Consider the following 57,671-nt stretch of genomic DNA (forward strand, 5'->3'; position numbering starts at 1 on the left):
AAAGGTCTTCGCTTCGCTATTCGTGAAGGCGGCCGTACCGTAGGCGCTGGTGTTGTTGCTAACGTTAACGTTTAAGAGTTAACCCCTAGGTTAATGCCAAACGGTTAGTTAAAAGCCATCCTCGAAAGGGGGTGGCTTTTTTTGTGGCTGCTGATGCAGGGTGGTAATTAGCAGTATTAAGATAGAAAGCATTTATAATTTATTTATAGTAACCTTATAACGATATATACAAGTGGGTTTATAGTCTGATATTTACTGTCTTTATTGCTGCAATATGATCATTAATAACCGTCTTATTGGATTAATATGATTAAATATGTGCTTATAACTTGCATTATCTTTAAAATCTTGTATAATTAGCAGCCTTAACACCCCTAGGCGATTGGCTCAATTGGTAGAGCATCGGTCTCCAAAACCGAGGGTTGTAGGTTCGAGTCCTACATCGCCTGCCATCTTTTAGTATATCTTTGTAGTATCCCATCATCTCTAAAGCGAGTCCTTTATGAGCAACAATCAAGATAACCTCGACACTACGTTATCTGATGCCAAGGCGGCTAATGGTGGGTTACTGACTAAAAATAACCACATATCAGCGACCAATACGTCTGCTGTGGAAGTGGCAAAAACCAGTTCAACAAAAGATATCATGCTATGGTTATTAGCGATCATAGTATTAATCGGTGCGACATTGGTTAATCAGTATTTACCAGGCTATTGGCAACCCGCCAATGAGGTTTGGATACGGATTAGCATTATTGTCGCCCTTTTTGTCTTTGCATTAGTATGTTTAGCACTGACCCATCAAGGTCGTGCGTTTAAGACTTTATTGAAAGATGCTGCGGTGGAATTACGCCGTGTCACCTGGCCAAGTAAAGATGAAACGTTTCAATATACATGGCAAGTCATTGTCGTGATTGCCATTGTTGGTTTTATCGTTTGGTTATTAGATAATTTCTTCAATTGGTTCGTGGGCTTATTTATTGGTTAATAGATTAATTTAAATTAGGCGCTCATCTATTATGGGCGATTCTAGTTGGTGTCTGTTAACTTCTATACCCATTAACTCATGTGTCTATTCACTTAGATGTTACTTATAACGGTTAGGAGCGTGATATGCGTTGGTATATTGTCCAAGCGTTTTCAGGATATGAAAAACAAGTACAACGTTCATTAATCGAGCGCATCAATCGTAGTGAATTTGCTGAATCTTTTGGTGATGTATTAGTCCCAACAGAAGAAGTCGTCGAAATGAAAGACGGCAAAAAGCGTAAAAGTGAGCGTAAGTTCTTTCCAGGATATGTCTTGATCCAGATGGAGATGAATGATAATACGTGGCACATTGTTAATGAATGCCCGCGTATTATGGGCTTTATTGGTGGTACGGCTGAAGCGCCTGCGCCAATTACGCCAGTAGAAGCAGATCGCATTTTAAATCGCTTGAATCAAACCGAAGCGACGCCACGTCCGAAAACATTGTTCGAGCCAGGTGAAGAATTATTAGTGATAGATGGTCCATTTACTGACTTTAAAGGGTTGGTTGAAAAAGTGGATTATGAAAAGTCTAAGCTACAATTAACTGTAAACGTATTTAATCGACCGACTCAGGTCGAGCTTGAGTTTAGTAAAGTTGAAAAACTCGACTAGACCCGCAAAAAAATTATCAACCGGGGAGCTGTTAGTCAATTACATCTGTATATTGATTTAGCGTTATTACCCATTTAGGAGAGAATCATGGCTAAGAAGATTGATGGTTACATCAAACTGCAAGTCCCTGCAGGTAAAGCAAATCCTTCACCACCGATTGGTCCAGCATTGGGTCAAAAAGGCGTGAACATCATGGCTTTCTGTAAAGAATTTAACGCTGCAACTTCAGGTCAAGAGCCGGGTCTACCGATCCCAACTGAGATTACAGTATACAGTGATAAATCTTTTACTTTCATCATGAAGTCTCCACCAGCTGCGTACTTGTTGCGTAAGGCTGCTGGCATTGCTAAAGGTTCAGGCACACCTAACACCGCTAAAGTCGGTACGGTTACTCGTGCACAACTTGAAGACATTGTTAAGACTAAAGATGCAGACTTAACCGCAGCTGACCTTGATGCTGCTGTTCGTACCGTTGCTGGTACTGCCCGTTCAATGGGTATTACCGTGGAGGGTGTGTAAATGAGTAAGCTAACCAAACGTCAAAAAGAAATCAATAGCCGTATCGATAACGATAAGCTATATACCATTGAAGAAGCGGTACAAATCTTAAATGATTTACCAGCGTTAAAATTCAAAGAGTCTATTGATATCGCTGTAAATTTGGGTGTTGATCCACGTAAATCTGATCAAGTTGTTCGTGGCGCAACCAATTTACCTGCTGGTACTGGTAAAACCAAACGCGTTGCTGTATTTGCTCAAGGTGCTGCTGCTGAAGCCGCCAAAGAAGCAGGTGCTGACATCGTTGGTTTTGAAGACCTAGCCGAATCAATCAAAGCGGGCAACATGGACTTTGATATCGTTATCGCTGCTCCTGATGCAATGCGCGTTGTTGGGCAATTGGGTACTATCTTAGGTCCACGTGGTCTAATGCCTAACCCTAAAGTCGGTACGGTTACGCCAAACGTTGCTGAAGCTGTTGCCAACGCTAAAGCTGGTCAAGCTCAGTACCGTGTTGATAAAGCCGGTATTATCCATACCACAGTTGGTCAAGTTGGCTTTACTGCTGAACAAGTTATGGAAAATGCTCAAGCTTTATTAGCTGACTTACGTCGTGCTAAGCCTGCTACCTCTAAAGGTGTCTATATCAAGCGTATTACCTTGTCTAGCACTATGGGTCCAGGTCTTGCTATTGATCCAGTACCGCATCGTCTTAATAAATAAGATTAGTGCTAAAGATTCTTGTTTATTATCATAATCCTTTATTTGAGATTAGATAATAAACAAATCCCAATTTTAAACATTAGGTCAGCGTAGCTCGCTACGCTGTCTAAGACCGTAGGTAAAGAGCAGTTTATAAAGAATAATCATAAGTACTAACTTATCTTTAATCTTAAAAAAGCTGCTGTTGTTAATCGATGACAGATGAAAATCTTAGTTGGCCTACGCAGACGGTGACCCACCCAGTTGTTGATAAAAGCCGATAGATTAGTATTAATGCTAGGCTATCACTTGATGTCATTCTGATAACGGTGCCGTAATCAGTCGCTATACAGAGATTACCGTCTATGTATAGCGTGTCGTATCAAGTCAGTCTTAGCAAGTTGTTTAAGTTATTTATACTTCGAGTATTACAGACTTAAATCATGAGCGGATTGGTAAGATTAAAGGAGTCAACTTATGGCATTAACGCTAGAGCAAAAACAACAAGTTGTGGCTGAAGTGTCTGAAGTTGCTGCTAATGCTTACTCAGCAGTAGCTGCCGAATATCATGGTATTGGTGTTGCAAAGCTTACTAAGCTGCGCGAACAAGCCCGTGAAAAAGGCGTCGTTTTAAAAGTGGTAAAAAATACCCTAGCGAAACGCGCGTTTGAAGGCACTAAGTTTGAGAGCATGTCAGACCGTATGACTGGTCCATTACTTTTGGCTTTCTCTATGGAAGATTTGGGATCTGCTGCACGAGTCATTTTTGACTTCAGCAAAGATCACAAAGCTTTAGAGACCAAATTGGTATCAGTTGGTGGTGTTGTTTATGGTCCAGAAGAGCTAGAGCGCGTATCGAAGCTACCAACTCGCGACGAAGCACTTTCTATCTTGATGGCTACTATGAATGCACCAGTAACCAAGCTTGTTCAAACTATGAACGCTGTTCCTAGTAAGCTTGTTCGCACGGTAGCAGCAATCAAAGACGCAAAAGAAGCGGCATAATTGCTTGTTTTAACGTAACTTTGACATCGCCGATTGCACTATATTGCCAACCCTATTTGAAAATTTGGCAAGCAATCTAAGCGATATTAAAATCAATTAAATTTTATCAGATAACGGAGAGTTCTCATGGCACTATCTAAAGATGACGTGTTAAACGCAATCGCTGAAATGTCAGTAATGGATATCGTTGAATTAATCAGCGCTATGGAAGAAAAATTCGGCGTAACTACTGCTGTCGCTGCTGCACCTGCTGCTGCCGGCCCTGCTGCTGCTGCTGCTGAAGAAAAAGACGAGTTTGACGTAATTCTTGCCAGCTTTGGCGAGAAGAAAGTTGGCGTAATTAAAGCCGTACGTGAAGCTACTGGTCTTGGCCTAAAAGAAGCGAAAGATTTGGTTGAGAGCGCTCCAGCTCCAATCAAAGAAGGCGCTAACAAAGCTGAAGCTGAAGAGTTGAAAAAGAAACTTGAAGAAGCTGGTGCAACTGTTGAACTAAAATAAGCTTAGCTTATAGTAGTGTTGTACAAAAAAAGCTGGTGATGCCTTGCATTACTGGCTTTTTTTTATTATAATTCGTAGCTTGACCTTTTGTGTCTGCCAACAGTCGTATGCATTAGCACGGTGGATACCCATCAAAAGGACACACGATATATATGCACGCACGCACGCAAGTTTTTATGAGCAGTTAAGACAAGCTAAATATCCGAAGATATTTGGCGATTTTTTGTGTCTGCTGTCTTTTCTAATAATACTGTCTTTTTTCTAAAATTTAAAATTGATAGCTGTTGTAATAATTACTTTTAAATATTTTAACATGATTTTACTGTCAGTAAATGAGCTTATAGACAGTAATTATTGTCGACGATACTCGTTATTATTAGATACTAATAATCGAGGTTAGCTGATTTATCACTGTTAAGTACGGAATGCTTGCTATGAGATTGGGTTTAGCAAATATTCCGTACTTAATATGACACCCTATTTTTTATTATCGTTTACGTTGCTATGTTTGCAAAATATTGCTGCAAACTGGTTACGCTTTAATTTGTTTCCACGTTTACTGTAAGGACTCTCGATGGCATATTCTTATACTGAAAAAAAGCGTATTCGCAAAAGTTTTGCTGAATTGCCTACTGTAATGGACATTCCTTATTTGTTGTCCATTCAAGTAGATTCTTATGAGCAATTTTTGCAAGAGCACAAAAAGCCAAAAGCTCGTGAGAATACTGGTTTGCAAGCGGCATACTCTTCTATTTTTCCGATCGAAAGTCACTCTGGTAATGCAGAGTTACAGTTCGTTGAGTATCATTTAGGCACGCCTGAATTTGACGAGCGCGAATGTATTCTACGCGGTTCAACATTTGCAGCACCGATGCGCGTCAAAATTCGTTTGATTATCAAGGATAAAGACAGTAAAGATAAAGACAGCAAAGCAGCAATTAAAGACATCCGTGAGCAAAGCGTTTACATGGGCGAGATGCCATTGATGACCGCTAACGGTACTTTTATTATTAATGGTACTGAGCGAGTTATCGTTTCTCAGTTGCATCGTTCACCTGGTGTCTTCTTTGATCATGATAAAGGTAAGTCACATTCAAGTGGTAAAGTGCTTTATAACGCGCGTATTATTCCTTACCGTGGTTCATGGTTAGACTTCGAATTTGATGCTAAAGATTTGGTATTTGCGCGTATTGACCGTCGTCGTAAATTACTTGCTTCTATCATTTTGCGTGCGTTAGGTTTAAGTACTGGTGAGATTTTAGATCTGTTCTTTGAAAAAGTAGCCGTTTATAAAGGCGAAGAGCAGTTTGAGATTGATTTGGTTGCTGATCGTTTGCGTGGTGAAATGGCGCAATTTGATATCACAACGCCTGATGGTACCGTGGTTGTTGAGCAAGGTAAACGCATTAATGCGCGCCGTATTCGTCAGCTTGAAGAAGCAGGTATGACGAAAATCTCGATTCCTGATGAATACTTATATGAGCGTATTTTAGCCGAAGATATCATTGTTAATGATGAAGTTATTGCCCGTGCTAATACTCTAATTGACCATGAATTATTGGTTAAATTAAGTGCATTCGAAGCCAGTGAGTCAATTAAAGAATTTAGTATTCTATTTACTAATGATATTGATCAGGGCAGTTATATCGCTGATACGTTACGTGCCGATAGCACCTCAACTCGTGAAGAAGCGCTGGTTGAAATCTATAAAGTCATGCGTCCAGGTGAGCCACCAACGATTGAAACTGCTGAAAAATTATTCGAGAGCATGTTCTTTAATGCGGATCGCTATGATTTATCAAATGTTGGTCGTATGAAATTTAACCGCCGTTTAGGGTTAGAGTTCGAAAATACTGATGATCCTGATATTCAACGTGAACGTAGTGTATTGACCAATGCCGATATCGTGAACGTATTAAAAGAGCTAATTGAAATCCGTAACGGTCGCGGCGAAGTCGATGATATTGACCATTTGGGTAACCGCCGTATTCGCTCAGTAGGCGAGATGGCAGAAAACCAATTCCGTGTTGGTCTAGTACGTGTTGAACGTGCGGTTAAAGAGCGTTTAAGCTCAGCAGAATCTGATAATTTATCACCGCAAGATTTGATTAACTCAAAGCCAGTTGCGGCTGCGGTTAAAGAATTCTTTGGTTCAAGTCAGTTATCGCAGTTTATGGATCAAAATAATCCATTGTCTGAAGTGACGCATAAACGCCGTGTGTCTGCACTAGGACCCGGTGGTCTGACCCGTGAACGCGCAGGCTTTGAAGTTCGTGACGTACATGATACCCATTATGGTCGCGTATGCCCGATTGAAACTCCTGAAGGTCCAAACATTGGTTTGATTAACTCATTAGCGACCTTTGCTAAAACCAACAGCTTTGGCTTCTTAGAGACGCCTTATCGCCGTGTGGTTGATGGTAAGGTAACGGATGTTATTGAGTATCTATCAGCAATTGAAGAAGTCGGTACGGTCATTGCACAGGCTGATTCACCAGTAACTGCTGATGGCGCATTATCTGATGAGATGGTCAGTGTCCGTAGCTATGGTGAATTTGTCCGTATGCCGCCAGAAAAAGTGACCCATATGGATGTGTCACCAAGTCAGGTAGTATCGGTCGCTGCTGGTTTGATTCCATTCCTAGAGCATGATGATGCTAACCGTGCCTTGATGGGCTCGAACATGCAGCGTCAGGCAGTTCCTACGCTACGTGCTGATAAGCCGTTAGTAGGTACGGGTATGGAGCGTCACGTTGCGCGTGACTCAGGCGTTTGTGTGATCGCTAAGCGTGGCGGTGTGATCGAAGACGTTGATGCTTCGCGTGTTGTGGTTCGTGTTAATGAAGATGAGATGATTGCTGGTGAAGCAGGTATTGATATCTATAATTTAGTTAAATACACCCGTTCTAACCAAAACACTTGTATTAACCAACGTATTATTGTTAACCAAGGCGACGAAATCGCTTCAGGCGATATCTTAGCTGATGGTCCGTCAACGGATCTTGGTGAGTTGGCATTGGGTCAGAATATCCGTATTGCATTCATGCCGTGGAATGGTTACAACTTCGAAGATTCTATTCTTTTATCTGAAAAAGTTGTTAAAGAAGACCGCTTTACCACTATTCATATTCAAGAATTGACTTGTGTGGCGCGTGATACCAAACTTGGAACGGAAGAAATCACTGCCGATATTCCAAACGTTGGTGAAGCAGCATTATCAAGCCTTGATGAAGCTGGTATCGTATATATCGGCGCTGAAGTAGATGCTGGCGATATCTTAGTTGGTAAAGTCACGCCAAAAGGTGAGACGCAACTGACGCCAGAAGAGAAACTACTGCGGGCAATCTTTGGTGAAAAAGCCGCTGATGTGAAAGACACTTCATTACGTGTTCCAACATCAAGTAAAGGCACGGTTATTGACGTTCAAGTCTTTACCCGTGATGGCGTTGAAAAAGATGCACGTGCAAGAGCGATTGAAAAATCACAGCTTGATAGCTATCGCAAAGATTTAAAAGAAGAGCTACGTATCTTTGAGGAAGCGGCTCGTGGTCGTATCGCAAGTTTATTAGATGGTCAAAAAGTAAGTGGTGGTTCTGGTCTAAAAGCCGGTACCGTTATGGCTGCTGCTGACATGAAAGACATGAGTCTTGAGACGTTACTTGACATTCAGCCTGTTGAAGAAGAAATCTCTGAACGCTTGACCCAAATTGCAGAATATTTGGTTGATAAGCAAAAAGACATCGACAGTAAGTTTGCTGAGAAAAAACGCAAATTGACTGCTGGCGATGACTTGCAACATGGCGTACAGAAAATTGTTAAGGTTTATCTAGCGGTTAAGCGTCGCATCCAGCCTGGTGATAAAATGGCGGGTCGTCATGGTAACAAAGGTGTGGTTTCACGCATTATGCCGGTTGAAGACATGCCATATGATGAGCATGGTAATACCGTTGATATCGTGCTAAATCCGCTTGGTGTACCATCGCGTATGAATATTGGTCAGGTACTTGAGACCCATTTAGGTATGGCGGCAAAAGGCTTGGGCGAAAAAATTGACGGTATGCTCAAAGCGCAAGCGGCGATGAAAGACTTACGTGATTTCTTAGACCAAATTTATAATAAAGTTGGTGGCGAACAGGTCGATCTTGATAGCTTATCAGATGACGACATCATGGCACTTGCCAACAACTTGCGTGCTGGTGTGCCAATGGGTACGGCAGTATTTGATGGCGCACATGAGCATCAAGTGAAAGACTTGCTTGAGCTTGCTGGTTTATCAAGAGATGGTCAGCAAACATTATATGATGGTCGTACTGGTCAGAAGTTTGACCGTAAAGTAACGGTCGGCTATATGTACATGCTGAAATTGAACCATTTGGTCGATGACAAAATGCATGCACGTTCAACTGGTTCTTATTCACTAGTGACGCAGCAGCCGCTTGGTGGTAAAGCTCAGTTCGGTGGTCAGCGCTTTGGTGAGATGGAAGTATGGGCACTAGAAGCGTACGGTGCCACTTATACCTTGCAAGAAATGCTAACGGTGAAATCGGATGACGTTGAAGGACGTACCCGTATGTATAAAAACATCGTCGATGGTGAACAGTATATGGATCCAGGCATGCCTGAATCGTTTAACGTACTAACCAAAGAAATCAAATCATTGGGTATTAATATTGAGTTAAAACAAAGCAACTAATTCTTATAAAACGCATTAACGATTTTATAAAATGCAGTTGTCCTCCTAAAAGCAGTAGCTAGTGCTGCTGCTTTTAGTGACTTATCTTAACCCTATTCATTGCCTTCATTTCTATACTAGCATCATGTTTAGCACGCTATTATAGGATTATAGAGATAACGGAGAAGCAACTTGAAAGATTTACTCGATATCATGCAAAGCCCTACCAGCAATGGTAATCATGAGTTTGATAGCATCCAAATTACTTTGGCATCACCTGACGTTATTAAGTCATGGTCGCATGGTGAAGTTAAAAAGCCTGAAACCATCAATTATCGTACCTTTAAGCCTGAGCGTGACGGTCTGTTCTGTGCCAAAATTTTTGGTCCAGTAAAAGATTTTGAATGTTTGTGTGGCAAATACAAGCGTCGTAAGTTCCAAGGCGTTATCTGTGAAAAATGTGGCGTTGAAGTCACCACCGCTAAAGTACGTCGTGATCGTATGGGTCATATTGACCTAGCGAGCCCTGTTGCGCACATTTGGTTCTTAAAATCATTACCAAGCCGTATTGGTCTATTATTAGACATGACGCTTCGTGATATCGAACGCGTCTTATATTTCGAAAGCTATATCGTGACCGAGCCGGGTTTGACTTCTTTAGAGAAGTATCAATTGCTTGATGATGAAGATTATTTTAAAGCATTGGAAGAATTTGGTGATGAGTTTGTTGCCAAAATGGGCGCAGAAGCAATTCAAGACTTATTAAAAGATATCGATTTAGATATCGAGATTGATGATTTGCGTGAAGCGATTCCGCAAACAGGTTCTGAGACCAAGCTTAAAAAGATGTCTAAGCGTCTTAAATTGTTAGAAGCGTTCCGCGATTCTAATAATAAACCTGAATGGATGGTCATGACCATCTTGCCAGTACTACCACCAGATTTGCGCCCGCTAGTACCACTAGAAGGTGGTCGTTTTGCGACTTCAGATTTGAACGATTTATATCGCCGCGTTATTAACCGTAATAACCGTCTTAAGCGTCTGCTTGAGCTAAGCGCTCCTGATATCATCGTACGTAACGAAAAACGTATGTTGCAAGAATCAGTAGATGCCCTACTTGATAACGGTCGTCGCGGTCGCGCCATTACGGGTAGTAACAAGCGTCCATTGAAATCTTTGGCTGATATGATCAAAGGTAAGCAAGGTCGTTTCCGTCAGAATTTGCTAGGTAAACGTGTTGACTATTCTGGTCGTTCGGTGATCGTTGTTGGTCCAACCCTACGTCTACATCAGTGTGGTTTACCGAAGAAGATGGCACTTGAGTTATTCAAGCCATTTACTTATAACAAACTATTATCACATGGTTTAGCAACGACGATTAAAGCTGCCAAAAAAATGGTAGAGCGTGAAGAGCCACAAGTGTGGGATATGCTGGCCATGGTTATCCGTGAGCATCCAGTACTTCTTAACCGTGCGCCAACGCTTCACCGTTTGGGTCTACAGGCATTTGAGCCAGTACTTATTGAAGGTAAAGCGATTCAGCTTCATCCTCTAGTTTGTACTGCGTTTAACGCCGACTTTGACGGTGACCAAATGGCCGTTCACGTGCCGTTGACCTTAGAGGCACAGCTTGAATCACGTGCGCTCATGATGTCGACCAACAATATCTTGTCACCTGCGAACGGTGAGCCGATCATTGTACCGTCACAAGACGTGGTATTGGGTCTGTATTACATCAGCCGCTCATCAGTAAACGCTAAAGGCGAGGGCATGATTTTTGCCACCGTTAATGAAGCTTTACGTGCCATTGGTTCTAACGACTTACACGTAAATGCTAAAATTAAAGTGCGTGTCACTGAAACGCATATTGATGATGATGGTAATCGTACTAAAGAGACAAGTATCAAAGATACTGTTGCTGGTCGCTTATTGATTTGGAATATCATGCCTGTTGGTATGGCTTTTGATGAATGCAATCAAGAGATGACCAAGAAAAATATCTCGCGTCTGATTAACTCTTGTTATCGTAAGATGGGCGTGAAAGACAGCGTTATGTTTGCTGACCAATTGATGTATCTTGGTTTTGCCCAAGCGACATTATCTGGTGTTTCAATCGGTCTGGATGACATGGTTATTCCGCCACTTAAAAAGCAAATCATCGAAGTTGCCGAAGCTGAAGTGCGCGAAATTGAAGATCAGTTCGAGCAAGGCTTTGTGACCGCTGGTGAGCGTTATAATAAAGTGGTTGATATCTGGTCACGTACCAATGATAAAGTCGCCAAAGCGATGATGGATAACTTGGCAACGGATAAAGTTATTAATGCGCAAGGTGAGGAAGAAGAGCAGAAGTCATTTAACTCTATTTTTATCATGTCAGATTCTGGTGCTCGTGGTAGTGCAGCACAGATTCGTCAGCTTGCCGGTATGCGTGGCTTGATGGCAAAACCGGATGGCTCAATTATTGAGACGCCAATTAAAGCCAACTTCCGTGAAGGTTTGACGGTACTTCAGTACTTTATCTCGACTCACGGTGCACGTAAAGGTCTTGCCGATACCGCATTGAAAACCGCTAACTCAGGTTATTTGACCCGTCGTTTGGTGGATGTAGCGCAAGATTTAGTAATTACTACTGATGATTGTGGTACAGATGTTGGTCTACTCATGACGCCGCATATTCAAGGTGGTGAGATCATTGAGAAACTTGGTGATCTTGTACTGGGTCGTGTGACCGCGCGTGATGTGACTTATAATGATAATGCTGAAAAAGTATTGATTCCAGCCGGTACATTGATTGATGAGCATTGGGTTGATACGCTTGATGCAAACGCGATTGATGACATTTGGGTACGTTCAGTGATTACCTGTAATGTGGCACATGGTGTATGTGCTCAATGTTACGGTCGTGACTTGGCACGTGGTCATAAAGTCAATATTGGTGAATCTGTTGGTGTTATGGCAGCCCAATCAATTGGTGAGCCGGGTACTCAGTTAACCATGCGTACTTTCCACGTGGGCGGGGCAGCAAGCTCAGCGTCTGTGGACAATAGCATCTCTGTACGTAATGCCGGTCAAGCGCATTTTGAAAATATGAAAACCGTTGAACACATTGATGGTCACTTGGTTATTGTATCGCGTTCAGCTGAAATTGCGTTGACTGATGACCTTGGTCGTGAGCGTGAGCGTTATAAAGTACCGTATGGTTCAAGCGTACTCGTGAAAAATGGCGATCAAGTTGAAGGCGGTCAAACTATCGCGAAATGGGATCCGCACACGCATCCTATTATCACAGAATTTGCTGGTACCGCACGCTTTAGTGAAATCACTGATGGCTTAACGGCTACCGTAAAAGTTGATGATGCGACTGGTATGAGCTCGTTTGAGATTCTAGCTACGCGTGACCGTTCAAGCTCAGCAAAAGACTTACGTCCAGCAATTATCTTGAACACTGACGAAGGTAAAGAAGTGGTTTACTTCTTACCGGCTGAAACTATCATTCGTGTTGGCGATGGTGAAAAAGTAGCAGCAGGTTCAATTTTGGGTCGTGTACCACAAGCATCATCAGGTACCAAAGATATTACCGGTGGTCTACCACGTGTTGCTGACTTATTTGAAGCACGTCGTCCAAAAGATCACGCTATCATGGCTGAGATGACGGGTGTTGTGAGCTTTGGTAAAGAAACTAAAGGCAAAAATCGCTTTATCATTACCAATGAAGATGGCGAGATTCATGAAGAATTGATTCCAAAATGGCGTCAAATCAACGTGTTTGAAAACGAGACGGTAGCACGCGGTGAGGTTATTGCTGATGGTCCACAAAACCCGCATGATATCTTACGCCTAAAAGGTCAAACTGCACTTGCTAACTATATCGTCAACGAAGTTCAAGACGTTTATCGCTTGCAGGGTGTAAAAATCAACGATAAGCACATCGAAGTTATTATTCGTCAGATGCTGCGTAAAGTTGAGATTACCGATAGCGGTGATTCAAATCACTTTAAAGGCGACCAAGTTGAATATGCAGATATTAAAGCGCTCAATGAGAAACTAACAGGCGAAGATAAATTCCCAGTTCAGTTTGAGCGTCAGCTATTAGGTATTACCAAAGCCAGCTTGGCAACAGAAAGCTTTATCTCAGCCGCATCATTCCAGGAAACCACACGTGTTCTAACGGCAGCGGCTGTTATGGGCAAAGTTGATGAGCTACGCGGTCTGAAAGAAAACGTAGTAGTAGGACGTTTGATTCCGGCTGGTACTGGTCTTGCTTATCATAAAGCGCGTAAAGAGAAAGCAGAGCAGAAGTTGCAGGATAAAGATATGAATGCAGCCTTTGATATGACGACTGCGAATAGTGATAGCAAAGACTTTACAAGTTTCGATGAGGCATTTGCTCAAGAGCTAAGCCAAAGCACCCCGTCAGAATAATAGTATCAGGTGCTCCATTGAGCTCTTATAAGTCAGTCTAATGTTTCTTAAAAAGCCAGCCATGTTGCTGGCTTTTTTGTGCTCAGGGTACTGTAATAATCCTTAAATATTCTAATAAATATATGCATTTACTTGTAGTCTATTACTTCTATTTAAAAAATAGCACATGATAATGTGTAAAGGTGCTTGATTGCGTGTTACGGGTTTAATAACAGCCATGGTGATATGAATAGCGCTATAGAGCGGGCTGCTAACAATAACGAGAAAATGTAAAGGAGATAGTTATAAGAGGTAAAATGACTTATTGAGTTTTTGGCTTTGAATAGGCAATAAAAATGCTTATTCAGTAAAACTGAACAAGCATAGTATATTAAAAGTCGCTGTAATTAGCAGCAGGATAAAACGGTATCAACCGTTTACCTTATTTGTTCATCTTATTAATATAGCGCTGGCATACGGTCGGTCGGCGTTACTTTTAATGGCGTTTGACCTTGGCTATCACTATCTTTACCAGTTGCGGGCGATGATAAGCGTTTGTTATCAATACCTTCAAAGTTATCACCCAGCACTGGTTCAGGTTCTGGCTGTTTACGCTGCTGTTTTTTCGGGGTAACTGGCTTTACACTCTCGCCCGTTTCCATATCCGTATCTTCTTCGCTGGTTACCACGCCATTATCGGTCATCTCTATAATGCGATTTTTCTGCTTTTTAGATTTTGAGCGATTATTTACGGATACCCATTGATGAGGAACGCCTTTTAGTTGCGCTCGCATAAAGTCAATCCATACGGGTAGAGCTGCCACGCCACCATACTCACGGCGACCTAATGTTTCAGGTTGATCAAATCCCATCCAGACAATGGTTGCACTGGTGGGGTGGAAGCCTGCAAACCAAGCATCTTTGGCCTCGTTGGTCGTTCCTGTTTTACCGCCAATATCACCACGACCTAACGCTCTCGCTTTTGTTGCTGTACCGTGCTGAACCACATCTCGTAAGATGTCTGCCATCTCATAGGCAACACGCGGTTTTAAGATGCGCGGTGCTTGGGTCGCATGAACGTATTGAATCACTGGTGCTTGCAGGCGATCGGACATGGGGCTAGCGTTATACGTGCTTAGCGTTAGTGCTTTGAGATATTCGGCTTTATCTTTTGCTTCTTTCTTGGCTTTATCTGCGTTAGAGATTTTGTCTTGTTTACCTTTATCTTTGTCTTCAGTTTTTTCATTACCTTCAACAGGTTTACGATGCGCTTCAAGCAGTTTTTTATTGAGCTCGCCTACTTGTTCATTAAAGCATACGGCACAGGCTTGCTGAGGATTGGCTTGGAACAATAATTTATTATCATAATTATAAATTTGCTCAATGAAGTAGGGCTGAACACGGTGACCACCATTAGCAAATGTGGCATAAGCTGTTGCCATTTGAAGCGGTGTTGCTTGTCCTGCTCCAAGGGCTAAAGAGAGGGTAGTGGGCAGCTTTTCTTTATCAAGACCAAATTGATCCAGTAAGCTTAACGTATCTGAGATACCAATGGCTTGTAGCAAGCGAATAGAAACCAAGTTGCGTGATAAATATAAGCCGCGGCGCAAGGAGATATCACCTAAAAAACGCCCGTCGGAATTTTTTGGTTTCCAGTCGCCCACTTGAATAGGACGGTCGGAGACGATGCTGTCTGGACGGTAACCTTTTTCTAACGCTGCGGTATAGACCAGTGGCTTAATGGTTGAACCTGGCTGACGCCAACCCTGAAGGGCACGGTTAAACTTACTATGATTAAAATCAAAGCCACCAACTAACGCCTTAACAGCGCCATTCTCAGGATTTAAGGATACCAAGCTGCCTTGAACATCAGGTACTTGCGCCAATTTCCAGTTGCCATTTTCAGTTTTAACCAAGCGTATGATGTCATTTTTACTAACAATTTGTCCGGCGTTACCAGGGTAGTTGCCAATACGGTCGGCTGAGAAATACTTGCGCGCCCAACTCATACCTGACCATTGCACCGTGATATTTTCGCCAGATGGTATGGTCGCCTCAAAGCTGCGTGAGCTGACTTTGGTGACTTTGGCAGGAATCATGCTACCGTAAGCTCGGAATTTTTCTAATGGTTTATCATTGGCTTCAGCGCCGCGCCAGCCATGACGATGATCGTATGCTAATAAACCTTTTAACACCGCCTTTTCAGCATCAATTTGTGCTTTGCTATCGACCGTCAGCCTAACACGCCAGCCACCATTCACCACCTGTTCGCCATAACGATTTACTAAAGCATAGCGTGTCATTTCCGCTAAATACGGCATATTAACATCAAGCTTTTCTTGATAAAGATTCAGACCGATGGGGGCGCGAATGGCCGTATCATGTTGTGCTTGAGTGATATAGCCAAGCTCATGCATGCGACCGATGATCCAGTTGCGCCGAGTTAAGGCACGGCTTGGATTGGCAACTGGGTTATATTTAGAGGGCGCTTTGGGTAGACCTGCAAGCATCGCCATTTCAGCAATACTCAGTCTATCTAGCGATTTGCTATAATATTTTTTGGCGGCAGCACGAATACCATAGGCACCTTCACCCAGATAAATCTTATTCACATATAACGTTAAAATCTCATTTTTGCTAAGCTCATCTTCCATCTTTCGGGCGACAAACAGCTCTGTGAGCTTACGATTTAGAGTGCGCTCAGAACTTAAAAAATAGTTTTTCGCCACCTGCATAGTGATGGTGGAGCCGCCTGTCTGTCCTTCATCATCCGTAACGACTTCGGTTACTGCACGACCCAGACCTTTAATACTAATGCCACTGTGCTGAAAAAATGATGAGTCTTCAGCGGCTAAAAAGGCATGAGTCAGATCCTCTGGAATCTGCTCAAATGAGACAGGAAGTGATAAGCGATTACCGTATTGTCCAATGAGCTTATCATCGCTACTATAAATCTGTAACGGCATCTCTAAGCTTGCGGTTTTAATCTCTTGAATACTAGGTAACGTTGGTGACAAATACATTGCCATACCATAAAACCCAATAGGCACAGCAAGGGCTAAAATCACGGCCAAGGCCAAAAAGGCAATAAATAGCCCCACTAAAAAGTGAACCAGACGAGCGGTAGCGATGTTTTTGGTCATAATGAGACTTATCGGTTAAAATTTGCAACAAATGGAATATTATACCTTGAACACAAAAACGAGTTACATTAAAAGTGTAACTACTCTACAATAGTGCGTCTATTTACTTGAATGTCTGTAGTAAGTAACGTATTGTATTGTATTCTTACAGATAAGTACTAAATTGTACACTTAATATAAAGGATTGAGGTAGTGAGACTATTTTCTCCACGGGGGCGACACTTAGTTGGGGTAGATGTCTGCGCTACCTCCATAAAAATCGTTTTTATAGAACGGCAGCACGGCACATTCCATCTTAAGACCTACGGTATCGAGCACTTAGCACCAGGTGTGGTTGTCGACAAGACAATCATAGATATAGAGGCTGTCAGTATGGCAATTGCTGCGCTAGCAAGGCGTTGTCAGGTCAACGGTCGTGAAGCTGTTACTGCAGTTTCTGGCTCATCGGTGATTACTAAAATCATCGATATGGATCTGCTGTTAACAGATGTAGAGCGTGAGGCTCAGATTCGCCTAGATGCTGAGCAGTATATTCCTTATCCGCTAGAAGAAGTCAATTTGGACTTTGAAGTTCTGGGACCCTCGTTATTGGATGAGAATCTAGTGCAAGTTTTGCTTGCCGCATCACGTTCAGAAAACGTGGAGCTATATGTAGATGCTTTGACGCTGGCAGGTTTTAAGACCAAGATAGTGGATATTGAATCGCATGCAATAGAACGTGCCTTCGGTTTAATGGTTGATAATTTGAGCAATATGCCCGAATTGGTAGCATTGGTTGATATTGGGCATCATGAAACCACTTTATATGTTGCTAAAGATGGAAAGTTTGTTTATAGTCGCGAACAGTTGTTTGGTGGTTTGCAGTTAACTGAGGCCATACAGAATCGATATGGCTTGTCGTTTGAAGAAGCCACTATCAATAAGCTTGAGCATACGCTACCGGATGATTATTATCCAGAAATATTGATCCCTTTTATGGAAAGCGCTATTCAGCAAATTACCCGATCTTTACAGTTCTATTTTTCATCTAGCCCTTATGACAGCGTCGATCATTTGGTGCTTGCCGGTGGTAGTAGCTCTATTCCAGGTTTTGCCGGTATGGTTCAGCAAAAATTAGGGGTGCCGGTGACGGTTGCCAATCCATTTATTAATATGACTATTAATCCTTATATCAATAATGAGCAGCTGACCATTGATGCCCCAAGCCTAATGGCGGCATGTGGACTGGCTTTGAGGAGCTTTGATTAATGGCTCGTATTAACCTATTGCCCTGGCGGCAAGAAGAACGCGCACGCCGTAACAAAGAATTCATGACGCTGGTTGTGGCCGTGGTTTTATTAGCGCTATTGTCAGCTTTTGCAACTTGGAGCTATTTTAATAATGAGCTGCAAGATCAACGGGACGCGAATGCGCTTATCGAGCAAGAAAATAGCCGATTAGATGCAGCGTTAAAAGAGATTGATACTTTAGAGCAGCGCCGTGAAGATATCATCGCTCGTATGCAGGTTATTCAGGATTTGCAAGGTCGCCGTCCTGTACCCGTGAGGCTGTGGGATGATATTGCCAATGCTATTCCGCCGGCCTTGTATCTCACCAGTCTAAAGCGTGAAGGGGATCTGATTACGTTGATTGGGTTTGCTGATAACCCAAATGTGGTATCGAGCCTGATTCGTAGCTTAGACAACAGTGAGTGGATGGGTAATTCTGCCGTACGCAATATTCAGCAAAACATCACTGCCTATGCACCTGCGCCGACCCTGAGTACGACCGTAACAACAGGAGAGCAGTCGCGCCCTGTGTATCCAGAAGACAGTTATGTGCAATTTGAAATTACGACTCAAGTGCAACTAGAAACGGATAAGGCAGAGACTGATGCAGCTGGTACGCTACCTGTGCCTACCCCTCCATCTGAGTCGGGAGAAGGGTCATGAAACTTATCCGCAAAAAAACCTTATTAAAAAAGAAAAAAACAGCCACGCCTAGAAAGTCTTTTGATTTTAATGAATTCCGGCGCAGTTTTGAGTCATTAGATACTGAAAACTACGGCAGCTGGCCAGTACCAGTTAAAGTGACTGTGCTATTTTTTATTGTGGCACTGATTGCCGCTTTGTCTTGGGCGCTGCCCATCAGTAGCAAGCTGGATGAAATTGTTGCTGCTGAAGGTGAGCAACAAACGCTACTGACCAGCTATCGCGAAAAAGAATCCAAAGCCCGACATCTTAATGCTTATAAAACTCAAGTGGCGCAAATGGAAACCGAGTTCACCACGCTGCTTGATCAGTTGCCCAAAGAGACTCGTGTATCAGAGCTATTAGAAGGCATTAATATGACCGGCGTTGGCAGTAATATTCGCTTTCAAGATATTTCAGTTGAGCCGGAAATTGAGCAGGAGTTCTTTATTGAGCAGCCGATTCGTATTGCGGCATTGGGTGAGTATCATCAATTTGGTAGTTTTATCAGCGGTCTTGCTGCCTTACCGCGTATTTTTACCATGCATGATTTTGAGGTCATCAATCCGCAGCCGACTTTAGATAAGTTACCGGAGCTGAACTTAATTATTCAAGCCAAAACCTATCGCTCAAAAGAAATTACTGCAGAAAATACGGTGGAAGAAGGTGCTCCTGCCGCCACTGATGATAGCGCAGGAGAGAACTAATGACTATCTCACCATCTCTATTGACTAAGCTGCCGGCAGTATTAACACTGAGTATTGCGGCGATATGGTTGACCGGTTGCAGTGATCGCATTGGCATGGCAGAGCAGGCGATGTATGATATTCGCAGTGAGCCGGCACAGCCTATTGAGACGCCGCCACAAGCAAAGCTAATAGAGGATTTTGTCTATAGCGCCAGCCAATTGCGCAGTCCGTTTTTACCGCCGAGTTTGGTTAGTGTGCAGGCACCTGAAGCCTCCTTTGAAGGGGTTCGCCCAGATATTAGCCGTACCAAAGAGCCACTTGAGCAGTACGAAATTGCGCAGTTGATCTTCCGTGGTCAAGTGATATCACCAGAGGGCAAGCAATATGCGTTGGTACAACGTCCTGATGGTTCAGTCGCTAGTGTACAAGTGGGCGATTATCTTGGTTTAAATGATGGCCGTATCGTTGAAATCACACCAACTCAGATTAATTTGATTGAAATTGTGCCAGACAGCCGCGCCGGGTTTATCGAAAGACCGCAGTCGCTGGTTTCTCCTATTAGCTAAGTTGGCAGATTTTTTGAGGAATAAGTAATGACAGTACGCAAGAATAAGGTAGCAAGGAATAAAAGGCTGACGATGCGCGAATGTATTTCAGCGACATTTGCTATTTCTGCTTCTACTTTTACATTACCGGCTCTGACCGCCAGTATGATTGCCATTAGTAGCAGCGCCTATGCAGACTCGCGTATCAATAACGTATCCGTGATTCAAACGTCGCCTGCAGTTACCCAATTACGTCTAGGATTCTCAGCCGCGCCGGTAGTGCCCACCGCCTACCAGCTTACTGACCCCAGTCGTTTGGTATTAGATTTTGATAAAGTACAAAATGGTCTAAGTACCCGCGCGACCGACTACAATATTGGCATGGTAAAAGATGTCACGGCATTAAATAGTGACAGTACCACACGCCTTATTGTGGGGCTTAAGCAAGAGGGCAGTTATACCACGGCTATCAGTGGCAATGATTTATTATTGACTTTATCGGAGCCGAATCGCCCGACGACTAATAAAAGAGTCGTGCGCTCTACTGTGGTGACTCCGGTTACTACGTCGGTTGTCACTCCAGTCGTCACCCCAATTATTACAAGGCAAAATAGCGTGACCGTCCCTAATGTGGTGGTTACGCCCGATGTTTATGTCACCAATAATGATAATTTAACAACCACAGCAATTGTTACCCCTATCATTGAAACCAATAGTGTGGCGGTTGCGCCTATCGTCACAGGCACGACGACAGTTAAAAATTCTGCCCCAGCCGACACCATGGTAGTGCGTGTCAATCCACTATTAGACCCACGCCTTGCCTCATCGCAAGTCAGTCGCCAGTACAGTTATGACGGCTTGACGGCACTCAATTTTGCCACCGGCGCTGATGGCGGCGGTAATGTTAGTATCGGCTTGGCAAATGAAGCCATTCCTGTCGATGTGCAGCGGCAAGGCAATAAGCTTATTGTGCGTTTGACTGGTAGTACTGTGCCTAGAAATTTACTGCGCCGCTTGAATGTAAACAGTGGCTTGGTGAACAGTATTGATACCAGCAATCAAGGTCAAAATGGTGTCATTACCATTAATATGAATGCTGATTATGAGTATCAAGCGTTTCAATCAGGCAATCAGCTCAATATCGGTATTCGTAAGCCTGAATTGCTGCGTGAACCAACCCTAGAAGAAAAAGTCTATACCGGTGAAGCGCTGTCGATGGAATTCCAAGATGTTGAGATTCGTACAGTACTGGATATCTTAGCGCAATTCACAGATATGAACGTGGTTGCCAGTGACTCCGTTGCCGGTAATATTACCTTACGCCTGATTAATGTGCCTTGGGATCAAGCGTTAGATATTATTTTAAAAAGTAAAAATCTAGGTAAGCGTGAAAATGGTAACGTTATCTTAGTTGCGCCGACTGCTGAGCTGGCTGCTCAAGAGGCGCAGGAGCTTGAAGCGCAGTTGGCAGTAGAAGCCTACGAGCCGCTACGTACTGAGTATATTCGCTTAAGTTATGCCAAGGCGGCGGACGTGTTAACGCTTATTTCGCAAGGCAGTGGCGGCTCAGGCGGTAACTCAGGTGGCACAACCAGCAACCGTGCTGATGACAATAATACACTGCTATCCAACCGCGGTACAGTGACTGTTGATGAGCGTACCAATACTTTAATTATCAAAGATGTGCCGCGCAGCATCGAAAATATTCACAAGCTGATCAGTAAAATTGACATTCCTGTGCGCCAAGTGATGATTGAGGCACGTATCGTGAGTGCTTCTGATACCTTTAGTAAAGAGATTGGCGTACGTTGGGGAATCTTATCCAATGGCGCGGCGAATAATCGCTCGTTATTGGTCGGTGGCAGTAATCAAACCATTAATGATTTGAAAAACTTTACCATCGAGTCCACCACCATTAATGGGCAAACGGTTACGTATCCAAAGTATGATATCAGCCGTCCGGATAACTTAAACGTCGATTTGGGCGTTGCCAATCCTGCCGGACGTATTGCTTTTGGCTTGCTCAGTATGTCAGATGTGATGCTGGATTTAGAATTATCAGCGCTGCAAGCGGACAATCGGGGTGAGGTCATCTCGACGCCAAAGATTTTAACCACAGATAAACAAACGGCAAAGGTTTCATCAGGCACGCAAATCCCATATCAAGAAGCTGCGGCAAGTGGCGCGACCTCTACCAGCTTTAAAGAAGCAGCATTGAGTTTGGAGGCAACACCAAACATTACCCCAGATGGTAAAATCGGCTTACAGCTGAATATTACTAACGGGACGCCAACCATTATTAACGGTCAGGTGGCAATTTCTGAAGACTCAATCTCAACCAATGTCATTGTTGAAGATGGTCAAACCATCGTACTGGGCGGTATCTTTAGAAACCGTACCAGTAATGGCGTAGAAAAGGTGCCGTTCTTAGGCGACTTACCTTATATCGGGCAAGCGTTCCGCCGTACCATGCGCAATAATGATAAACAAGAATTACTGATTTTTGTGACCCCAAAACTGATTAATGATGGTATCAGTCGTTTAAATTAAGCATTTTCCTTTCTCATTTTGCCTTATTATTATTCTATAAGAAGCAAGCTAAATGGCTTGCTTTTTTATTCCCCAAAATTTATGAGTGCTTAATAACGTTGGTATGCTATTTTCCTGCGAATAAACGTTGTGCATTACTAGCCAGATTATCGATGACGTTGTATGATAGTGAAATTTATTTGAGTGAGTGTTATGTTGGAGGAATTGCCATCGGTGTTTTTGGTTGGACCAATGGGCGCAGGGAAGACGACAATCGGACGCCTGCTTGCAAAGCAGCTTGGGCGCGAGTTTGTCGACAGTGACTGGCATGTAGAGTCACAAACGGGCGCTGATATTCCTTGGATTTTTGCCAAAGAAGGGGAGTTGGGCTTTCGTGAGCGTGAAACTCGGGCGATAGATGAGCTGACTCAGGAAAATGCTATTGTGCTGGCAACGGGCGGCGGTGCGGTGATGAGCGCTGAAAACCGTCAATTTTTGCACGAGCGCGGCATTGTTATTTATCTCAACGCGCCGGTTGATGTGCAGCTGGCACGTACATCAAAAGACAAGTCGCGTCCGTTATTACAGCAGCCCAATCCTAGAAAGATATTGCACGACCTGTACCGAGTTCGTGACCCGCTTTATCGCCAAGTGGCGCATATTATTATGCCTACGGGTCATACCTATCCGCGCCATATGGTGTATCAATTGCTGCAGCAGCTGGCGGCTTTTGTAGGGTCAGCAAAACCGATTACGCCAGAAGAATTACCAAACGAATTACCAAATGCATTCATAAATGCAGCACCAGACGAACCAGATAATACCGAATTCACGGAAGAAAAATAACATTTACGATTATACGCTTACTGCCTATCAAGGAGCTTTTTATGGCAACGTCGTCCTCTTTTAATGGTTTAACCGTACAGACGCAAAGCCATGATTATCCTATTGTCATCCGCCAATCTGGTCACTTAACGGGTGACAGTATGGCATCACAAGTTGTGCCTTATATCCATGGTCAGCAAGTATTGATTGTGACCAATGAGACCATTGCGCCTTTATATTTGCAGCCGCTACAAGATGAGCTTGCTGAGCAGTTTACGGTGGCGGTTTGTGTATTGGCTGATGGTGAGCAGTATAAAAACCAAGCCAGTATCAATCAGATTTATGATGCGCTGATGGCTGAGCATTTTAACCGTGATGTAACTTTGATTGCCCTTGGTGGCGGTGTGGTGGGTGATATGACCGGCTTTGCTGCGGCAAGCTTTATGCGCGGCGTGAATTTTATTCAAATTCCAACCACGCTATTGTCGCAAGTGGACTCTAGTGTTGGTGGCAAAACGGGCATCAATCATCCGCAAGGTAAAAATATGATTGGCGCGTTTTGGCAGCCGCAAATGGTCTTGGCAGATATGACCACGTTACAGACCTTGCCGGCGCGTGAATTATCAGCAGGAATCGCCGAAGTTATCAAATACGCTTTGATTATGGATGTGGATTTTTTGGCGTGGCTTGAGCAAAATATGGCAGCGATGCTGGCGCTAGATTTGGCAGTACTGGGCGAGGCGGTAAAACGCTGTTGCCAGTATAAAGCCGATATTGTGGCGCAAGATGAGCGTGAATCAGGTATCCGCGCCATATTAAACTTTGGGCATACCTTTGGGCATGTCATTGAAACCCATGAAGGATATGGCAATTGGTTACATGGCGAAGCGGTCGCTGCAGGTATGGTACAAGCAGCTGAGTTATCAGAAAAGCTTGGCTGGTTGAGTGCTGATGAAGTTACTCGTGTAAAGCGCATTTTAACCTTAGCAAACCTGCCTGTTATTGCACCGCCCATTGCCGTTGAGACTGCATTACGCTTAATGGGACATGATAAAAAAGTGAAACAAGGACAAATCCGTCTGATTTTGTTAAAATCACTGGGTAACGCTGTATTAACGTCAGATTTTGATGCGCAGCTGTTGACAGAGACGTTGGCGCAGTCGGCATAACTGTTGGTATTAGATCGAGTGCTGCTTGCTTATCATGGTTAGCCTGACATCAATTTTTATCTCGTTATTAGCGTGCCCGACTTATTCATACGTTTAACCCTATTTTACCAAGGATATTCCCATGGCAGCACCGAGCACGACGCCTCGTCCCGCGAGCAAGTCATATCGCCGCCAAGCACTTATTTGGCTGGTGATGACCTTGCTGCTTGGGGTCGCCACTGCGCTGATTTGGATGTTTAGCCAGACGCCAGCCGTTGGTGCTCGCATAGAAAACGCGCCCATTGCTGCGCCTGAAGCATTGACTACTGAGCTTAAACAGCCTTTAACGGTTGAAGCGCTGCATGAGCTGGACACTGATGTGCAGCCAATTAATTTTGAAGAAACCGTGCGTGATTTGCGCAACTATCCAGATGAATTTAAAGACAAGCGCTATCTGCTTGCCAATAAAGGCAAGTGGACAGTGCAAGTGATGAATGTCGGTGAAAATGATGTTATTGTCAGCTATCTAGAAGGACGTGAGGATCGGGAGAAATTTTCCTATTTCCGCTACCGCGATGAAGACAAACAGCTGCGTTATATGCTGACGTATGGCTTAATGGGCAGCCCGCAAGAAGCAGTAGGCGCTGCGAAATTAATTGATTTTGGATTGCCTGCTGATGTGCGCGTATTGCCAGAAGAGATCAATCGTTATGTTGGCATTATCGATAACTACGAGCGCCCTTTACCGATTAAAGACTTAAGTACCAAACGTACTCGCTCGGTAAAACTAAGACCAACTCAGCGTGAAGTGCCTGTACGTCCAAAGCCACAGCCGCCTAGAAGAGAGAATCGGGATACAACGACTAATAAAGAGCAAAGAAAGGCAAATAAAGCCGCAGAGACTAGTAATACTGAGAACAGTATTCGTCAATCTGCAGATACTAGTGAGACACTTAGTGTCAATGAAGAGCGCACGGTTTCAGCTGATACCGATAACTCCGCAAATACTAAAAAAGAAGAAAAGTCTAAAAAGTCTGACCAAGAAAGTAAAAAAGGCTCGGATAATAAAGACAAAGATAAGGACAATAAAAAATCCTCAAATGACTCAAATTCGGGTGATAAAAACGCAAATAAAGATCAAGGCAATAAAGACAGTATGAAAGAGTTGATTCAGGAAAAAACCAATTAGAGTCCGCTACTAATGATAAATAATATTTAAGCTAGATACTTTTAAAATTTAAAAAACCCGCTCGACGCATATTGAGCGGGTTTTTTTATGGTTAGGTTTTATAGAATGTCATGGCTGATGGCTGATGGCTGATGGCTGATGGCTGATGGCTGATGGCTGTGATTGCTGGCTACAGTTACATCATTGTACGATTCTCAAGAATAATTATATTGTATGCTGCTATTAGGCAATAGGCTGCATGTGCTAATTGTATGTACTAACTGCATTGGCTAACATTCATGATTTAACATTCACTGTTTGAGAAGAGTATTGGTGTGAAACGACCGTTTTGGCAACAATTTACTGCCCCTATTATAGAGCCGTATGCGCGCTATCAGCATGCGGATATCTTGCATGCCATACGTTTGGGCGTTGCGGTATTGACGGCATTATTGCTCAATCGACTTACGCATCTGCCCCATGGTGAATGGACAACCATTACCGTGTTTGTAATTTTAGGCTTGTTGCAGTATCAAGGGGCGATTTACACTAAAGCAAAAGAGCGGGTATTGGGCACATTACTTGGGGTGGTCGTTGGCTTAGGATTTTTATGGTTAAGCCAAGATATTGACACTTGGTTATGGTTATATTATGTACTGATTGGCATTATTAGCGGCATCATTGGTTACGTTGCAGTGAAGCAGCTAGGCTATATCGGCTTGCTCACAGGGATTACTATGCTGATGATAGTGTCCAGCCCGAATCACAACAATATTGCCCAAGATGGACTATATCGCGCCTTTAATATTTTGCTGGGTGCCGGCGTTGCTGTCGCAGCGACATTGATTTTACCGCTCAAATCAACCTTGATGTGGCGATTTTTACTGGCAAGCAACCTTGACGCCTGTGCCAGTTTATATGCCAGCGTTGGTCATCATATTGATGCTGACACAGCAATCACTCATCCTAATTCTCATTATAAAAATGAGGGCAAATCGCATATTATGTATCCTACGCATGGTTATGCTATTGCAGATACGCCCGTTGATAAGGCGCTGTTAAAATCGTTAGAAGGGATTAATAAGCGGCTGCTAGCAGTGCGTCCGCATATTGCCGCAACCGCAAGTGAGACCGGACTTGATAAAGACATCATCGAGACCATTCAGCGCTTTCATCGTAATATTATTGGTACGATTGATTTATTATTAACCGCCGCCCCGCGCTTAGCGAATATTGAAATTGATGATGATAATCATATTTTACTGCTGCATTATCAACATGAGCTAACCCAAGCGATGCAGCATATGGCAGCCGTATTACGTAGCCCAAATGATGAGCTGTTTCGCCCCATTACCCGTATTGCGGTATCAGATTATCCGAGCGTAAATCATTTGCCCTTTGAGTGGCAGGGCTATTTTTGGTTAACCAAAACTTTGCAAACCCAATTGCAGCAGCTGAGCGATTTATTGCAATTGTATAGACCACAATGGTTTGCCGCCTCCGGTGTGCGTTATCAGCGCCGAGAACAGCACCGGATTAAAAAGCAGGGCGGTGAGACTGATTTGCATTTATAGACTATAAAAAATTTAAGTTACAAAATTCTAGACAATAAAAATTTAGGTAATAAAAAAACGCTGACCATTTAAGATTAGCGTTTTTTAACATTTATTGTTTCTATTTAACGTTCTATACTTAACGCCCCGTTTTTAGCTTATCCCAATATTGCTGGTAAATTTGTAGCGCATCATCGCCAACATCTTCTTGAAATTCAGCTTTTGCCAAGATGGCTTTGCTTGGATAAATAGTTGGATTATTACGCACTTCTTCAGTCATTAGCTTACGTGCTGCTAAGTTGGGCGAGGCGTAGCCAATCTCCTCACTTACTATTTTAGAGTTTTCTGGACGCAATAAGTAATCAATAAATTTATGTGCCGCATCGACATGTTTGGCATTTTTTGGAATAACAAAATTATCCATCCATAATATCGCGCCCTCAGTTGGGTATTTATAGACCAAGCTGGTCAAGCCTTCGTTATTGGCGATAATAGCTTCCCCATTCCAGGTCATCCCAAGATTGGTTTCGCCTTCCATATAGGGCATGCGCGACGCATCGGAATTAAAGGTTTTAACATTGGGCATTAAGGTTGTAAGCTTTTGATAAGCGGCTTTGATCTCGTCAGGATTGCTACTATTTCCTGAATAACCAAGGGTCAATAACGCCATGCCGAACACTTCGCGCATATCATTCATTAGCATGACTTGCCCTTTATATTCAGGACGCCACAAATCATTCCAGCTATTAACTGTGGCAGGGTCAATCACATCACCGTTGATGGCAAGTCCAGTACTGCCCCACATATATGGAATGGAATATTTATTCTCAGGATCTACTTTGGTATTGGTAAATGAGGTATCGAGATTACTAAAATTGCTTAATTTAGATTTATCAAGCTCTTGCAGCAAGCCTTCTTTTGCCATTTTTTCGACATAATAAGTCGATGGAATCGCTAAGTCATATTGACTCGAATCGTCCAGCAGTTTTAGCTTGGCATACATCGCTTCATTAGAGTCAAAAGTAGTGTAATTGACCCGAATGCCTGTCTCTTTGGTAAAGCCGTCGAGAATCTCTTGCGGCATATATTCTGACCAGTTATACAGATTTAGCGTTTCCGTACTAGCAGCTGCGCCCTCAGCAGGAGCATTATCGGTTTTGCTACAGCTGGCAAGTGATAACCCAATCGTACCAATCGCCGCGCATAATAGTGCTTTTGGCAGCAATCGATTGGCGGTCTTCACAGACAGTTGGGATGATAAATAGGACAAAATATCTCTCCTTAATTAGGCAAAAAGGTTAAAACGCAGACATAACAGCGTTATAGCATTATTCATTATACGGTGCTGCTTCTGACAAGTCGAAATTTAAAGGCTTTGTCAATAATCGCTAGCAGATAATACGGGTGATAGAGCGTATTGACTCTGAGTAAAGTGGCATCACAATCATGCTATGATTGGCGCTGATTTGTTTACTGGGTTTTAAAAGTGCGCCGTTGAGTCGCATTATATTATTGATAATAAGGATAAAATAAGATGAATAAAACAGCATTAGCTATCCCTGCTCTACTGACAAATAAAGTGGCGATTGTGACTGGTGCCAGTCGCGGTTTGGGTGCCCAAATTGCCACACAAATGGCAGCAGCAGGCGCAAGTGTTTGCGTTAATTATCTTAATAGTAAAGATGCAGCTGAAACAGTCATTGCGGATATTATAGCAGCAGGTGGACAAGCATTTGCTTATCAAGGTGATGTAACGAGCCTTGAGCAAATGCAAGGCATGGCAGCGGAAGTGGTTGAGCGTTTTGGACGTATTGATATCTTGGTCAATAATGCCTTGCCGAGCTATCAGTTCAATCCGAGCGCCGATTACACCAGTATTGAGACCGTAACATGGGCGCATTTTTCTCAGCAAATAGACGGTATTGTGCAAGGTGCGGTCAATACCGTGCAAGCCGTATTGCCGCAAATGAAAGCGCAGAAAATGGGCAAGATTATCAATATCTCAACCAACCTAGTTTATAATCCAGTGGTCACTTATTATGACTATACTACCGCAAAATCAGCGCTCATTGGTCTGACGCGCAACTTAGCGGCTGAGCTTGGACAATATGGTATTCGTGTTAATTTACTGGCAGGCGGACTGCTAAAAACGACGGATGCGAGTAGCCTAACTACTGAAGAAGTATTCGATTATATTGCCACCACCACACCTTTACGCCAAGCCACATCGGTAGCTGACTTTGCCAATTCGGTACTGCTTATGGCGTCTGAGCTAAGTGCGGCGATTACGGGACAATCTATTGCGGTTGATGGCGGTTTGACCATGCCATAGACGCCATCACTAAATTTTAGCCCAGTATAGAAGAGAAATAAGATGGATAATCGAAAAATCGCTGGCAGCATCACTGCTGTTATTGCGATAGTTGCCTTAGTTACAATGCTTAATTTTGGTATGGATACGCCCATAATAAGCTGGCCATTAGAAGCTTATTTGGGCGTCGCGTTTAGCATTGGCTGGTTAACCAGTGTGCCGACAATATTGGCTTATGTGCTTGGTGCACTCGTTTTTATACTGATTGCGCTAGCTTTTTATAAGCTTGGCAGTTGGGTGTACGGATTGGCGACAAGACTAAACAGATAAGGTGTAACTGGCAGCATTGTTTATGTTGAACTTATTGATAGGCTTATATTTTATAAGCCTATTTTTTTACCTAAATTTTAGCTTTTTGCTTATTCATTACTAATAGTTTCTATAGTCCATTAAGAATGTTTGTTTTTATTGCGCAAGTATGTTTAAATCCAAGAACTTTTGCCTACCTATGTTTGGGATTCTTACCAAAAGTTCATGCTAATTAGAAAATAAATATACTGTAAAAATAAAAGGGAATATTGAGTTATGCAAGGAAGTCACCCACCAGAGGGCAGTCCGCCAAATAATGAGTTTGAAATAGAAGCCAAAAGCTCGCGTATGCAGAGTTTTTTAAAAGGCGTTGAGTGGCTTGGCAACTTACTACCGCATCCGGTGATTTTGTTCGTTTGGATGTCAGTGTTTTTGTTGGTGCTGTCTGCCGTGCTCTCGTTTTTTGGCGTATCCGCACTTGATCCGCGCCCAGTAGGGACAACCGGACGCAGCGAAGACGGCATTATTCATGTCGTTAATTTACTAAACGGCGAAGGCTTAGCGCGTATCGTTGAAAATCTAGTCACCAACTTTACCGGTTTTGTGCCATTAGGTACAGTATTGGTCGCGCTATTGGGTGTGGGTATTGCTGAGCGCTCGGGTATGATCTCCGCAGCTTTGCGTGGTCTCGTTATGAACGCCCCCAAAAAGCTAGTAACTTTGACCATTGTCTTTGCCGGTATTATGTCGAATACCGCAGCTGAGCTTGGTTATGTGGTATTGATACCGCTGGCTGCGGTGATTTTCCACTCGCTTGGGCGTCATCCTTTGGCAGGACTTGCCGCCGCCTTTGCTGGCGTGTCTGGTGGTTATAGTGCCAATCTATTATTAGGTACGGTCGATCCATTGTTGTCTGGTATCACCCAAGAAGCAGCGCGTATTATTGACCCAGCGTACACCGTTGGCGCAGAGGCAAACTGGTACTTTATGGCAGTCAGTACTTTCTTGATTAGTGGTTTGGGTTATTTCGTCACAGAAAAAATCGTTGAGCCCAGTTTAGGTGAATACAACCCGAAAGATGCAGATGACCCTTCGGTGCTGGACAATCAAATCGAGAGTTTGTCGTCCATTGAGAAAAAAGGTTTGATATGGTCAGGATTAAGTATGTTGGCATTTTGCTTATTGCTGGCATGGACGATTGTACCAGCTGACGGCATATTGCGGCATGCGGAAACAGGATTGGTATCGGGTTCGCCATTTTTACATGGCATTGTGGTATTTATTTTCGTGTTCTTTGCTATACCCGGTTATATTTACGGCAAAATTACTGGCAGCATGAAAAATAACCAAGACGTGGTTGACGCGATGAGTCATGCCATGAGCTCGCTCAGTATTTATATTGTATTGGTATTCTTCGCCGCGCAATTTACCGCCTTTTTTAACTGGTCAAATTTGGGCTCTATCATGGCGGTATCAGGGGCAACGTTCCTCACGGATATTGGCTTAACTGGACCGTTTTTATTGGTTGGTTTTATCCTGATTTGTGCGGTCGTTAACCTTATGCTTGGGTCGGCATCTGCGCAGTGGGCAATTACTGCGCCTATTTTTGTACCGATGCTTATGCTGACAGGCTATGCGCCAGAGATGATTCAAGCGGCATATCGTATCGGCGATTCGACCACCAATATCATCACGCCGATGATGAGCTACTTTGGCTTGATTATGGCGGTGGCGATTCGCTATAAAAAAGATACCGGCGTTGGTACGTTGATGGCAATGATGCTACCGTATTCAATGGCATTTTTATTTGGTTGGGTGTTCTTGTTTTGGATTTGGGTGTTTGTATTGGGTCTACCAGTAGGTCCTGGTTCAGAGACTTTTTACCCGGCAAGATAATTGCTAAACAGTGAGTAAATGCTAAATATTAAAAAACCCTTGCCAGTTGTTAGCAAGGGTTTTTTAATGTAAAAAGTAATTTATCGCTAACGATTAATCAATGTGAAAATGATTCAACACCGCTTGGATGCCATGTTCTTCAATCGTGCCAGTGACAAAATCTGCTCTTTCTTTTAACTCAGGTTTAGCATCACCCATTGCTACCGCATAGCCGACCAAATCAAACATCTCTAAATCATTCAGTCCATCACCAAATGCCATACAATCGTTCGCATCCACATCAAAATGCGCACATACATCCAATATGCTACGCGCTTTTGAAGCATCAATCGGCAGAATATCCCCGACAATATCATGCCAATGTACCAGTTTTAATTCATGTTTGATAAAGTCAATATCTTGCATTTTTTGGTCTTGTTCATCAAAAAATACTGAGCATTGATATACGGTATTAAAATGACAGTAGTCAGGGTCAATCATGCTACAGCTTTTTATTCTATCGTGATATGTGGTCTGCCAATCGTGCTCATCTGACCACACCACGTGGGTTGCGGAGTCAAATTTATAGACCAAGTCGCTGCTTCTGCACAGCTCAGTGATAGTGGCGGTCTGCTGGCTCGATAAGGGGTAATCGCTGATAACACGCTCATTATCAAAGCTATATTGCCCATTCATACAGATAATGGCATCTAAAACGTCCGTCTCAAGCAATGCTAGGATATCAAGTGGCAATATCGGCTTTGAGCGTCCAGTTGAAATAACCAGTTTAATATCTGTCTTTGCTAGTGCTTCAAGAGTGGCTTTATTCTGCGGGGCAATTTCACCATTTCGGCTTAACGTATCGTCAATGTCAAAGAATATGATTTTTGGGGTGGGGATGGTGATTTTTTCTGTGTTATTAGAGGAAGTTAGCATGAGTGTCCTTTTTTATAATTATACAGTTATTGAAATAGCACGTATGATAATAAAGCTTTTGATTATCTGTAAAAAGATATACATGAAAATTTAGATCTTCACTAATTCTGCAATTTTTTCTGCAACAATTTTCATCGAATCTTCATTGGTATCCAAACCACTTCTCGAAGCTAACATGGGACTGACATCCCGTAATGCTTCGTAAGATGTATTATGAATGATAGGAATAAGTTGGTTACCCGCTAGTAGTGTTGAAAGTTCTTTATCAGCAACACTTTCTTTTGGTAAGCGTTCTAGCATTGCAGGTGTTACCAATACAAGTCCTATTCTGGAGTTAGCCAAACCTTTATCAATCGCACGCATCATTGGTACGCCAAGACTAAGATCTTTTTCACTGAACCAAACTTTTACATCGGCAGCTTCAAGTAAATCATATAACTCTTTGGCGGCTTCTTTGCGGTCGCCCCAAGCATGGCATAGGAAAACATCACGAAGGTCAGGCTGCCGTGCTGCTCGATTCTCAATAACATCCCGAACTGGAGTAAGTGATTGAACTTGAGCAGGTGTATATAATAAAGATGAGCTTGATTTTGACCAACGTGGTTTTACGGTACGGTTTGACACACCGCTGCTGCTACTACTGACTCCGGATGAAGAGTAAGATGAAGTCGGATATGATGGGCTATATCTTTTGCTACTATAAGAGTTATAACGCCCGCTACATGCAGGGCAGTTAGCTTCTGCACTTGCAGTACGATGTCCTCTTTCTGGTGCTGTACATCTAGCCATACTTTTTTACCTTTCTAAATAATTTAAATAGTTAGTTCTGATAACTGCAAAATTTGAACAGTGATTAATATATATACCATTAAGAAACAATGTTAACTGAAATAGCAAGCGCCAAATAGAACGCATATATAGCACGCAAATTACGTGAAGTTCATAGTATCCAATAAGATAAATAAAAAGTAACCGTAGGCTGGGCTTTTAGCCCAGCATTCTAAAAATGTAAATCTACCCAACCACCTCAACACTCGTCACATTTTGAAAGCCTCTTGGCAACTGACTGCCACGACTACCACGTTTGGACGTATAGTTCGCTAAGTCCATCGGCTTTAAAGTCACATGACGTTTGCCTGCCGTAATGATTAAGCTGTCTTGTTGGGTTAATGGCGTGATGGCAAGCACTTCTTCATTGTCTTTTAGAGTAATCATTTTATTACCTTTACCGCGCGCTTGTTCTGGCAAGTCGTCCAAGCCAAAGATAAGTAAATAGCCTGCGTTGGTCACCACGGCGATATGGTCAGGCGTTTGGCTACTGCCATTATTCTCTGCGCTATTATTGGCGCTATTGTCTGCGGACGCATCGATACACGCGACGGGTAACAATCGACTATCGGCAGTCAGGGTTATGATGTTTTTTCCCGCTTTTTGATTGCTGTCCAAATTGCCCAAAGTGTTGATAAAGCCGTAACCTTGCGAGCTGGCTAGAATAATACGCTGGTCATTATCGCCAGCAAGTAGCTGCTCAAAGTGTGCGCCTGAGGGCGGTTTTAAGACGCTGGTAAGCGGATCGCCTTGCCCACGTGCCGATGCCAAATTGTGCGCCTCGATACTATAGCTGCGCCCCGTACTGTCGAAGACGTAGATTTTCTCGTTCGATTTGCCGCGTGCGTGCGCTTGGTAGCTGTCGCCTGAACGATAGCTCATGCCTTGCGCGTCCACGTCGTGACCTTTTGCCGCGCGTATCCAACCTGCTTTGGATAATACGGCGGTGATAGGCTCGCTTGGCACAAGGTCGGATTCTTTCAGCGCTTGAGCATCTTCACGTTCCGCCAGTGGCGACATACGATTGTCACCGTGCGCTTTCATGTCTTCAGTCAGCTCATCAATGATTAAGCCGGTCAAACTTTCTGGATTATCAAGATATTCTTGGATAATGGCGCGCTCGTTTGCCAGCTCATCTTGCTCACGTTTTAGCTCAAATTCTTCTAGCTTTGCCAGTTGGCGCAGACGAATATCTAAGATGGCGTTGGCTTGAATATCGGATAAGTCATAGCCTTGCATTAAGGCGACCTTTGGCTCGTCTTCTTCACGAATAATACGAATGACCTCGTCGATATGCAAATAGGCAATCAATAAGCCAGCAAGAATGTGCAAGCGTTTATCAATTTTATCGAGGCGATATTCTAGGCGGCGCGTGACAACGGAACGACGGCAAATGAGCCATTCTTCTAAGATGTCTTTGAGATTTTTAACTTTCGGCTTACCGTTGAGCCCAATCATATTCATATTGACACGGTAATTGCTTTCGAGGTCAGTGGTGGCAAATAAATGGCTCATGACGCGCTCGACATCAACGCGCGTGGAGCGTAATTCTAAAACAATTCGACAAGCATTTTCATGATCCGATTCATCGTGAATATCAACAATCCACGGCAGTTTCTTATCGGTCATGAGCTTGGCAATTTGCTCTTGGATTTTATTGCCGGAGACTTGATAGGGTAGTGCGTCGATAATGACGAGGTTCTTTTCTTTGTCGTCAATATGGTAAGTGGCACGCATTTTATAGCTGCCACGTCCAGTTTCATATAATGCTTGCAGGTCTTTTTTACTGGTGATAATTTCTGCTTTGGTGGGCAAATCTGGCGCAGGTATCGATTGAGTGAGCTGTTTGACCGATAGCTCAGGATTTTTGAGCAAACGAATGGCGGCACGTACCACTTCATTAAGGTTGTGCGGTGGAATGTCGGTTGCCATACCAACGGCAATACCGGTTGTGCCATTTAATAAGATATTGGGTAAGCGTGCGGGTAAGGTCGTTGGCTCTTGCATTGTACCGTCGAAGTTATCTTGCCAATCAACCGTGCCTTGTGCAAGCTCTGCTAAAAGCGTATTGGCATAAGCAGACATTTTCGCTTCGGTATATCGCATCGCGGCAAATGATTTTGGGTCGTCAGGGCTACCCCAGTTACCTTGTCCAAAGATGAGCGGATAGCGATAACTGAATGGCTGCGCCATGAGTACCATGGCTTCATAACAAGCACTGTCACCATGCGGATGGTATTTGCCCAGCACGTCACCGACGGTACGCGCCGACTTTTTAGGCTTTGCCGTAGACTTAAGCCCCAGCTCGCTCATGGCATAAATAATGCGTCGCTGTACCGGTTTTAGACCATCGGCAATATTGGGTAACGCCCGATCCATAATGACGTACATGGCATAATTGAGATACGCCTGCTCCGTAAATTCGGCAACTGAGCGGGTATCCATTGTTTCACTAGCGGGGCTCATAGCCACCGTCGTATCCATAACATCTGACATAAAATATATTTCGCTTATTTATTTAAAATGGGGTTATACAATAAAGAATTCTGATTGCGCTATCGTAAAGGAAATCGCGCCAATTAAAAAGGTGTCTGCCATAATAGACGACAGGGAATGACGCCAGCATAACGCTTATAAAGATAGATTTTGCCTATTAACTTGAGTATAGTTTGGTTAATAACACTCATAATTTGTTCGGGCTTTCACTGGATGAACGGCGCTGACCAAATGCTACTGACAAGGATGCTGCATATGTTATCGATTTCCTTATCTCGCCTCTATACTCATAAAGCAGCCGGCAGTGCATTATTGCTTGGTGCGGCTACCAGTATTGGGCTGAGCGCTTGTGGTTCACCAGAAATAAGCAAACCTATTATTGAGTCTAGCACAGCGATGGTCAGCGAAAGCTTGTCACAGCCCATTGTGGTAGCGGACGCTGTCCCTGTTGCGAATATGCTCACGCGCTCCACCAGTTATATCCCACAAGGTATGCCTTCACCAAAAGTGATTACGTCAGAGATGCGCGATAATTATCAAAAAAACGTGGCAAACCCCATTCATCGTACCGCTGATATGCCAGTTGCTACCTTATCTATTGATACCGATACTGGCAGTTATGCTAACGTGCGTCGCTATCTAAACGAAGGGCAGTTGCCACCAAAAAATGCGGTGCGCGTCGAGGAGATGATTAATTATTTTACCTATCAATTCTCAAATGCTCAGCGTTTGAATCGCGCGCCCTTTATTGTTGAAACGGAAATAGTCGAGTCACCTTGGGATAAAGTAGGGCAAAACAATCAAATATTAAAAGTCGGTATCAAAGCCATTGATACTACGCAATTCGGGCAGAAAGCTATGACATTGCCGCCCGCTAATTTGGTATTTTTGGTCGATACTTCAGGCTCAATGCAATCACAAGATAAGTTGCCATTGGCGCAAGCGACGTTAAACTTATTGACCAAGCAGTTGCGTGCTGAAGATACCATTAGTATTGTCAGCTATTCGGGCAGTACCGAAGTCGTCTTGCCTGCAACGCGCGGTGATAAAACGGCAACCATTCAAGCCGCGATTAATGGTTTGCGCGCAGCCGGTAGCACCAACGGCGAAGATGCGCTCAAGCTTGCTTATACCGAAGCCAGTAAGTCATTAAAAAAAGGCAGTATCAACCGTATTTTAATGCTGACTGATGGCGACTTTAATGTAGGTATTAGTGAAGTCGATGACATGCTGGACTTGGTGAAAGCCAATCGCAATCGTGGAATTTCCTTGTCTACCATTGGCTTTGGGCGCGGTAATCTTAACGATTATATGATGGAGCAAATGGCGGACAGCGGTAATGGCAATTATAGTTATATTGACAGCCTAGCTGAGGCGAAAAAAGTATTGAGCGATGAGCTTGCCGCAACCTTTAATACTGTCGCGCATGATGTCAAAGTGCAGATTGAGTTTAATCCCGCACAAGTTGAAGAGTGGCGCTTGATTGGTTATGAAAATCGTGTGCTCGCCGAAGAGGACTTTAATAATGATAAAGTCGATGCCGGTGAGCTGGGTGCTGGCAAAGCAGTCGTAGCATTGTTTGAGATTACCCCAACAGGGCAGGTGGGCAGTTTTAACCCGCGCCGCTATCCAGACAATGCCCCTAATAAAAGCAACTCCATGCTCGCAAAAAATATTAGCAATCAAGAGTTAGGCTTTTTAAAAATACGTTATAAAGCCACCCAAAGCTCCAGCTCACAGCTGGTCGATTTGCCTATTAATGCCGTAAACAGAGCAGTACCACTAAGCAATGCCTATCCTGATACACAGTTTGCCATAGCGGTGGCAGGGTTTGGGCAACGCTTGCAGCAGAGCCTGTATATTAATAACTGGCAATATAAAGACAGCCGCGCCCTTGCTACCCAAAGTTTGAACCAAAAAACAGCTACCGACCCGAATGGCTTACGCCGCAACTTTATTGGCTTGACTGAACTTGCCGATGCCTTGCAGCCTTAAATACAGACACTATGAGCGTTGGGACTCATTTACGCACGCTCATAGCAATCTTTTATATTGAGTAGTTTGGGTAAAGTGTGTATGTTAAAGAACAAATGTATATTTACTGCCCATTGCACCATTTTTGAGGAGAAATAAGATTATGGATAATCAAGACCAATTGACCCGCCGTGATGATAAAGTTTGGCTAAAAACCTATGAAGCGCTTGGGCTGACATATGATATCGAAATGCCTGCCGATAATACCTCGCTGATTGATATTTTTGAACAAAGCTTTGCGAAAAATGGCAATAAAACCGCTTTTGTCTGCATGGGCTCAGAGCTAACCTTTCAGGAAGTGGATTTATATAGCCAACAAGTAGCCGCCTATTTGCAGTCATTGGGCTTAGTTAAAGGTGATAAAGTCGCGGTCATGATGCCTAATATGTTGCAATTGCCTGTGACCATTATTGGTGTACTGTGTGCTGGCTTGACCTTAGTAAATGTGAACCCGTTATATACGACTAAAGAGCTTGAGCATCAGCTTACCGACTCAGATGCTAAAGCATTAATCTTGGTCGAAAACTTTGCCAAAACCTATCAAGATATCGGTCGTAATTTGGTTGATCATGTCGTGATTACTGGTATGGGTGACTTGATGGGCACGCTCAAGGGCTTTATGGTCAATGCCGTCGTGCGTCATGTGAAAAAACTGGTGCCCAAGTATAAGATAGAAGGCAGTGTCAGCTTTAACAGCATGATTAAGCAAGTGACAATGAGCCAATACAAGCGTCCAAGCAATATTACCCTTGATGATGTGGCTGTCTTGCAATATACCGGTGGCACGACAGGCGTCGCAAAAGGCGCTATGCTGACTCATAAGAATCTAGTGGCTAACCTCATCCAATGTGATACCTTTTTGGGCAGCGCCTTTGATGAGTATGATAAGAGTGGTGAGCAGGCAGTAATTATGACCGCATTACCGCTCTATCATATTTTCTCATTTACGCTTTGTGGGATGTTTGGTCTCTATCGTGGCTGTATTGGCTTATTGATACCGAATCCGCGTGACCTCGATAGCTTATTAAAGGCTTATAAAGAGCATCCACCTGCATTGTTCCCTGCTGTTAATACGCTATTTAATGCCCTTGCTAATAATGAAGAGTTCAAGGCGTTGGATCATAGTAAGTTGCGCGTGACGATGGGCGGCGGCATGGCAGTGTTAAGCGCAACGGCAGAAAAATGGCGTCAAATAACGGGCAATATCATTATCCAAGGGTACGGTCTGTCAGAGACCTCACCGGTTGCAACAGCTAACCCTATTAATTCTGCCAGTTTCGGAGGTACCATTGGCGTACCGATGCCAGCAACAGATATCGCTATTTTAGACGACAAAGGCAATGAAGTCGCCTTAGGCGAGCGCGGTGAGATTGGCGTGCGTGGTCCGCAGGTGATGAAAGGTTATTGGAAACGTGACGAGGCAACAGCGGAATCAATGACCAGTGATGGCTTTTTCCGTACTGGCGATATCGGTATCATGGATGAGAATGGCTATATCAGCATTGTTGATCGTAAAAAGAATATGATTTTAGTATCCGGTTTCAACGTTTATCCAAATGAAGTTGAAGAAGTCATGGCAGGACATCCACAAATTCTAGAATGCGGTGTTATTGGCGTTGAAGACGAGAAAAGCGGTGAAGTACCTAAAATCTACGTAGTACGTAAGGACAGTAGCCTGACTAAAGAAGCGGTGCTTGCCTATGCAAAAGAGCATCTAACCGGCTACAAGCGTCCTCGTTATGTTGAGTTTATCGAAGAGCTACCAAAATCGAACGTTGGTAAAATCTTACATAAAGATTTGCGTAAACTTGAAGAAAAAAATCAGGCACAAGGTTAACTTAAACATTATTATTGACTAGAAATGTCTGATACTCTGATATTTTAATACCCTGATATATAGTCAAAAAATAAGGTCACTTTATGCTGACCTTATTTTTATGGAAAAATTCTAACGAAGAATCCTGCTTTTATTAGCACTAATTTTTATTAATAGTGCCTTTTATTAAAAACGCTTTTTACTAACGATGATTTTTGTAGCAACGAGGTGTCGTCGTGACTTTCGGTTCACAAATAATCACTAACCAACACTGTATTTGCCCCCTCATTAGATTATTCTATGTCTTTAATTGTAACATTTAGGGAAAGCTATGACTGATACTGCGGATAACCAGATGACCAATAAAAAAAATAGCACGAATAAGGACACGCCTGACCAAAAGCAAAAGGGCAACCATGCAACTGGACATCGCGCGCAGTCATGGGCAGAGACCAATGCTTTTCCGACCATGCCTGATATTCCAAGCGATCGCCCATGGCTTGCTGCTTATGAGCGTTATGGCATCAGCGCCACTATTGATATGCCTGATGACAACAGCTCTTTGCTGGAAGTATTTGAGCGTAATTTTCGCCGTTATGGGCAAAAACCGGCTTATATTTGTATGGGTGCCTCGATTAGCTTTAAGCAACTGGACTTATACAGTCGCCAAATTGCCAGCTACTTGCAGTCATTAGGCTTAGCAAAAGGCGATAAAGTGGGCGTCATGATGCCCAATATTTTGCAGTATCCTATCGTTGCATTGGGTGTCATTCGTGCGGGCATGATTTTGGTGAATGTCAATCCGTTGTATACCAGTCGTGAGTTGTCGCATCAGCTTGATGATAGTGGCGTGAAAGCCTTATTTATTGTTGAAAACTTTGCCAAAACCTATCAAGAAGCCAGTAATAAAGGCGATGTTAAACACGTGATTGTCTGTAAACTTGGCGATATGTTGGGACTGGTCAAAGGCTTGGTGGTGAACCTCGTTGCTCGTCATGTTAAAAAGATGATTCCGGCTTATCAGCTGCCAAACAGCACCAGCTTTAAAGAGGCGCTCAATAGCGTATCGGCAAGTAAATATAAACGTCCTGATTTAAACCTAAGCGATGTGGCATTGCTACAATATACCGGCGGTACGACTGGCGTGGCAAAAGGCGCTATGCTGTCACACGGCAACTTGGTTGCCAATATGCTGCAAATCAACGCCTTGATGGACAGCGCTTTTGAAGACGATGCCAATGCTGATGATGTGATTTTGACCGCGCTGCCGCTGTATCATGTGTTCTCATTTATGGTTTGTGGCATGTATGGCATGTATCAGGGCTACGCTGGATTATTGATTCCTAATCCGCGTGATTTAGATGGTTTGATTAAAGAGATGGCAAAATATAAGCCGTCATTTATTCCTGCCGTAAATACCTTGTTTAATGGCTTAGTCAATAAAGAAAGCTTTGCCAGTTTAGATTTTTCTAATTTAAAAGCCGCGATTGGTGGCGGTACGTCGGTATTGCCTAGTGTCGCAAAACAGTGGCACAAAATCACCGGTTTACCCATTGTTGAAGGCTATGGCTTATCTGAAACCTCACCAGTGGTCGCTTTTAATCCGATGACCATTGCTGAATTTACTGGCAAAATTGGTATTCCAGCGTCTAGTACTGATATTATATTAATTGATGAAGACGACAATGAAGTGGCGATTGGCGAGCGCGGTGAGATTTGCGTTAAGGGTCCACAAGTGATGATAGGCTATCAAAATCGCCCTGACGAAACAGCTGAAACCTTCACCGCAAATGGTTATCTAAAAACGGGTGACATCGGTATTATGGATGACAAAGGCTTTATTAAAATTGTCGACCGTAAAAAAGATATGATTTTGGTATCGGGCTTTAACGTTTATCCCAATGAAATTGAAGAAATCATGAGCGAGCATCCGGCGGTAAAAGAGTGCGGTGCGATTGGTATTCCAAGTGCAGAGCGCGGCGAAGATCCAAAGATTTTTGTGGTGAAAAAAGGCGAGGTCACGGAACAAGAATTGCTCAATTTTGGCAAAAAGAATTTAACCGGCTATAAGCGTCCGCGTCACGTACAATTCGTTGACGAATTACCAAAGTCAAATGTGGGTAAAATTCTGCGTAAAGAATTGCGTAAAATGGAAGGCTTAGATTAATAATCTAGCCGGATACAGATAATTTTTAACTTAAATTAAAAAGGATAAAGGCAAAATTGTCTTTATCTTTTTTTGATTTTAACGGTCATTTTTGGCAAATATTCCGTTTGATGGCAAGCAGTTATTCTTGCTATTGCGCGGTTGTCACGTTAGGATATCTGCATATTTACGTCCACCAAAATTTTGATAATAAGTCATTATTGGATTTTTAATGGTAGACGATTTTTAAGCCATTGCTGTTATAGCACAGCTTTTATAACACCGTACTAGGAATTTTTATGCGTATTGATAACCGTGAGCTTGACCAACTTCGCGCCATCACCTTTGAGCGTCACTATACCAAGCATGCTGAAGGCTCCGTATTGGTTAGCTTTGGCGATACCAAAGTATTGTGTACCGCCAGTGTCGAGACCGGCGTTCCGCGCTGGTTAAAAGGCAAAGGTAAAGGCTGGATTACTGCTGAATACGGCATGTTGCCACGCGCGACCAATACCCGTAATCAACGTGAAGCGGCTCGTGGTAAGCAGTCTGGGCGTACACAAGAAATTCAACGCTTAATCGGTCGTAGCTTACGTGCGATGATTGATTTAAGTAAGCTTGGTGAAAACACTATTTATCTTGATTGTGATGTGTTGCAAGCCGATGGTGGTACACGTACGGCAAGTGTGACTGGTGCTGCTACTGCCTTAATTGATGCGTTAGAAAGCATTCAAAAAACTAAAAAGTTAAAAGCCGATCCATTAATTGGTTTGGTTGCTGCGGTTTCTGTGGGTATGAAAGATGGCAAAGCTTATCTGGATTTAAACTACGAAGAAGATGCCAGCTGTGATACGGATTTAAACGTAGTAATGACCCAAAAGGGCGAATTTATCGAGCTGCAAGGTACTGCTGAAGAAAAGCCATTCACCCGTGCTCAAGCCGATGATATGCTCATTCTTGCTGAAAAAGGCATTGCTGAGCTTATCCAAATGCAAAAAACAGCATTGGGCTGGTAAGTTTATTTTTACGCTTCAATACGCAAGCAAGCTAAGAACATAAGTAAGTACATAAAACAGGTATGACATTATGCTGAAGCTCACCGATGAGGGCGCTAAAATTACTTTGCAAGGTCAACCGCCAGCAGGTGATAATGGGCTATTTTGGTTTGGTTCAGCATTATTGATAGGTGCGGTGGCAGTCGCAATGGCAATGAGTATCTTGCCTGAACGCTTAGCCATTGGCGCGCTTGCGTTATTGATTGTGGGCAGCTTTATATTTAATCAAAAGCGCCAAAAACAGAAAAAAGCGTTAAGCGGTCATATCAATAGTGGCATCTTATGGGTTCGTCATGGCGAGCTGGTGCATGACAATCAAAGCAAACGTGAACATATTAAGCTGTTAAAGACGGATAGCATAACCTTAACGGACAATCAGCTATACATCAGTGATAGCAGTGATGTGCAAAAATATCAAATTACAGGTTTTGACACGGTTCAAGAAGCGCAAGCGACCCAAGCTATTTTGCAAGGGCAAACGTTTAATAAGCGCCATGTCACTATTAAAATGAATAGTGATTAAGCCTTTTTCTTCCTGCTACATTGCTTTATTATTCACCATCTTACTCACTTTTATCCTGTCTAATATAATCTTGGCTAAATTTCTTAAAAGCTATCAGGGATGAATAGTGCTTGCAGTTACCCGCTCAAATAGTTTATAACTGACGGTTATTGGTTTCATTATTAGGGCACTTTTGTTGTCATTATTGTGGTTTTAAGAGGAGCGGGTTATGCCGTATATGCCGATTAGTGTCTTGTATCCATTATCTAGTGCCAAGCATTTATCATTAAATCCCATACGCTATATTACGCCTAAAATAACATTCTCTATCGCTGTATTATGTGGACTTTTATCGTTTAGCGCTCAAGCTCAAGCTGACGGAATCAGCGCTCTCATCATGGAAAAGTCGGCACAACCTGAACTTACCGTACCTGCTGCTAGGGTCAGTACTCGCTCCACCATCCAACGTGTACGTATGAAATCTCTAGCAAATAATTCTGTTTACCCCGCACAAAATTATCAACCTCAAGTGAAGCAAGCTCAAGCCTATCGCCCTCAAAATCCTCAAATTAAACCTTCACAAATTCAATCTCCTCAGCCACGTGCTATATATGCTACCAATAATAATACTGCTTCTCGTTATCCAGAGATAAAACGTCAAGCGCCAAGTGTATTACCAGCATTTTTAACGGGTCGCTCTATAGCTGGCAGCTATGATAATGTTGATAGCGCCCATCTGCCCTTATTAAGCCGCGCTGAAAACCAAAGTAGCAGGGCGGCGAGTGAGGTGATTAGTATGGCGCGCACTATGTCACTCAATGAGCGCACCATTATTAAAGGCGGCTGCTGGGATTATCTTAATGCGGTTTTTAATCGCGCAGGCGTGAACCGGAATACCGTGCATAAAGGTGCTTATGCTGGAGGTCCTTACGTCAATAGCGGCGAGATTCAGGTTGGAGATTGGCTGTATTATATCAATCATGGCTATAACGATATCGAGCACAGCGGCTTGTTTGTCGGTTGGGTTGATGAATCAGAAAAGCAAGCGCTGATATTAAGCTACGCTGGTGAAAGCCGAAAAGAGCCAGCGCGCTACCGCGTATATGATTTAAGTCATGTGTATCACATTATCCGTCCGACTTAGTATTTCGAATTAGTATGCTCACTCAGTATCGGTACAGATTAAAAGGCATAAAAATCCTGCATAACCGTTATCAGTTATGCAGGATTTTTGCTTTTAAAATGTTTAGCTGAATTTCAAAAAGATTCTAAAAAGGTTTTACCACGACTAAAATGACGATAGCGACCAACGCAAAAACTGGCACTTCATTAAACCAGCGCCAAAACACATGCGACTTATATTGCGGATTATCCACCAGCTTTTTACGATAAAATCCACAAGCGCCATGATAAGCAGATAATAGCACGACTAAGAAAATCTTTACGTGCAGCCAGCCTTGGGTTTTATACGTATCCCAACCCAAAAACACCATCCATAAACCAAAAGTCCACGTCGCAATCATCGATGGCGTCATGATACCGCGATACAGCTTGCGCTCCATAATCACAAAGCGGTCGTGACTGATTTTATCATCACTCATGGCATGATACACATATAAGCGCGGCAAATAGAAAATCGCCGCAAACCAAGTGACCACAGAGATAATATGTGCCGCTTTAATCCAGTTAAAATAATCTACCATGTGAGTCTCTTGTGCTCGCGATAATCTGTATTGGGTGAAAGTTAAAGTAAGGAAACGCAGCAAGTTTAATAATGATTATGGTTTGAACTTAGCAATTATGGTTTGAAGTCATAATATTGCTAAGCCCAAACGCGGTTTGCCTTAATCTGCCAATACCATTTGTGATTCATGACCACTAACGGCATCAAGAACGGGTAATAACTTTGGTGCTCTTGGCGCGGCAAATTGCTTGGTCAAACCAAGTTCACGCATCAATCTGTCATCCCCTGATTGACTGGCATTACCAGTTGTGAGCAGCTTATCACCATAAAAGAACGAGTTAGCACCTGCCATAAAGGCGAGCGATTGCTCAGCATCTGATAAACTTTCTCGTCCAGCAGACAGACGCACATAGCTGCTTGGACAACAAATACGTGTTACGGCAATGGTACGAATCCATTCAAGAACGGACAAGCCGCCTTCTGCTAATACCTTATCACCGATAGGCGTACCCGCAATAGGCACAAGCAGATTCACTGGAATTGACTCAGGCGCTTTTGGCATTTTGAGTAACTCATGTACCCAGTCAATGCGGTCGTCACGACTTTCACCCATACCAACGATATTACCACTACAGACATTGATGCCAGAATTACGCACATTATCAATCGTATTTAGTCTGTCATCGTAGCTGCGCGTGCTTACCACTTGCTCATAGTAGCTGCGCGATGTATCAAGATTATGATTATAATAATCCAGTCCTGCATCTGCCAATTGCGTGGCTTGATCAGAGTCAAGCATACCAAGCGTCATGCAGGTCTCTAAGCCTAATTCTTTAACTTCCTTAATGAGCTCGACCACATACGGCATGTCTTTCGCGCTTGGATGTTTCCAAGCGGCACCCATACAGAACCGTGATGAACCAGTGGCTTTGGCACGTTTTGCGGCAGCAATGACTTTATCAACGTCGATACGCTTTTCAGCTTCTAGTTTGGTTTTGTCACGATGATGACCCGATTGTGAGCAGTAGCCACAATCTTCAGGACAGTTACCGGTTTTAATTGATAATAAGGTGCTTATTTGTACTTCATTGGCTTTAAAATGCTGGCGATGAATGGTCTGCGCTTGCAGTAATAAATCCATCAAGGGCAAATCAAATAATGCGGCAATCTGCTCACGGCTATTAATGCGAGGAGCCGTTGGCGCTGGCGTATTGTCAATAATGCTATCGTTTGTATGCGCGGTAGGTTCAATGATGCTCAGCAGTCCTGCCATAAGGAAAGTCCTTTTATAATAAGTATGGGGCAAATAGGAGAATAAAGAAATATGTAGACATCATCAATTTTAGTTAATCATCAAAATTAACTAAAATTGACGGTAAAAAACTCATAAAAAAAGGTTACGGTAACCGTAGTATACCGCAACCTTAGTAGAAAAAGCAGACCTGTATTTTACCAGTGCCACGCACATAAAAGCACACGTTTAGCGCATTATCTATTATTTACCCAGCTTATATTTAGCAACCCCAATCCAATGTTCGACACATTTCTGTGCTTTATAAGCGTAGGGTTTGGCGCGTTGGATATGCGGTTGTAGCTCTTCTGGTATAGTCGGGACGATATGCTTTGCCAATTTGTTAAACCACATAAGTAGGCTATATTCGCCGTCAATACTCAACTTTTTATCTTGAACCGCCGTCATAAAGGCAGGTAGGTCGCCTTTGGTTAACAGCTTAACCCCTGTCATTGAGTCTTTAAAGGTAATCGTCAACGTCGGCGCATCTGCATGTCCGCGATGTTGGCTAAACTGCCCATTATCAAAGCTAAAATAACGCGCCACATCAGACTCATCGCTGGCAAATTCAATGACTGCTTTTTTATCCGCAAGTAAAGCTTTAAATTCTTCATTGTCGCTACTGGCAAGCATCGATAAACGGTAGCCAATAGCAGCCAGTAAGACGTCTAATGGATCAGACTTGATATCAAGAACCGGAATGGTAAACATGGTCAAACTCCTATCAATAAGGGATAAAATCAGAGGTACTTTATAACAATTTTGCGGGCAATTATGTAGTCAAATGATTACATAATCAGAAAAAGTGCTGATATATTGATTAATAATAGTGTAAATACTATTAAGTATTTGGTGACGCACTAAATATATTCTTCGTTTTAGCTATCCATCAACACAGCGGTTTATTAGACAATGTAGATGGGCGTATTAAAAAACTAACGGTATCACTTTTAACGATATGATGCATACTCGATATTAGGTCAATCAGCGAAAACGCGGTTGAAAGTTCGCATTATAGACAGGGCTGTGTTCAATAGCGTTATGCTTAGTAGCACTATCTGTAATGCTTTTAGGTTTCATGTTTCTGGGTTGAAGGTTTTCAGACTTACAACCAGCAGCTTCTACATGACTGCGCTTAGCGTCAATTTTAACAGTAATATCAGCAAGCTTAATCTTAGCAGCCTTAACATGGCTCACGCTACCATAGCGCAGGATTCGATACAAAATCCATAGCGCAAAGGGCAGCCAGCAAAGCCCCATTGCCAGCACATAACATTCCCAATCCGTTAGCGGTAGCCAACTGCTCAGCCAGCGATACAACTTATCAACACCAAGCCAATATAGAATAGCCCCGACCAGCCACCATAACCAGCGCTGAGTTGCTAGGGTCAGTGCCAATAAAAAACCACTAACTACCGCATAACCAAACAATGCGCAGGTACTTAAGTAGGTACTTAAACAGGTACTTAAGTTAGTATTTAAACTGGTACTCAAAGCCATTGTCTCGCCACTTACGACTGTCATTATCATCATTCATCTCGCTTCTCATAAGGTGAACTTTACGCCTTATATTATGAAAGCTTAATGAATAAAGCTAAAGAGCCATAGAGCAGCCTGACGACAGTCGATGACGTCTATTATCGTGAGCCAAATAAAGTAAATGAAACCGTGGTGGCTGACAGAATCACTGATTATTGCTACGCTTACCCCACCATGACAATAGCGATACGAGCACCGCGCCCAATACCATCAAGCCTAACGTCATTCCCCACTGTGCACCAGTAGGATACTGCCATGGTGTGACATTATGAACGGCGTCGCTCGTAAGCGTACCCGAGGCATCGGTTTTCCATGGCCATACTTTGACTAAGGAGCCTGCGATAAAGCCGGTTAATAACGCTAATGTCGCTTGATAATAGCGCGCCAGCAGCCATTTGAGCATACGCGTAAAGAGCAGTAAACCTGTTACCATGCCAGCCATCAACGTCAGTATGATAGTGAAGTTAAAAGTATGTACGGCCTCTAATACCGTGTCATAAGCGCCCATTAATAACAAGATAAAAGAGCCAGAAATACCAGGTAATATCATCGCGCAAATGGCAATGGCACCAGCTACAAATAAATAAGGCAAGCTTGGCGTAGTACTAAGTATCGGCAAGCTGCTGATAATCACCGCAGCAACCGCCCCAAGCAGAAATAATCCAGCGCGCGCCACCGTCCAGCGTGTAATCTCTGTTAGTAAAATCACCACCGTCATGATAACTAAGCCAAAGAAAAACGACCAAATTAATAACGGCTCATTGTCCAGCAGATATTTTATCCCGCCAGCTAGAGTGACAAAGCTGGTGGCAATACCTGCTACCAAGCATAGTAAAAAAGTAGCATCGACCTGCCGCCAAACTGCAAGTAAACCTTTCATGCCGCCATCAGCGCGAAAGGTATGCCACAAGCTTGGACCAATGCTACTTAAAGCATTGATTAGGCGCTCGTAAATACCAGCAATCAGCGCAATCGTACCACCTGAGACACCGGGTACAATATCGGCTGCGCCCATAGTCATGCCTTTGACATAAACCGCTAATAACTGTTTGGGGTTATCTTGTTGTACAGGTGCATTATGGTTAGAGGTAAGATCCGCATTCGGCGACGGGGCATCTGAGCGCGGTGTTGGTGATGCCGTCATGGACATTCCTTTTAAAAAATTAAGATAATAGGGAAGGGTAATAAAAAATAATAAAAAAGAATAAGCTGAATCAGCGATAAAGTGCTCACTCAGCTTATTAGTATGCAGAATACTTTTAAAAAAGATAATAAAACAAGCGCTAAATAAATATCAGTAAACTGTTTTATTGTATAGTGGTTAGCGCAGGGTAGCCGAGCGCATATAATACGCCTTCAAGACCTGTGACATTCACTGCGGCATCAGCGCGCGCTTGTACGATAGGTTTGGCTTTATAAGCCACGCCCAAATCAGCCAGTGCCATCATTGGTAAATCATTGGCACCATCACCAACGCAGACCACTTCTGCCATATCAAGCCCTAAGCGTTCAGCTGCTTGCGCTACGATGGTCGCTTTTTTGCCACCATTTAAAATAGGGGTTTGCACATGACCGGTCACGATGCCATCTTCAATATCCAAGTGGTTGGCATGAACTTCATCAATACCTAATTGCTCAGCAATATAGCGGGCAAAATAAGTAAAGCCGCCAGATGCGAGCACGGTATGATAGCCTAACGTTTTAAAGGCGCTGATGGTCGTGCGTGCACCAACTGACAAGGTTAAGCGCGCGCAAATCTCATCAAGTACCGTGGTTGGCACGCCTTTTAATAGCGCTACACGCTGAGCAAATGAGTCATCAAAATCGATCTCGCCGCGCATGGCAGCTTCAGTAATACTTTCTACTTGTTCGCCAACGCCCGCCACTTTACCCAGCTCAACGATAACTTCTTGCTCTATTAAGGTAGAATCCATGTCAAAACAAACCATCTTATGGGTTCGCAGCATTTGACCGATGGATAAAATATGACAATCGACCAGACTTTGACTGTCAACCGCCACGTCTTTGGCGTCAGGATGGTTATTATTATAATCTGCTGCCAAATCACGGCGTAGGCTGGTGGTTAATTGCTCATCAATCATATGCGCCGCAGCGGTTTTTTTAGCCGGATGCATCATAGTAGCGGTGACAGGCACTAATAAATAGCGGAACACTTGTGCAGGGATAAACGGTGGCTTCGGGGCAGTAAGGGTATCTGCCTCAGTATTGGCTGCATTCGTATTAGCTAAATTGGTATCAATTTCGATATCAACAAAGGTTGCTTCTTTATCTTCAGCCACGGTCACCAGATGCCAATTAGGCTGCTTATCGACCCATGACTGCACGTAATGGTGAATATCGAGCGCTGAGACATGCGCCGGCAAGACCACGATTAAGGCAAACACTGGAAGCGGTTGTAAAGCGTCAAAATCATGGAGATTGATATCTTCAGGTAATAAGCTGGCAACAGAGTCAACGGCTTGTTGCCATGCTTTGCTGTCTTTTGGTAACGAGTACGGCGTATTTTTTGGCATGGCTCAATTGTCCCTTGTATGCGCAGATAAGATTGGGAATAATAGCAGTTTTACTCTGCCCCGACTATAGACGGGCGGTGAAGTATTTTTTAGGGTTATTTCCTCTACATACGCTTCTTTATTATAGAATTAGTGTGCATTAAATTAAAAAACGGCAGCTAAAAGCGGTATGATAAGCGCGTCTCTTGCCGTCTTTATTGATAAACCTAGTACGGACTTCATAAGCGTATTTATAGCGAGCGTGATAATGCTATAGTAGCGCAGCCTGCAATAGCTATTGCAGGTTATTAATAGCGCCGATACCGATTATAGTGCCGATACTGATTTTATGAATACGGTTAGCAATAATAATGTTAGGCTGATGACGCCTATTTGTATAACGCGTATCAATGATTTGTTTTCCAGAAAATGAGCCCTATTTCATTTTTTAACTTCCTCTATTCAAAAAAGTTTCTGATATCATGACGTATTTAGCGCCGCGGCAAGGGCTGTTTGCCATTATTGTTTTGGTCAGTTTTTGTTTGCAAACTCTGCTGTTGGTGATTAGCACCGACCAACAATTGACCAAAAATCGCGAGCAAAAAGGCGAGCAAACCATCACCCAGTTGCTTGATGAGTCGCGCCTGTCTTTAGAGAATAAAGACCGCGTCAGCCTCAGCGTGATTGCCAATCGTTATACCAGCGAGCAGGACATCGCAAGTTTGGTTATTAAAGATGGTAAAGGCGAAGTGCTGGTGCCGGTGGGCAACGCGCCAATGCAGAAAGGCATTACCCTGACTCAAATCGCCACCGATGGCGATGCGGTCATCGGTAGCGTGGCGCTGACCCTAAAGGACATCAGTAAGGGCGAGATCATTGCCATGCAATGGCCATTTGTGATTGGCTCGCTGATTTTTCATCTGCTGTTGTGGGTTGCTTATGGTTATATTGCGCGTCCTACCAAAGAGCAAATCAATGCGCTTAGCCGCGATATTGATAATTTTCGCCGTCGTAGCCCAGTCACTGGCACAAATGCCGATGATGACAGTATCATTAACGGTCGCTTGAGTCACACCACCTTTGGAGAAGGGCAAGCGGTTCATAGTGAGGTTGATAATTATCTACAAACGCAGCACGCCCATGACCAAAACGTGCCCTCGTTTATTCGCAATAGCACTGCCAGTAGCAGCGATACCCCTTACGATAAGATAGATGGTGATAACGCCGTGATGCCAAAAGTCGCCAAATTATCAGCTACTCGGGCTTTTGATAGTGTCAGCGTGCAGATTATGTTCCATGATGAATATCGTATGCTTGAACGCTTAACGCCTGAGATGCGTACTCCTTATTTAGCGCTGTGTACTCAGCTGTTAAATCAAGCATTAACAGAGTTGTTAAAGCAGCCGTTATTGTCAGGCGTGAGTGCGGTCAACAGCCCCGTTTTTGATGAGCATGGCGCATGCGCCGTACTTAAAGCAAATGGCAGTCACGCCAAAGTGGCGCTGGCTGGCGTTATGCTTGCCAAGCTGTACCTGATGCTTAATAAAATTATTCATGATAAACATATCGAGCTGTCACGCTTTGCCCTGCCTGCAAAAGCTGGGGTCAGCGACCAAGAAGTGGCGATGAAACAGCTGCTAAAAACCGTCGGTAGAAAAGAACAATTGCTGATATTAGTACCGAATGCTGGTCTTAAGCAAATTGGCAACCATGTGCAAGTGCAAAACATCAAGCGCCCAACCACTGTATATGAGCGTGAATGTGCGGTATTCGATGGCGGTAATGCTGCCATGATGGAGCGTCTTGCTGATGTCCGTGATGCCGTACTAATGGGCGGTAGCTAAATATAAAAAATTATGACGACTGTAATAATTGCGCGGTCATCAAACCATAATTAAGCAGCGTATAAACCAAGTTTAAACTAAATAATGCAGACAATAATTACCTTGTAAAAATACTCTAACGCGAATCAAACAATGAAAATGATTGACAACAGAGAACAGAGACTTTATAAGGCATGTATGTATCCCACTATTTTAATTTTTTGCACAAGTTTAGGAGTTGGTCATGAGTGATACTGATATCGATGATGATTTTGATGGTGAATTTGCTGATGATGATGATGCCAAAATGGTTGAAGAGGCAGAAACCAGCGTTCGTACACGCCTAAGCAGCTTAGAGAAGCGCCGCTTAATCGATAATCTATTAGAAGAAAAACGCTTAGCAAAAGAGCTAAAAGACGAGCTAGATGACATCGATAACTTTGATGAAGACGACGATGACGATTGGGAAGATGACGATTTATAAATAACAGCGGTATACAAGCGCAAGTCATGTATGAGCTGATGGTATAGGGCATATTTATCTTTACTTTTTATATTCTCAGCATTCTGTCTCAGACTCAATTATCAATATCATTTTCACACTATAATCATTTTATTCCTATATGATTGCTATAGAGCGGTTAGTTATATGACTACTATTTCTATGATTACTGGCTCTATGACTAGTATATGAATAAATATTCTATCGACTTAAGGACACAGCCCATGAGTAACCCATTAAGCTTAGACGCATTAGCAGATTTTTTAGACAGTGCTGATGAAGACTACATTTTGGATAGTATTGCGACCCATGGTTTTTTAACAGCCACCGTGATTGGACGTCCGCTTCCTAATTGGTTGGATGCCCTGTTTGAAGGTCATGCAAAAGACGTACCAGCGAACGTTATCGACGGTATCCAGCGCTGGCGCGAGTCAATCATCGCTGAGCTAAAGAACGAGACGCCTATTGAGCTGCCATTTGGTGAAGATGCCGGTGATGAAGAAATTGCCGTAGATTTCTCTGATGAGTCAGACATTGTGGCGTGGTCTATTGGATTTGTTGATTCGATGTATGCCGATGAAGCCAGTGACTGGTTTGAAAATGAAGAAACCGCAGAAGATGTTGCCGTATTAACCTTGCCGATGATTGTATTAAGCGGTATTGATGATGAAGATCCTGAGCTTGCCCAGATGCGTAAAGATCAAGATAAAATGGCGCAAATGGCAAACAGTATCGAAGGTAATTTAACCGAGCTGTTCTTATTGTTCCATACCAATGACTAGAAGATAAGCGCGGTCATTTACAGCTTTTTTCTGTCAATCATAAGGGGACACCATGGCTATCCAACTCTCGAACCTTGAGCACTTACCCAACTATCAAATCATCGAGCGCTTGGACGTCGTGTACGGTAGTACGGTGCGCTCAAAGCACGTCGGTAAAGATTTGTTTGCGGGTATCAAGAATATCGTTGGTGGAGAGCTGACCGCTTATACAGAACTGTTAGAAGAATCACGACAAGAAGCCGTTGACCGTATGATTGTTAAGGCGGAAGCGTTGGGCGCAGATGCGGTGGTAGGACTGCGTTTTTCTACTTCGAGTATCGCGCAAGGTGCTGCTGAATTGTTCGTATACGGCACAGCGGTCAAAGTAGTACGCTTGCAACAGCAGCCACCTTATCAGCCACCGTCACAACCTCAATTGTCTTATATGTCCACTGAGCCAACAGCATCTCAAACACCGCAACCGTCTCAGAGTACCGCTGAAGACTTACCAAGATTTAATCCTTTTGGCTAACCTTTTAGCTCAATACACCTTGCGCGTTATGTCTTGTTCCTCGTCTTTTTGAAGTAGATAAAGCAAGTGATGCAAGGTCTAGATTATTTAAGATAAGAGAGTGGTCATGAATCAATCGGTTAGCCAAATGCTGATCAACTATGCACCATTACTGGTTTTATTTATAGTTGGCTGGTTTTTTGGGGCGCGACATGAGCGTCAGCATTTGGCAAGACTAGCAATTGCCGAAGCTGAGTTAAATCATATTATTGTCTCGACGGAACGCTTTTATCAACCAGAACTTGTGGCTGATAGCCAAGGCGAGCTGGTACTTGGGAGTGTGGTCATTGCCCAAGATTATTTTAAGATGGTGATTGCCAAAGTGTTGAGTATCTTTGGTAAAAATCTAACCACCTATGAGACTTTGCTTGAGCGAGCTCGCCGCGAAGCGGTAGTGCGTCTACGTACCCAAGCGCAAGCAAAAGGCTATAACCATATTTATGGACTGCGCTTTGAAGTTAGTAATATCAACCAAATGGGCAGTATGGTCGAAGCCATTGCTTACGGAACCGCAGTTATTAGCACTGAAAAACGTAAATAACTATTTAAATTAAAATGAAGTTAACATAAATACTGGAATGTATTCAGCTATTTATCCGCGTTAGCTTATTCTTTTTCTTTCACGCGTTTCAGCTTCCTCTTTTACCTTTGCCATATCAAACAAAAACGTCCGGTTTTTAAGTACCGCAACAAACACCACTCCACCTATAGTATTGCCAACTAGAACCACCGCTAAAAACCATAAGTAGGTAGGTAAGCTCACCGTATTGCCATACATCAACGCAGAAAATACCTCAATATTACCAACAATACTATGATGTAAGCCCAAAAATCCAATGCTGCCAGTAATCAAGGTGACGAGTACAATACGGCTAAGCGTGTCGCGCGCTGAGGTTACAAGCCACGCAGCAACGCCCATCATCCAACCCGCTAATACTGAACTGCCGAATATCACCCACCATTTAAACCCTAAAACATGCTGCGCATAAGCATCAATATCAGCGGTGGTAAACAGCTGCATATTAAGCCCCAAACCTATCATCAATGCCGCAAACAGACAACCGCCGACGATATTTCCAGCAATAACAATGCCCCATAATCGTAGCAACTTATGTAAGGGTTCGATTTTATTAAGCACAGGCTAGCTTAACAGGGAAGTCTGCTCAGTGAATAATAATGATTGACCGATGACCACGATAATAAAACCGAGTGGGTATAATAGCGAAGCGAGTACCATGGCATATTCGCGCGGCATTACTTCGCTTAGTAAGGCAAAAGCAGACAAAATCACAAATAAGCTGATACCAATCTCGAGCCCTGCGGTAAAGGCACTGGTAAATAACGAGCCTAGTGAGCGGTTAAAGGTTTCTTTGGCGTCGATAACTTGCTCAACTAAAATACTGGCGTAGCTTTTGGGCGCGCTAAGATTGTCATCACTCGCAATCTCTTTAATAGAGGCTTTGTCTTCCTTGCTAATATCTTCTGAAAAATCATCATCGTCTAAGTGTTCTGTGTACTCCGTATGCTCGGTCGTATTCGCCACATCATTGGAGCGTTCGTCGTCTAGATGGTCAGCCTGAGCATGGTTTTTATGGTTACTGCTTTTACGATTGTTATTTTTAGAGTCAGTGTTTTTATAGTCATTACTTTTACGGTCATTTTCTTGAGACATGGTCATCTCGCTATTTATCAGATTATGATGTTGAGATGAAAATATAAGCTATATTTTCGATGGCATATTTCTATTTTATAGTATGACCATGGCTCACTATGTTGAGTATTTAGCCGATTAAGGGTTTTATAAGTGCTTATTTGGTTACTAAAAATTTTCAAAACGGCTAAATTGCCTTAGCATCTAACAAAATACTGCCATCTGCGTTAAAATCGTCCTACTAACTATTTTATCTGCTATTTCTAGTATTGCTTGACCACATTCATTATTAACAAAAGACCCTTTTCTTATGAGCACAACTAATCCCAATAATATTGCAAGCAGCAAAACCAATCTAACCACTTCTATTCAAGCCGCGCTAAGCCAACTTGAGAACGCCTATAATCCTGCGGAAGTTGAAGCGGGCATGTATCAAGGTTGGGAAGAAAGCGGTTATTTTCAGCCAACTTTTGATAAAGAAGAATCGTTTTCTATTGCTTTGCCACCACCAAACGTCACTGGCTCGCTGCACATGGGTCATGGCTTTAATAATGCCATTATGGATGCGCTGACTCGTTATCATCGTATGGATGGTGACAATACCCTGTGGCAACCGGGAACGGATCACGCAGGTATCGCAACGCAAATGGTGGTTGAGCGTCGCCTAGAAGCGGAAGGTATCAAGCGCCGTGATATGAGCCGTGAAGATTTCATTGATAAAGTATGGGAATGGAAAGAAGAATCGGGCGGCAATATTACTCGTCAGATTCGTCGTTTGGGCAGCTCAGTCGATTGGTCGCGTGAGCGCTTTACTATGGATGATGGCTTGTCCAATGCGGTTAAAGAAGTATTCGTGCGTCTGTTTGATGATGGTTTAATTTACCGTGGTAAGCGTTTGGTAAACTGGGATCCAAAGTTCCAAACCGCGCTATCTGACTTAGAAGTTGAAAACGTTGATGAGAAAGGCAGCTTGTGGCATTTTCGCTATCATTTCACTGATAAAGATATCACTACGCAAGATGGCAAAAATTACCTAGTCGTAGCCACCACGCGTCCTGAAACCTTGCTTGGTGATACGGCAGTGGCGGTCAATCCAAAAGACGAGCGTTACGCGCATCTTATTGGCAAAACCATTACCTTACCGATTACAGGTCGTATCGTACCTATCCTTGCTGATGACTATGTTGATATCGATTTTGGTACGGGTTGTGTAAAAATTACTCCGGCGCATGACTTTAATGACTATGAGCTTGGTCGTCGTCATGAATTACCACTGATTAATATCTTGGATGCTCATGCGCACATTCTGCCAGCGATGGAAGTGTACCCTAACCTACAAACGCGCGAACCAAATCTTGAGACCACGCCTGCCGACTATGCAGGACTTGAGCGTTTTGCTGCGCGTAAATTCCTTGTGGAGCAAGCTGGTGAGCAAGGTTGGTTAGAAGAAATCGAAGACTATGCGCTAAAAGCACCGCGCGCTGAGCGTGGCGGCGCTATCGTTGAGCCGTGGTTAACCGATCAATGGTATGTTGCCGTTAAAGAGCTGGCTAAGCCTGCGATTGCTGCGGTTGAAGACGGTCAAATTGAATTTGTTCCTGCGCAATATAAAAACATGTATATGGCATGGATGAATGGCATTCAAGACTGGTGTATCAGCCGTCAACTGTGGTGGGGTCATCGTATTCCAGCTTGGTATGACGAAGAAGGTAACATCTATGTCGCCCGTGATGAAGCAGAGGTGCGTAGCAAATATAATCTCGCTGCTGATGTAAAGTTACGCCAAGACGATGATGTCCTTGATACGTGGTTTAGCTCTGGTTTATGGACATTTAGCACCCTTGATTGGGCTGATGTGAATGCCGATCCACGTGTAATGGAAACCTTCCATCCAACTAGCGTGTTGGTTACTGGCTTTGACATTATTTTCTTTTGGGTTGCGCGCATGATTATGATGACCATGCACTTTGTGAAAAATGAAGATGGTACGCCGCAAGTGCCGTTTAAGACCGTTTATGTGCATGGCTTAGTACGTGATGGTAATGGTCAAAAAATGTCT

The 57,671-nt window shown here is 43.3% G+C and carries 44 protein-coding genes, 1 tRNA gene and 1 pseudogene (1 of these 46 running past the window's edge); 34 read left to right on the forward strand and 12 right to left on the reverse strand.

Going from position 1 to position 57,671, the window contains the following annotated elements; genetic code table 11:
* From AAEY78_RS01875 to rpoC, 10 genes are all read left to right on the forward strand, one after another.
* A partial coding sequence (locus tag AAEY78_RS01875; RefSeq protein WP_502943629.1) for an EF-Tu C-terminal domain-related protein occupies nt 1–75 on the forward strand: 75 nt, incomplete at its 5' end.
* Nucleotides 76–376: 301 nt separating this feature from the next.
* Nucleotides 377–452 (forward strand) — tRNA-Trp (locus AAEY78_RS01880).
* 50 nt (nt 453–502) lie between these two features.
* Entirely contained in the window at nt 503–988 is a 486-nt protein-coding gene (gene secE, locus AAEY78_RS01885; RefSeq protein ID WP_352336840.1) for a preprotein translocase subunit SecE, read from the forward strand.
* A 125-nt stretch (nt 989–1,113) separates the two neighbouring features.
* Entirely contained in the window at nt 1,114–1,644 is a 531-nt protein-coding gene (nusG, locus tag AAEY78_RS01890; RefSeq protein WP_352336842.1) for a transcription termination/antitermination protein NusG, read from the forward strand.
* Between the two features lie 87 nt (nt 1,645–1,731).
* On the forward strand, nt 1,732–2,163 hold the full coding sequence (gene rplK, locus AAEY78_RS01895; protein WP_352336844.1) for a 50S ribosomal protein L11: 432 nt from the start codon (nt 1,732–1,734) through the stop codon (nt 2,161–2,163).
* On the forward strand, nt 2,164–2,865 hold the full coding sequence (gene rplA / locus AAEY78_RS01900) for a 50S ribosomal protein L1 (RefSeq protein ID WP_352336845.1): 702 nt from the start codon (nt 2,164–2,166) through the stop codon (nt 2,863–2,865).
* Nucleotides 2,866–3,321: 456 nt separating this feature from the next.
* Nucleotides 3,322–3,849: a 50S ribosomal protein L10 gene (gene rplJ, locus AAEY78_RS01905; protein WP_325246736.1), complete on the forward strand. Its 528-nt coding sequence runs from the start codon at nt 3,322–3,324 to the stop codon at nt 3,847–3,849.
* A gap of 126 nt (nt 3,850–3,975) precedes the next feature.
* Entirely contained in the window at nt 3,976–4,347 is a 372-nt protein-coding gene (gene rplL, locus AAEY78_RS01910) for a 50S ribosomal protein L7/L12 (protein WP_352336847.1), read from the forward strand.
* A gap of 574 nt (nt 4,348–4,921) precedes the next feature.
* Nucleotides 4,922–9,040 (forward strand): DNA-directed RNA polymerase subunit beta, encoded by a 4,119-nt coding sequence (gene rpoB / locus AAEY78_RS01915; protein WP_352336848.1) that lies wholly within the window; start codon nt 4,922–4,924, stop codon nt 9,038–9,040.
* A gap of 171 nt (nt 9,041–9,211) precedes the next feature.
* Entirely contained in the window at nt 9,212–13,441 is a 4,230-nt protein-coding gene (gene rpoC, locus AAEY78_RS01920) for a DNA-directed RNA polymerase subunit beta' (protein ID WP_352336850.1), read from the forward strand.
* Nucleotides 13,442–13,878: 437 nt separating this feature from the next.
* On the opposite strand, the gene AAEY78_RS01925 is transcribed toward rpoC, so the two are convergent.
* Nucleotides 13,879–16,563 (reverse strand): penicillin-binding protein 1A, encoded by a 2,685-nt coding sequence (locus tag AAEY78_RS01925; RefSeq protein WP_352336852.1) that lies wholly within the window; start codon nt 16,561–16,563, stop codon nt 13,879–13,881.
* A gap of 192 nt (nt 16,564–16,755) precedes the next feature.
* On the opposite strand from AAEY78_RS01925, the gene AAEY78_RS01930 reads away from it, so the two are divergent.
* From AAEY78_RS01930 to AAEY78_RS01970, 9 genes are all read left to right on the forward strand, one after another.
* The gene (locus tag AAEY78_RS01930) at nt 16,756–17,811 is read left to right on the forward strand and encodes a pilus assembly protein PilM (protein WP_352336853.1); all 1,056 of its coding nucleotides are present in this window, start codon (nt 16,756–16,758) and stop codon (nt 17,809–17,811) included.
* A complete protein-coding gene (locus AAEY78_RS01935; RefSeq protein ID WP_352336855.1) occupies nt 17,811–18,494 on the forward strand; it encodes a PilN domain-containing protein in 684 nt (227 codons plus the stop codon). Before AAEY78_RS01930 ends, AAEY78_RS01935 begins: the two co-directional genes overlap by 1 nt.
* The gene (locus tag AAEY78_RS01940) at nt 18,491–19,219 is read left to right on the forward strand and encodes a type IV pilus inner membrane component PilO (RefSeq protein WP_352336856.1); all 729 of its coding nucleotides are present in this window, start codon (nt 18,491–18,493) and stop codon (nt 19,217–19,219) included. Before AAEY78_RS01935 ends, AAEY78_RS01940 begins: the two co-directional genes overlap by 4 nt.
* Nucleotides 19,219–19,767, forward strand: coding sequence for a pilus assembly protein PilP (locus AAEY78_RS01945; protein WP_352336858.1), 549 nt, complete (start codon nt 19,219–19,221; stop codon nt 19,765–19,767). The genes AAEY78_RS01940 and AAEY78_RS01945 overlap by 1 nt, the downstream gene beginning before the upstream one ends.
* A gap of 27 nt (nt 19,768–19,794) precedes the next feature.
* Complete coding sequence (locus tag AAEY78_RS01950; protein WP_352336860.1) at nt 19,795–22,296, forward strand: type IV pilus secretin PilQ; 2,502 nt, start codon at nt 19,795–19,797, stop codon at nt 22,294–22,296.
* A gap of 192 nt (nt 22,297–22,488) precedes the next feature.
* Entirely contained in the window at nt 22,489–23,121 is a 633-nt protein-coding gene (gene aroK, locus AAEY78_RS01955) for a shikimate kinase AroK (protein ID WP_352336862.1), read from the forward strand.
* Nucleotides 23,122–23,162: 41 nt separating this feature from the next.
* Nucleotides 23,163–24,269 carry a 3-dehydroquinate synthase gene (gene aroB / locus AAEY78_RS01960; protein ID WP_352336864.1) on the forward strand — a complete coding sequence of 369 codons (1,107 nt, stop codon included), beginning with the start codon at nt 23,163–23,165 and terminating at the stop codon, nt 24,267–24,269.
* Nucleotides 24,270–24,390: 121 nt separating this feature from the next.
* The gene (locus AAEY78_RS01965; RefSeq protein ID WP_352336866.1) at nt 24,391–25,437 is read left to right on the forward strand and encodes a flagellar basal body-associated FliL family protein; all 1,047 of its coding nucleotides are present in this window, start codon (nt 24,391–24,393) and stop codon (nt 25,435–25,437) included.
* Between the two features lie 314 nt (nt 25,438–25,751).
* The gene (locus AAEY78_RS01970; protein ID WP_352336868.1) at nt 25,752–26,990 is read left to right on the forward strand and encodes an FUSC family protein; all 1,239 of its coding nucleotides are present in this window, start codon (nt 25,752–25,754) and stop codon (nt 26,988–26,990) included.
* Nucleotides 26,991–27,108: 118 nt separating this feature from the next.
* On the opposite strand, the gene AAEY78_RS01975 is transcribed toward AAEY78_RS01970, so the two are convergent.
* Nucleotides 27,109–28,239 (reverse strand): extracellular solute-binding protein, encoded by a 1,131-nt coding sequence (locus AAEY78_RS01975; protein WP_352336870.1) that lies wholly within the window; start codon nt 28,237–28,239, stop codon nt 27,109–27,111.
* A gap of 264 nt (nt 28,240–28,503) precedes the next feature.
* Here AAEY78_RS01975 and AAEY78_RS01980 point away from each other — a divergent pair, with 264 nt between their 5' ends.
* The 3 genes from AAEY78_RS01980 to AAEY78_RS01990 all read left to right on the forward strand — a co-directional run bounded on the left by AAEY78_RS01980 (nt 28,504) and on the right by AAEY78_RS01990 (nt 31,485).
* Nucleotides 28,504–29,301 (forward strand): 3-oxoacyl-ACP reductase, encoded by a 798-nt coding sequence (locus AAEY78_RS01980; RefSeq protein WP_352336872.1) that lies wholly within the window; start codon nt 28,504–28,506, stop codon nt 29,299–29,301.
* 42 nt (nt 29,302–29,343) lie between these two features.
* A complete protein-coding gene (locus AAEY78_RS01985) occupies nt 29,344–29,610 on the forward strand; it encodes a hypothetical protein (protein WP_352336874.1) in 267 nt (88 codons plus the stop codon).
* Nucleotides 29,611–29,865: 255 nt separating this feature from the next.
* A complete protein-coding gene (locus AAEY78_RS01990; RefSeq protein WP_352336876.1) occupies nt 29,866–31,485 on the forward strand; it encodes an AbgT family transporter in 1,620 nt (539 codons plus the stop codon).
* 93 nt (nt 31,486–31,578) lie between these two features.
* Here AAEY78_RS01990 and AAEY78_RS01995 read toward each other — a convergent pair whose 3' ends face one another.
* The 3 genes from AAEY78_RS01995 to parC all read right to left on the reverse strand — a co-directional run bounded on the left by AAEY78_RS01995 (nt 31,579) and on the right by parC (nt 35,724).
* Entirely contained in the window at nt 31,579–32,400 is an 822-nt protein-coding gene (locus tag AAEY78_RS01995) for a Cof-type HAD-IIB family hydrolase (RefSeq protein WP_352336878.1), read from the reverse strand.
* Nucleotides 32,401–32,490: 90 nt separating this feature from the next.
* Complete coding sequence (locus tag AAEY78_RS02000; RefSeq protein ID WP_352336879.1) at nt 32,491–33,024, reverse strand: toll/interleukin-1 receptor domain-containing protein; 534 nt, start codon at nt 33,022–33,024, stop codon at nt 32,491–32,493.
* Between the two features lie 390 nt (nt 33,025–33,414).
* Nucleotides 33,415–35,724, reverse strand: a complete 2,310-nt coding sequence (gene parC, locus AAEY78_RS02005; RefSeq protein ID WP_352336881.1) for a DNA topoisomerase IV subunit A — start codon at nt 35,722–35,724, stop codon at nt 33,415–33,417.
* 255 nt (nt 35,725–35,979) lie between these two features.
* On the opposite strand from parC, the gene AAEY78_RS02010 reads away from it, so the two are divergent.
* The 6 genes from AAEY78_RS02010 to AAEY78_RS02035 all read left to right on the forward strand — a co-directional run bounded on the left by AAEY78_RS02010 (nt 35,980) and on the right by AAEY78_RS02035 (nt 44,421).
* On the forward strand, nt 35,980–37,719 hold the full coding sequence (locus AAEY78_RS02010; RefSeq protein WP_352336883.1) for a vWA domain-containing protein: 1,740 nt from the start codon (nt 35,980–35,982) through the stop codon (nt 37,717–37,719).
* 142 nt (nt 37,720–37,861) lie between these two features.
* Nucleotides 37,862–39,595, forward strand: coding sequence for an AMP-binding protein (locus AAEY78_RS02015; protein WP_352336884.1), 1,734 nt, complete (start codon nt 37,862–37,864; stop codon nt 39,593–39,595).
* Between the two features lie 448 nt (nt 39,596–40,043).
* Nucleotides 40,044–41,741 (forward strand): AMP-binding protein, encoded by a 1,698-nt coding sequence (locus AAEY78_RS02020; RefSeq protein ID WP_502943630.1) that lies wholly within the window; start codon nt 40,044–40,046, stop codon nt 41,739–41,741.
* Nucleotides 41,742–42,019: 278 nt separating this feature from the next.
* Entirely contained in the window at nt 42,020–42,736 is a 717-nt protein-coding gene (gene rph, locus AAEY78_RS02025) for a ribonuclease PH (protein WP_352336888.1), read from the forward strand.
* Between the two features lie 70 nt (nt 42,737–42,806).
* Nucleotides 42,807–43,298: a hypothetical protein gene (locus AAEY78_RS02030; protein ID WP_352336890.1), complete on the forward strand. Its 492-nt coding sequence runs from the start codon at nt 42,807–42,809 to the stop codon at nt 43,296–43,298.
* A 208-nt stretch (nt 43,299–43,506) separates the two neighbouring features.
* Complete coding sequence (locus AAEY78_RS02035; RefSeq protein WP_352336892.1) at nt 43,507–44,421, forward strand: hypothetical protein; 915 nt, start codon at nt 43,507–43,509, stop codon at nt 44,419–44,421.
* Nucleotides 44,422–44,545: 124 nt separating this feature from the next.
* Here AAEY78_RS02035 and hemJ read toward each other — a convergent pair whose 3' ends face one another.
* From hemJ to serB, 6 genes are all read right to left on the reverse strand, one after another.
* On the reverse strand, nt 44,546–44,980 hold the full coding sequence (gene hemJ, locus AAEY78_RS02040; protein ID WP_352336894.1) for a protoporphyrinogen oxidase HemJ: 435 nt from the start codon (nt 44,978–44,980) through the stop codon (nt 44,546–44,548).
* Nucleotides 44,981–45,121: 141 nt separating this feature from the next.
* Nucleotides 45,122–46,234, reverse strand: a complete 1,113-nt coding sequence (bioB, locus tag AAEY78_RS02045) for a biotin synthase BioB (protein WP_352336896.1) — start codon at nt 46,232–46,234, stop codon at nt 45,122–45,124.
* Between the two features lie 222 nt (nt 46,235–46,456).
* Nucleotides 46,457–46,963, reverse strand: coding sequence for a hypothetical protein (locus tag AAEY78_RS02050; protein ID WP_352336898.1), 507 nt, complete (start codon nt 46,961–46,963; stop codon nt 46,457–46,459).
* Between the two features lie 273 nt (nt 46,964–47,236).
* Entirely contained in the window at nt 47,237–47,776 is a 540-nt protein-coding gene (locus AAEY78_RS02055) for a hypothetical protein (RefSeq protein WP_352336900.1), read from the reverse strand.
* A gap of 160 nt (nt 47,777–47,936) precedes the next feature.
* On the reverse strand, nt 47,937–48,935 hold the full coding sequence (locus AAEY78_RS02060) for a DUF368 domain-containing protein (protein WP_352336902.1): 999 nt from the start codon (nt 48,933–48,935) through the stop codon (nt 47,937–47,939).
* A gap of 163 nt (nt 48,936–49,098) precedes the next feature.
* Complete coding sequence (serB, locus tag AAEY78_RS02065; protein ID WP_352336904.1) at nt 49,099–50,325, reverse strand: phosphoserine phosphatase SerB; 1,227 nt, start codon at nt 50,323–50,325, stop codon at nt 49,099–49,101.
* A 461-nt stretch (nt 50,326–50,786) separates the two neighbouring features.
* Between serB and AAEY78_RS02070 the strand changes: the two genes are divergently transcribed.
* The 5 genes from AAEY78_RS02070 (at nt 50,787) to AAEY78_RS02090 (ending at nt 54,502) form a co-directional block, all read left to right on the forward strand.
* Nucleotides 50,787–52,148 (forward strand): hypothetical protein, encoded by a 1,362-nt coding sequence (locus AAEY78_RS02070; RefSeq protein WP_352336906.1) that lies wholly within the window; start codon nt 50,787–50,789, stop codon nt 52,146–52,148.
* 223 nt (nt 52,149–52,371) lie between these two features.
* Entirely contained in the window at nt 52,372–52,611 is a 240-nt protein-coding gene (locus AAEY78_RS02075; RefSeq protein WP_352336908.1) for a PA3496 family putative envelope integrity protein, read from the forward strand.
* 242 nt (nt 52,612–52,853) lie between these two features.
* Nucleotides 52,854–53,411, forward strand: a complete 558-nt coding sequence (locus AAEY78_RS02080; protein ID WP_352336909.1) for a UPF0149 family protein — start codon at nt 52,854–52,856, stop codon at nt 53,409–53,411.
* Nucleotides 53,412–53,463: 52 nt separating this feature from the next.
* Nucleotides 53,464–53,922, forward strand: coding sequence for a YbjQ family protein (locus AAEY78_RS02085; protein WP_502943612.1), 459 nt, complete (start codon nt 53,464–53,466; stop codon nt 53,920–53,922).
* 106 nt (nt 53,923–54,028) lie between these two features.
* Nucleotides 54,029–54,502 carry a YbjQ family protein gene (locus AAEY78_RS02090; RefSeq protein ID WP_352336911.1) on the forward strand — a complete coding sequence of 158 codons (474 nt, stop codon included), beginning with the start codon at nt 54,029–54,031 and terminating at the stop codon, nt 54,500–54,502.
* A 60-nt stretch (nt 54,503–54,562) separates the two neighbouring features.
* Here AAEY78_RS02090 and AAEY78_RS02095 read toward each other — a convergent pair.
* A pseudogene (locus tag AAEY78_RS02095) lies at nt 54,563–55,639 on the reverse strand (formate/nitrite transporter family protein).
* Between the two features lie 283 nt (nt 55,640–55,922).
* On the opposite strand from AAEY78_RS02095, the gene AAEY78_RS02100 reads away from it, so the two are divergent.
* Nucleotides 55,923–57,671: the 5' portion of a valine--tRNA ligase gene (locus AAEY78_RS02100; RefSeq protein WP_352336913.1), read on the forward strand. The gene runs 1,212 nt beyond the window's last position; only the first 1,749 of its 2,961 coding nucleotides appear in the window; it begins with the start codon at nt 55,923–55,925; its stop codon lies off the right edge, out of view.

The sequence above is a fragment of the Psychrobacter sp. 16-MNA-CIBAN-0192 genome (assembly GCF_040309565.1).
Taxonomy (GTDB): domain Bacteria; phylum Pseudomonadota; class Gammaproteobacteria; order Pseudomonadales; family Moraxellaceae; genus Psychrobacter.

Excerpts from the sequence above, each read along its gene's own strand:
- secE (WP_352336840.1), top strand. The coding sequence starts at position 503 with ATGAGCAACAATCAAGATAACCTCGACACTACGTTATCTGATGCCAAG.
- nusG (WP_352336842.1), top strand. The coding sequence starts at position 1,114 with ATGCGTTGGTATATTGTCCAAGCGTTTTCAGGATATGAAAAACAAGTA.
- rplK (WP_352336844.1), top strand. The coding sequence starts at position 1,732 with ATGGCTAAGAAGATTGATGGTTACATCAAACTGCAAGTCCCTGCAGGT.
- rplA (WP_352336845.1), top strand. The coding sequence starts at position 2,164 with ATGAGTAAGCTAACCAAACGTCAAAAAGAAATCAATAGCCGTATCGAT.
- rplJ (WP_325246736.1), top strand. The coding sequence starts at position 3,322 with ATGGCATTAACGCTAGAGCAAAAACAACAAGTTGTGGCTGAAGTGTCT.
- rplL (WP_352336847.1), top strand. The coding sequence starts at position 3,976 with ATGGCACTATCTAAAGATGACGTGTTAAACGCAATCGCTGAAATGTCA.
- rpoB (WP_352336848.1), top strand. The coding sequence starts at position 4,922 with ATGGCATATTCTTATACTGAAAAAAAGCGTATTCGCAAAAGTTTTGCT.
- AAEY78_RS01925 (WP_352336852.1), bottom strand. The coding sequence starts at position 16,563 with ATGACCAAAAACATCGCTACCGCTCGTCTGGTTCACTTTTTAGTGGGG.
- AAEY78_RS01935 (WP_352336855.1), top strand. The coding sequence starts at position 17,811 with ATGGCTCGTATTAACCTATTGCCCTGGCGGCAAGAAGAACGCGCACGC.
- AAEY78_RS01940 (WP_352336856.1), top strand. The coding sequence starts at position 18,491 with ATGAAACTTATCCGCAAAAAAACCTTATTAAAAAAGAAAAAAACAGCC.
- AAEY78_RS01945 (WP_352336858.1), top strand. The coding sequence starts at position 19,219 with ATGACTATCTCACCATCTCTATTGACTAAGCTGCCGGCAGTATTAACA.
- AAEY78_RS01950 (WP_352336860.1), top strand. The coding sequence starts at position 19,795 with ATGACAGTACGCAAGAATAAGGTAGCAAGGAATAAAAGGCTGACGATG.
- aroK (WP_352336862.1), top strand. The coding sequence starts at position 22,489 with ATGTTGGAGGAATTGCCATCGGTGTTTTTGGTTGGACCAATGGGCGCA.
- aroB (WP_352336864.1), top strand. The coding sequence starts at position 23,163 with ATGGCAACGTCGTCCTCTTTTAATGGTTTAACCGTACAGACGCAAAGC.
- AAEY78_RS01965 (WP_352336866.1), top strand. The coding sequence starts at position 24,391 with ATGGCAGCACCGAGCACGACGCCTCGTCCCGCGAGCAAGTCATATCGC.
- AAEY78_RS01980 (WP_352336872.1), top strand. The coding sequence starts at position 28,504 with ATGAATAAAACAGCATTAGCTATCCCTGCTCTACTGACAAATAAAGTG.
- AAEY78_RS01985 (WP_352336874.1), top strand. The coding sequence starts at position 29,344 with ATGGATAATCGAAAAATCGCTGGCAGCATCACTGCTGTTATTGCGATA.
- AAEY78_RS01990 (WP_352336876.1), top strand. The coding sequence starts at position 29,866 with ATGCAAGGAAGTCACCCACCAGAGGGCAGTCCGCCAAATAATGAGTTT.
- AAEY78_RS01995 (WP_352336878.1), bottom strand. The coding sequence starts at position 32,400 with ATGCTAACTTCCTCTAATAACACAGAAAAAATCACCATCCCCACCCCA.
- parC (WP_352336881.1), bottom strand. The coding sequence starts at position 35,724 with ATGTCAGATGTTATGGATACGACGGTGGCTATGAGCCCCGCTAGTGAA.
- AAEY78_RS02010 (WP_352336883.1), top strand. The coding sequence starts at position 35,980 with ATGTTATCGATTTCCTTATCTCGCCTCTATACTCATAAAGCAGCCGGC.
- AAEY78_RS02015 (WP_352336884.1), top strand. The coding sequence starts at position 37,862 with ATGGATAATCAAGACCAATTGACCCGCCGTGATGATAAAGTTTGGCTA.
- AAEY78_RS02020 (WP_502943630.1), top strand. The coding sequence starts at position 40,044 with ATGCCTGATATTCCAAGCGATCGCCCATGGCTTGCTGCTTATGAGCGT.
- rph (WP_352336888.1), top strand. The coding sequence starts at position 42,020 with ATGCGTATTGATAACCGTGAGCTTGACCAACTTCGCGCCATCACCTTT.
- AAEY78_RS02030 (WP_352336890.1), top strand. The coding sequence starts at position 42,807 with ATGCTGAAGCTCACCGATGAGGGCGCTAAAATTACTTTGCAAGGTCAA.
- AAEY78_RS02035 (WP_352336892.1), top strand. The coding sequence starts at position 43,507 with ATGCCGTATATGCCGATTAGTGTCTTGTATCCATTATCTAGTGCCAAG.
- hemJ (WP_352336894.1), bottom strand. The coding sequence starts at position 44,980 with ATGGTAGATTATTTTAACTGGATTAAAGCGGCACATATTATCTCTGTG.
- bioB (WP_352336896.1), bottom strand. The coding sequence starts at position 46,234 with ATGGCAGGACTGCTGAGCATCATTGAACCTACCGCGCATACAAACGAT.
- AAEY78_RS02050 (WP_352336898.1), bottom strand. The coding sequence starts at position 46,963 with ATGTTTACCATTCCGGTTCTTGATATCAAGTCTGATCCATTAGACGTC.
- AAEY78_RS02055 (WP_352336900.1), bottom strand. The coding sequence starts at position 47,776 with ATGACAGTCGTAAGTGGCGAGACAATGGCTTTGAGTACCAGTTTAAAT.
- AAEY78_RS02060 (WP_352336902.1), bottom strand. The coding sequence starts at position 48,935 with ATGACGGCATCACCAACACCGCGCTCAGATGCCCCGTCGCCGAATGCG.
- serB (WP_352336904.1), bottom strand. The coding sequence starts at position 50,325 with ATGCCAAAAAATACGCCGTACTCGTTACCAAAAGACAGCAAAGCATGG.
- AAEY78_RS02070 (WP_352336906.1), top strand. The coding sequence starts at position 50,787 with ATGACGTATTTAGCGCCGCGGCAAGGGCTGTTTGCCATTATTGTTTTG.
- AAEY78_RS02075 (WP_352336908.1), top strand. The coding sequence starts at position 52,372 with ATGAGTGATACTGATATCGATGATGATTTTGATGGTGAATTTGCTGAT.
- AAEY78_RS02080 (WP_352336909.1), top strand. The coding sequence starts at position 52,854 with ATGAGTAACCCATTAAGCTTAGACGCATTAGCAGATTTTTTAGACAGT.
- AAEY78_RS02085 (WP_502943612.1), top strand. The coding sequence starts at position 53,464 with ATGGCTATCCAACTCTCGAACCTTGAGCACTTACCCAACTATCAAATC.
- AAEY78_RS02090 (WP_352336911.1), top strand. The coding sequence starts at position 54,029 with ATGAATCAATCGGTTAGCCAAATGCTGATCAACTATGCACCATTACTG.